Source organism: Paraburkholderia sp. SG-MS1, from assembly GCF_012275575.1.
In the GTDB taxonomy this organism is placed as follows: domain Bacteria; phylum Pseudomonadota; class Gammaproteobacteria; order Burkholderiales; family Burkholderiaceae; genus Paraburkholderia.
In genome coordinates this window covers 1-57671 of sequence record NZ_NPIH01000232.1, presented here as the reverse complement: position 1 = coordinate 57671, position 57671 = coordinate 1, and the positions used below count along the sequence as shown (strand labels likewise).

The 57671-nt window shown below is 61.3% G+C and carries 51 protein-coding genes and 3 pseudogenes (1 of these 54 running past the window's edge); 38 read left to right on the top strand and 16 right to left on the bottom strand.

Features of this window, described 5'->3' with window-relative positions:
- The 5 genes in view from coxB to CIC12_RS21965 are tightly spaced (each overlapping or abutting the next) and all read left to right on the top strand, a layout consistent with a single transcriptional unit that may run on beyond the window.
- On the top strand, positions 1-545 hold the end of the coding sequence (gene coxB / locus CIC12_RS21985; RefSeq protein WP_446728029.1) for a cytochrome c oxidase subunit II. 580 nt of this gene lie to the left of the window's left edge; 545 of the gene's 1125 nt are visible here — the last part of the coding sequence; its start codon lies off the left edge, out of view; it ends in the stop codon at positions 543-545.
- Positions 542-3175, top strand: a complete 2634-nt coding sequence (gene ctaD, locus CIC12_RS21980) for a cytochrome c oxidase subunit I (protein ID WP_168666937.1) — start codon at positions 542-544, stop codon at positions 3173-3175. The genes coxB and ctaD overlap by 4 nt, the downstream gene beginning before the upstream one ends.
- The gene (locus tag CIC12_RS21975; protein WP_168666935.1) at positions 3172-3513 is read left to right on the top strand and encodes a hypothetical protein; all 342 of its coding nucleotides are present in this window, start codon (positions 3172-3174) and stop codon (positions 3511-3513) included. Before ctaD ends, CIC12_RS21975 begins: the two co-directional genes overlap by 4 nt.
- The gene (locus tag CIC12_RS21970; RefSeq protein WP_238812799.1) at positions 3489-4508 is read left to right on the top strand and encodes a cytochrome c oxidase assembly protein; all 1020 of its coding nucleotides are present in this window, start codon (positions 3489-3491) and stop codon (positions 4506-4508) included. The genes CIC12_RS21975 and CIC12_RS21970 overlap by 25 nt, the downstream gene beginning before the upstream one ends.
- Positions 4505-5911: a c-type cytochrome gene (locus CIC12_RS21965; RefSeq protein WP_446728028.1), complete on the top strand. Its 1407-nt coding sequence runs from the start codon at positions 4505-4507 to the stop codon at positions 5909-5911. Before CIC12_RS21970 ends, CIC12_RS21965 begins: the two co-directional genes overlap by 4 nt.
- 102 nt (positions 5912-6013) lie before the next feature.
- Here CIC12_RS21965 and nadE read toward each other — a convergent pair whose 3' ends face one another.
- Together nadE and CIC12_RS21955 are read right to left on the bottom strand one after the other, a co-directional pair.
- Positions 6014-6871, bottom strand: a complete 858-nt coding sequence (nadE, locus tag CIC12_RS21960; protein WP_168666933.1) for an ammonia-dependent NAD(+) synthetase — start codon at positions 6869-6871, stop codon at positions 6014-6016.
- 66 nt (positions 6872-6937) lie between these two features.
- Positions 6938-7465: a PRC-barrel domain-containing protein gene (locus CIC12_RS21955; protein ID WP_168666931.1), complete on the bottom strand. Its 528-nt coding sequence runs from the start codon at positions 7463-7465 to the stop codon at positions 6938-6940.
- Positions 7466-7693: 228 nt separating this feature from the next.
- Here CIC12_RS21955 and CIC12_RS21950 point away from each other — a divergent pair, with 228 nt between their 5' ends.
- The 12 genes from CIC12_RS21950 to CIC12_RS33775 all read left to right on the top strand — a co-directional run bounded on the left by CIC12_RS21950 (position 7694) and on the right by CIC12_RS33775 (position 19966).
- Positions 7694-8707, top strand: coding sequence for an SDR family oxidoreductase (locus CIC12_RS21950; protein ID WP_168666976.1), 1014 nt, complete (start codon positions 7694-7696; stop codon positions 8705-8707).
- Between the two features lie 126 nt (positions 8708-8833).
- Positions 8834-9418 carry a glutathione binding-like protein gene (locus CIC12_RS21945; protein ID WP_168666929.1) on the top strand — a complete coding sequence of 195 codons (585 nt, stop codon included), beginning with the start codon at positions 8834-8836 and terminating at the stop codon, positions 9416-9418.
- 259 nt (positions 9419-9677) lie between these two features.
- The gene (locus tag CIC12_RS21940; protein WP_168666927.1) at positions 9678-10547 is read left to right on the top strand and encodes an STAS domain-containing protein; all 870 of its coding nucleotides are present in this window, start codon (positions 9678-9680) and stop codon (positions 10545-10547) included.
- A 1-nt stretch (position 10548) separates the two neighbouring features.
- On the top strand, positions 10549-10932 hold the full coding sequence (locus CIC12_RS21935; RefSeq protein WP_168666925.1) for an STAS domain-containing protein: 384 nt from the start codon (positions 10549-10551) through the stop codon (positions 10930-10932).
- Positions 10893-11330 carry an anti-sigma regulatory factor gene (locus CIC12_RS21930; protein WP_342030559.1) on the top strand — a complete coding sequence of 146 codons (438 nt, stop codon included), beginning with the start codon at positions 10893-10895 and terminating at the stop codon, positions 11328-11330. Before CIC12_RS21935 ends, CIC12_RS21930 begins: the two co-directional genes overlap by 40 nt.
- A complete protein-coding gene (locus CIC12_RS21925) occupies positions 11315-12307 on the top strand; it encodes an ATP-binding SpoIIE family protein phosphatase (protein WP_168666923.1) in 993 nt (330 codons plus the stop codon). Before CIC12_RS21930 ends, CIC12_RS21925 begins: the two co-directional genes overlap by 16 nt.
- A gap of 1 nt (position 12308) precedes the next feature.
- Positions 12309-14000, top strand: a complete 1692-nt coding sequence (locus CIC12_RS21920; RefSeq protein WP_168666921.1) for an ATP-binding response regulator — start codon at positions 12309-12311, stop codon at positions 13998-14000.
- 764 nt (positions 14001-14764) lie between these two features.
- A complete protein-coding gene (locus CIC12_RS21915) occupies positions 14765-15232 on the top strand; it encodes a YsnF/AvaK domain-containing protein (RefSeq protein ID WP_168666919.1) in 468 nt (155 codons plus the stop codon).
- A gap of 88 nt (positions 15233-15320) precedes the next feature.
- Positions 15321-16163, top strand: coding sequence for a YsnF/AvaK domain-containing protein (locus CIC12_RS21910; RefSeq protein WP_168666917.1), 843 nt, complete (start codon positions 15321-15323; stop codon positions 16161-16163).
- A 167-nt stretch (positions 16164-16330) separates the two neighbouring features.
- Positions 16331-16711, top strand: a complete 381-nt coding sequence (locus CIC12_RS21905; protein WP_446728030.1) for a four-helix bundle copper-binding protein — start codon at positions 16331-16333, stop codon at positions 16709-16711.
- A gap of 921 nt (positions 16712-17632) precedes the next feature.
- Positions 17633-18568: a hypothetical protein gene (locus tag CIC12_RS21900; protein WP_168666915.1), complete on the top strand. Its 936-nt coding sequence runs from the start codon at positions 17633-17635 to the stop codon at positions 18566-18568.
- A 3-nt stretch (positions 18569-18571) separates the two neighbouring features.
- Positions 18572-19966, top strand: coding sequence for a DUF4087 domain-containing protein (locus CIC12_RS33775; protein ID WP_168666912.1), 1395 nt, complete (start codon positions 18572-18574; stop codon positions 19964-19966).
- 159 nt (positions 19967-20125) lie between these two features.
- On the opposite strand, the gene CIC12_RS21890 is transcribed toward CIC12_RS33775, so the two are convergent.
- Positions 20126-20434 (bottom strand): DUF4148 domain-containing protein, encoded by a 309-nt coding sequence (locus CIC12_RS21890; RefSeq protein ID WP_168666910.1) that lies wholly within the window; start codon positions 20432-20434, stop codon positions 20126-20128.
- 354 nt (positions 20435-20788) lie between these two features.
- On the opposite strand from CIC12_RS21890, the gene CIC12_RS21885 reads away from it, so the two are divergent.
- Positions 20789-21946 carry a porin gene (locus CIC12_RS21885; protein ID WP_168666908.1) on the top strand — a complete coding sequence of 386 codons (1158 nt, stop codon included), beginning with the start codon at positions 20789-20791 and terminating at the stop codon, positions 21944-21946.
- A 792-nt stretch (positions 21947-22738) separates the two neighbouring features.
- The gene (locus CIC12_RS21880; RefSeq protein WP_174772138.1) at positions 22739-23941 is read left to right on the top strand and encodes an NHL domain-containing protein; all 1203 of its coding nucleotides are present in this window, start codon (positions 22739-22741) and stop codon (positions 23939-23941) included.
- 424 nt (positions 23942-24365) lie between these two features.
- Here CIC12_RS21880 and CIC12_RS21875 read toward each other — a convergent pair whose 3' ends face one another.
- The 3 genes from CIC12_RS21875 to CIC12_RS21865 are packed head-to-tail and all read right to left on the bottom strand — an operon-like array spanning position 24366 to position 26958.
- Positions 24366-24509 carry a DUF2474 domain-containing protein gene (locus CIC12_RS21875; protein ID WP_168666906.1) on the bottom strand — a complete coding sequence of 48 codons (144 nt, stop codon included), beginning with the start codon at positions 24507-24509 and terminating at the stop codon, positions 24366-24368.
- A complete protein-coding gene (cydB, locus tag CIC12_RS21870; RefSeq protein WP_168666904.1) occupies positions 24509-25516 on the bottom strand; it encodes a cytochrome d ubiquinol oxidase subunit II in 1008 nt (335 codons plus the stop codon). The genes CIC12_RS21875 and cydB overlap by 1 nt, the downstream gene beginning before the upstream one ends.
- Positions 25516-26958: a cytochrome ubiquinol oxidase subunit I gene (locus CIC12_RS21865; protein ID WP_168666902.1), complete on the bottom strand. Its 1443-nt coding sequence runs from the start codon at positions 26956-26958 to the stop codon at positions 25516-25518. The genes cydB and CIC12_RS21865 overlap by 1 nt, the downstream gene beginning before the upstream one ends.
- Positions 26959-27283: 325 nt before the next feature.
- On the opposite strand from CIC12_RS21865, the gene CIC12_RS21860 reads away from it, so the two are divergent.
- The 3 genes from CIC12_RS21860 to CIC12_RS21850 all read left to right on the top strand — a co-directional run bounded on the left by CIC12_RS21860 (position 27284) and on the right by CIC12_RS21850 (position 29593).
- Complete coding sequence (locus CIC12_RS21860) at positions 27284-27526, top strand: hypothetical protein (RefSeq protein ID WP_168666900.1); 243 nt, start codon at positions 27284-27286, stop codon at positions 27524-27526.
- Between the two features lie 411 nt (positions 27527-27937).
- The gene (locus tag CIC12_RS21855; protein ID WP_168666898.1) at positions 27938-29149 is read left to right on the top strand and encodes an alkene reductase; all 1212 of its coding nucleotides are present in this window, start codon (positions 27938-27940) and stop codon (positions 29147-29149) included.
- Between the two features lie 87 nt (positions 29150-29236).
- On the top strand, positions 29237-29593 hold the full coding sequence (locus tag CIC12_RS21850; protein WP_168666896.1) for a host attachment protein: 357 nt from the start codon (positions 29237-29239) through the stop codon (positions 29591-29593).
- 82 nt (positions 29594-29675) lie between these two features.
- Here the strand turns inward: CIC12_RS21850 and CIC12_RS21845 are convergent, their stop codons facing one another.
- From CIC12_RS21845 to CIC12_RS21835, 3 genes are all read right to left on the bottom strand, one after another.
- A complete protein-coding gene (locus tag CIC12_RS21845) occupies positions 29676-29948 on the bottom strand; it encodes a UBP-type zinc finger domain-containing protein (RefSeq protein ID WP_168666894.1) in 273 nt (90 codons plus the stop codon).
- Positions 29949-30013: 65 nt separating this feature from the next.
- Positions 30014-31249 carry an NAD(P)/FAD-dependent oxidoreductase gene (locus CIC12_RS21840; protein ID WP_168666892.1) on the bottom strand — a complete coding sequence of 412 codons (1236 nt, stop codon included), beginning with the start codon at positions 31247-31249 and terminating at the stop codon, positions 30014-30016.
- 192 nt (positions 31250-31441) lie between these two features.
- Positions 31442-31879, bottom strand: coding sequence for a PRC-barrel domain-containing protein (locus tag CIC12_RS21835; RefSeq protein WP_168666890.1), 438 nt, complete (start codon positions 31877-31879; stop codon positions 31442-31444).
- An 892-nt stretch (positions 31880-32771) separates the two neighbouring features.
- On the opposite strand from CIC12_RS21835, the pseudogene CIC12_RS33905 reads away from it, so the two are divergent.
- From CIC12_RS33905 to CIC12_RS21795, 8 genes and pseudogenes are all read left to right on the top strand, one after another.
- A pseudogene (locus CIC12_RS33905) lies at positions 32772-32870 on the top strand (AraC family transcriptional regulator); the annotation flags it as partial.
- A 720-nt stretch (positions 32871-33590) separates the two neighbouring features.
- Positions 33591-34054 (top strand): annotated as a pseudogene (locus CIC12_RS21825) (IS110 family transposase); the annotation flags it as partial.
- Between the two features lie 599 nt (positions 34055-34653).
- Entirely contained in the window at positions 34654-35610 is a 957-nt protein-coding gene (locus CIC12_RS21820; RefSeq protein WP_238812797.1) for a glycosyltransferase family 9 protein, read from the top strand.
- Between the two features lie 50 nt (positions 35611-35660).
- A complete protein-coding gene (locus CIC12_RS21815; RefSeq protein WP_238812795.1) occupies positions 35661-36557 on the top strand; it encodes a glycosyltransferase family 9 protein in 897 nt (298 codons plus the stop codon).
- A gap of 119 nt (positions 36558-36676) precedes the next feature.
- Positions 36677-37966 (top strand): hypothetical protein, encoded by a 1290-nt coding sequence (locus CIC12_RS21810; RefSeq protein WP_238812793.1) that lies wholly within the window; start codon positions 36677-36679, stop codon positions 37964-37966.
- Positions 37967-37999: 33 nt separating this feature from the next.
- Positions 38000-38182: pseudogene (locus CIC12_RS33900) on the top strand (transposase zinc-binding domain-containing protein); the annotation flags it as partial.
- Between the two features lie 615 nt (positions 38183-38797).
- On the top strand, positions 38798-40135 hold the full coding sequence (locus CIC12_RS21800; RefSeq protein WP_202984882.1) for a tyrosinase family protein: 1338 nt from the start codon (positions 38798-38800) through the stop codon (positions 40133-40135).
- 210 nt (positions 40136-40345) lie between these two features.
- Positions 40346-41266 (top strand): ATP-grasp fold amidoligase family protein, encoded by a 921-nt coding sequence (locus tag CIC12_RS21795; protein ID WP_238812801.1) that lies wholly within the window; start codon positions 40346-40348, stop codon positions 41264-41266.
- Between the two features lie 337 nt (positions 41267-41603).
- On the opposite strand, the gene CIC12_RS21790 is transcribed toward CIC12_RS21795, so the two are convergent.
- The 7 genes from CIC12_RS21790 to CIC12_RS21760 all read right to left on the bottom strand — a co-directional run bounded on the left by CIC12_RS21790 (position 41604) and on the right by CIC12_RS21760 (position 49627).
- Positions 41604-41927: a hypothetical protein gene (locus CIC12_RS21790; RefSeq protein ID WP_168666858.1), complete on the bottom strand. Its 324-nt coding sequence runs from the start codon at positions 41925-41927 to the stop codon at positions 41604-41606.
- A gap of 62 nt (positions 41928-41989) precedes the next feature.
- Positions 41990-42781, bottom strand: a complete 792-nt coding sequence (locus CIC12_RS21785; RefSeq protein WP_168666880.1) for a phage tail tip lysozyme — start codon at positions 42779-42781, stop codon at positions 41990-41992.
- Between the two features lie 241 nt (positions 42782-43022).
- Complete coding sequence (alr, locus tag CIC12_RS21780) at positions 43023-44699, bottom strand: alanine racemase (RefSeq protein ID WP_168666878.1); 1677 nt, start codon at positions 44697-44699, stop codon at positions 43023-43025.
- A gap of 188 nt (positions 44700-44887) precedes the next feature.
- Positions 44888-45832 (bottom strand): ornithine cyclodeaminase family protein, encoded by a 945-nt coding sequence (locus CIC12_RS21775; RefSeq protein ID WP_168666876.1) that lies wholly within the window; start codon positions 45830-45832, stop codon positions 44888-44890.
- Positions 45833-45963: 131 nt separating this feature from the next.
- Positions 45964-46959 (bottom strand): asparaginase, encoded by a 996-nt coding sequence (locus CIC12_RS21770; RefSeq protein ID WP_168666874.1) that lies wholly within the window; start codon positions 46957-46959, stop codon positions 45964-45966.
- An 86-nt stretch (positions 46960-47045) separates the two neighbouring features.
- Positions 47046-48296 (bottom strand): D-amino acid dehydrogenase, encoded by a 1251-nt coding sequence (locus CIC12_RS21765; RefSeq protein ID WP_168666872.1) that lies wholly within the window; start codon positions 48294-48296, stop codon positions 47046-47048.
- A gap of 248 nt (positions 48297-48544) precedes the next feature.
- Positions 48545-49627, bottom strand: a complete 1083-nt coding sequence (locus CIC12_RS21760) for a GlxA family transcriptional regulator (RefSeq protein WP_168666870.1) — start codon at positions 49625-49627, stop codon at positions 48545-48547.
- 330 nt (positions 49628-49957) lie between these two features.
- Here CIC12_RS21760 and CIC12_RS21755 point away from each other — a divergent pair, with 330 nt between their 5' ends.
- The 8 genes from CIC12_RS21755 to CIC12_RS21725 all read left to right on the top strand — a co-directional run bounded on the left by CIC12_RS21755 (position 49958) and on the right by CIC12_RS21725 (position 57637).
- Positions 49958-51082: a branched-chain amino acid ABC transporter substrate-binding protein gene (locus CIC12_RS21755; protein WP_168666963.1), complete on the top strand. Its 1125-nt coding sequence runs from the start codon at positions 49958-49960 to the stop codon at positions 51080-51082.
- Positions 51083-51215: 133 nt separating this feature from the next.
- The gene (locus CIC12_RS21750) at positions 51216-52166 is read left to right on the top strand and encodes a branched-chain amino acid ABC transporter permease (protein ID WP_168666868.1); all 951 of its coding nucleotides are present in this window, start codon (positions 51216-51218) and stop codon (positions 52164-52166) included.
- 24 nt (positions 52167-52190) lie between these two features.
- Positions 52191-53378: an ABC transporter permease subunit gene (locus CIC12_RS21745; protein ID WP_168666866.1), complete on the top strand. Its 1188-nt coding sequence runs from the start codon at positions 52191-52193 to the stop codon at positions 53376-53378.
- 30 nt (positions 53379-53408) lie between these two features.
- The gene (locus CIC12_RS21740) at positions 53409-54185 is read left to right on the top strand and encodes an ABC transporter ATP-binding protein (protein WP_168666864.1); all 777 of its coding nucleotides are present in this window, start codon (positions 53409-53411) and stop codon (positions 54183-54185) included.
- A complete protein-coding gene (locus CIC12_RS21735; protein ID WP_168666862.1) occupies positions 54185-54901 on the top strand; it encodes an ABC transporter ATP-binding protein in 717 nt (238 codons plus the stop codon). Before CIC12_RS21740 ends, CIC12_RS21735 begins: the two co-directional genes overlap by 1 nt.
- A gap of 245 nt (positions 54902-55146) precedes the next feature.
- On the top strand, positions 55147-55578 hold the full coding sequence (locus CIC12_RS21730) for a hypothetical protein (protein ID WP_168666860.1): 432 nt from the start codon (positions 55147-55149) through the stop codon (positions 55576-55578).
- Between the two features lie 158 nt (positions 55579-55736).
- Positions 55737-55862: a hypothetical protein gene (locus CIC12_RS33685; protein ID WP_274597566.1), complete on the top strand. Its 126-nt coding sequence runs from the start codon at positions 55737-55739 to the stop codon at positions 55860-55862.
- A 359-nt stretch (positions 55863-56221) separates the two neighbouring features.
- Positions 56222-57637, top strand: coding sequence for an ISNCY family transposase (locus tag CIC12_RS21725; protein WP_168666856.1), 1416 nt, complete (start codon positions 56222-56224; stop codon positions 57635-57637).
- Positions 57638-57671: the final 34 nt, after the last annotated feature.

Genomic DNA, 57671 nt, shown 5'->3' with positions numbered 1-57671 from the left:
GCCGGCCGGTTGTCGTGTCGCTGCAGGCGGGCGATGTGATCCACAGCTTCTGGGTCCCCAATCTGCACGGGAAAAAAGACATGCTGCCGGGTATCGACACGACGATCGAGTTTCGCGCGGATCAGCCAGGCGCCTATCGCGGACAGTGCGCCGAATATTGCGGCGCGGAACATGCCTTGATGGCCATGCTCGTCGTCGCCGAGTCGCCCGAGCGCTACGCGGCCTGGGTGGCGCGGCAGGCGCGGCCGCTGGCGCAAACCACCGACGCCGTCGCGCTTCATGGCCGCGATGTGTTCGAGCGCGCGAGTTGCGCGGGTTGTCACACGGTGCGCGGCACTTCCGCAGCGGGCACTCCCGGCCCCGACCTGACTCATCTGATGAGCAGGGAGACGATCGCCGCAGGCGTGCTCGCCAACACGCCTGAAAATCTTGCCGCGTGGATAAAGGATCCGAATGCACTGAAGCCCGGCGCGACGATGCCGGCTGTGCCGCTTTCGGATGCCGATCGCCGCGCGGTCGTCCGATGGCTTACCACATTGCAATGAACACGACCGAAACGCCGTCGGGCGCCGACGCCGTGGCGCAGATCAAGGACGGGCCGGATGCCGATACCGGTACGCTGGCCGCGCTGGCGCGCACGTGGAGCGATCGCCCGGGGATCATCGGCTGGTTCAGCGCGATCGATCACAAAACCATCGCGCGCCGCTTCATGTGCACGACGTTCGTGTTTTTCCTGCTCGCGGGTCTCATGGCACTGGTAATGCGCACCCAGCTCGCGCGGCCGGCGAACCACGTAGTCGGCCCTGACATGTACAACCAGCTCTTCACGATCCATGGCACGGCCATGATGTTCCTGTTCGCGGTTCCTGTGATGCAGGCGGTTGCGATGTACCTGATTCCGCTGCTGATCGGCGCGCGCAGCGTGGCGTTTCCGCGGATGAACGCGTACGCATACTGGGTCTTTCTGTTCGGTGGTTTCACGCTCTTCATCGCATTTTTGCTAGGTGCGGGCCCGCGCTCCGGCTGGTTCAGCTATGTGCCGCTGGCCGGGCCCGACTATGCGACTGGCAAGGGCAGCGATATCTGGGCGCAAATGATCACGTTTAGCGAGCTGTCCGCGTTACTCGTCGCCGTCATATTGATCGCAACGATCCTCAAGATGCGCGCGCCAGGCATGTCGCTGAACCGGATGCCTCTTTTCGTGTGGGCCACACTTGTCACGCAATTCATGGTGCTGTTCGCGATGCCCGCAGTCATGCTGGCGAGCACTGCGCTGATTCTCGACCGACTCGTCGGGACGCAGTTCTATAACCCGGCGCTCGGCGGCGACGTGCTGTTGTGGCAGCATCTGTTCTGGTTTTTCGGTCATCCCGAGGTCTATCTCATCTTCATTCCGGCGCTCGGTTTTATGTCATCGATCATCGAGACGTTCTCGCGCCGCCCGATTTTCGGTTACTCCGCGATGGTGCTTGCGCTGATCGCGACGGCGTTTCTTGCGTTCGGCTTGTGGGTGCACCACATGTTCGCGACGGCCGTCCCCGATCTCGGCAAGACATTCTTCACCGCGGCGAGCGTGATGATTGCGGTTCCGTCCGGTATCCAGATCTATTGCTGGCTAGCGACGCTGCTCACCGGACGTCTGAGTGTGAAGCCGCCGCTGCTGTTCGTGCTCGCGTTCTTCTTCATTCTCGTGCTCGGCGGGATGACCGGCATCATGCTCGGCTCCGTACCGCTCGACCTGCAGGTACATGACACCTATTTCGTCGTGGCGCATCTGCATTACGTTCTGCTCGGCGGCGCGGTGTTTCCGCTCTTTGGCGCCTTCCACTACTGGTTTCCGAAATTCACCGGACGCATGCTTGGCGAGCGCCTCGCGCGTTGGCAGTTCTGGCTGTTCTTCGTCGGCTTCAACGTCACTTTCTTTCCGATGCACCTGCTGGGCCTCCATGGCATGCCGCGGCGCGTGTGGACGTATCCCGCCGCCATGGGCTGGGAGGGTATGAATCTCATCGCGACACTGGGTGCGTACCTGATCGCTGTGAGCGTGCTGTTGTTCATCGTCAACGTGATATGGAGTTTGCGATGGGGCGCGCGTGCCGACGCGAACCCTTGGGGCGCGGGCACACTCGAATGGAGCGTCCCGAGCGCGCCGCCGCCGCACAACTTCGATGTGCTGCCGGTCGTCCACGGCCGCGCGCCGCTGTGGGAGCCGGAGCGCGCGCCGCGCGCGGTGGCGGGCCTCGCCGCGCTCGCGCGCGAGGTGCTGACCACGACAGCCCTCGATGCGCGGCCGGACACGCGCCCACTCTTTCCGCAACCGTCGATCTGGCCGTTCCTCAGTGCGATCGCAACCACGGTCTTCTTCATCGGTTCGATCTTCACGCCGTCGGCCGTATGGTGGGGCACGGTGCCGGTCGCGGTGGCGATGATTGCCTGGTTCTGGCCGGGGCGGCGCGAGAACCGGGTCGCGCGCGCGCTCGAGCGCTGGCCAGATTCGCCTGCCACGAATAAGGCGGCGCGCCATGTGAACGCCAATCCCTCCTCGCACAAAGCGGCCGGCCATGGCGCTCCGCAGAAGGCCGCGGTGCTCGATGTACGTGCATTGCCGAGCTTCGGGTTCAGTCATCGCAGCCTGATGTGGTGGGCGACGGCGGGCTTGATGCTGATCGAGGGAACCCTGTTCGCGATGACCGTCGGTATGTACTTCTATCTGCGCGCGGTCAATGCAGTGTGGCCACTGCATGCACCGCCGCCCTCGCTGGTGTGGGGATCGGTCAATACGGCTGTATTGATCGCGAGCCTTTGGCCGAACCAGCTTGCCAAGCGCGCGGCAGAGCGCGGCGAGCGCAATCGGGCGCGTCTATGGCTTGCAATATGTCTTGCGTTCGCGCTTGTGTTCCTTGTCTTGCGTGGCGCTGAATTCGGCGCGCTCAACGTGATGTGGTACGCGAATGCGTACGGTTCGATCGTGTGGCTGCTGCTCGGCCTGCACACGACCCACCTGATCACCGATACCGTCGATACCGCCGTGCTGGCAACGCTGCTCTACGCCGGGCCGTTCGAGAAAAAGCGCCTGCTCGACACGAGCGAGAACGCGGCCTACTGGTACTTCGTCGTCCTGAGCTGGCTGCCCATCTACGCGGTCATCTACCTCGTCCCGCGGATGCATCAATGAAGCATAGTGTCTCGATCTGGCTTGGCCTGCTGGCGGCCCCGGCGGTGGTACTCGGCGCGCAGAGTCTCAACTACGCGCTGGTGCAGAGCGCCTGCGCGTCCGGCCGGCACACCGCGCTCGACGTGGTGAGCGCGCTTGCGTTCGGCTTCTCGGTCATCGCGGCGTGGCTTGCCTACCGGCGCTGGCGCGCCACAGCCGGGCGCTTCCACGGCAGCTACGTGCCGCGCGCCGCGCGTCGGCCGTTTCTTGCCCTGATGGCGATGCTCGTCGCCGCTTTGTGCGCGGTTATCCAGTTGACGATGTGGTTCCCGCAATGGCTGCTTTCACCCTGCCGATGATCGCGCGGCTTTCCGCAATCTGCTGCTTCGCGCCCCTCGCCCGCGAGCGGCGACTCGCGCCTGGGCGAGTGTGCGCCGCGCTGGCACTGACCGCTGCGCCGCTCGCATGCGCGCACGTGCTGACCGATGGCGAACATGGCGCGCCCACATTCGGCTGGTCGTTCGACGCGTGGGTCGTCGCGTTGACGCTCGCAAGCACGCTTGCTTATGCAATCGGTCACTTGCGGTTGCGCCGACGGGGCTCATCGCACAGTCGCGCAATCCGCGCGTGGCATGCGAGTGCGTTCGCGGGCGGCATGGCCGCGCTCGTGATCGCGTTGTGCTCGCCGCTCGATGCATTGTCCGCGGCTCTGTTTTCCGCGCACATGGTCCAGCACGAAACCATGATGCTGATCGCCGCGCCGCTCCTCGTGGCGGCGCGGCCACTCGGTGTATGGATTTGGGCACTGCCTCGCGGCGCCCGCAGGCGCGTCGGCCGGGCGGTGCGCGGGCCCGCATTCGTCCGCGCGTGGCGGGGGCTGACCGCGCCGCTCACCGGATGGCTCCTCCACGCGGCGGCACTCTGGGGCTGGCACGCGCCGGTGATGTTCGAAGCCGCGCTCGCGCACCCGTGGGTGCACACGCTGCAGCACACGACTTTCCTGCTGACCGCGCTCATTTTCTGGTGGACCGTCTTTGGCGACGGTGCTTCGCGTCAGACAGGCGGTCACGCGTTGTTGTCCGTGTTCACGACGATGGTCCATACGAGCGCGCTCGGCGCTCTGATTTCGCTCGCGCCGGGCGTGTGGTATCCGTCCTATATCGAGCCGACGAGCGCGCTCGGCGTCGATGTGCTGCATGACCAGCAGGCCGGCGGCCTCATCATGTGGGTGCCGGCTGCGATCGTGTACCTGGCCGGCGGATTGGCGATCGTGGCGCGCTGGTTGAGGAGCCCGACGCGAGTCGATCTCGCCAGCGATCCCACAGCGGCCTTGCCGCAGGACGGTGCGCGATGATGCCGCAAACGTCACGCGCATGGGCGAGAGCGCGCCGTCATGCCGGGCTTGCCGCCTGCAGCCTCGCGTTCGCGATAGCCGTTGCAGGCGGTGCGATGCGCGACGCGCGTAGTGAAGATGCGTCGGCATCTGACTCGTCGCACACCGTCTGCGCGTCGTCTTCGGGAGGTGCTCCGGGAGCTTCCGCTGCGCCTCGACCGGACGCCGGGACGCTCGCGCGCGGCGAGTACGTCGCGAAAGCCAGCGATTGTGCAGGTTGTCACACGGCGGCGCAGGGCGGCGCGCCCTATGCTGGCGGACACGGCCTTGCTTCTCCGTTTGGCACGATCATGGCGACCAACATTACGCCAGATCCGCGCTACGGGATCGGCCGGTACACCTACGACGACTTCGCGCGTGCGCTGCGCCAAGGCATCGCGCGTGGCGGCAAGCGGCTCTATCCGGCGATGCCGTACAACGCGTTTGCGAAGCTCGATGACGCGGACATGCATGCGCTCTATACGTACATGATGCATGGCGTCGCGCCGGTCGCGAAGCCGAACGCCGAGTCGAATGTCGCATTCCCGTTCAACCAGCGTTGGGCGCTGCGGTTCTGGCAAATGGCGTTCGTGCCGCGCGGGCCGTACCGGCCGCGTGCCGACCGCGATGCGCAGTGGAATCGCGGGGCCTACCTCGTGCAATCGGCGGGTCATTGCGGCAGTTGCCATACGCCGCGCGGCGCCGCTTACCAGGAGAAGGGCACGGACGAAACGTCGTCGACCTTTCTCACCGGCGGCGTCAACGACCACTGGTTCGCGCCGGACCTAACCGGGGATCCGGGCTCGGGGCTCGGCCGCTGGCGCGCGCCCGAAATCGCCGCGTTCCTGAAGACGGGGCACGGGGCCGGCAACGTTGCCTACGGAAGCATGGTCGAGCAGATCGAAGACAGCACGCAGTACCTGAGCGACGACGACCTGCTCGCGATTGCCCGCTATCTGAAGTCGCTGCCGCCGCATAATCCCTCGGGAACCTATGCGCCGCAAGACAATGTCGCGCGCAAGCCGCTGAACGGCAGTCGCGTGCCCGATGCGGCGTCGCTGGGATACAACGTCTATCGTTCGTTTTGTGCAAAATGCCACGGCGACGCGGGTGAGGGCGTGCCGAACGTGTTCCCCGCGCTCGCGGGCAACACGTCGGTGCTGGCGGAAGATACGACCTCGCTGATTCGCCTCATGGTCGAGGGTGGCAATAGCCCGTCGACGCTTACTGGACCGCCCCGTCAACAAATGCCGCGCTTCGCCGACACGCTCCCTGATGTGGGGATCGGCCAGGTACTGACCTACATTCGCAGCGCGTGGGGCAACAACGCACAGCCGATAACCGCGAACGATGTAAGTTCACTGCGGCAGAAGCTGCACAAATAGCGCTGCCTGTGCGCGTTCGCGGTCGCCGCGGCGAGGCCGTGCTCGCCCCGACCGGGTCCGTCCCGGGACGGACGGCGCGACAGCGTTTCAGCGTCTGGTGCATCACAGTGGTGGTGGTTCGACCGGTGACACCGGAAGCGCGCGCTTGTGACGCGTCGCCGTATAAAAGCGATGAATCGTGGCAAACACTTCGTCGCCGACCGGCTTGCCTTCGAGGAAGTCGTCGATGTCTTCATAACTGATGCCGTAGCTGTCCTCGTCCGGCTTTTGCGGCGTCAGCGATTCGAGGTCCGCCGTCGGCACCTTCCAGGCGAGGCGAGTTGTCGCGCCCAACGCCTGCGCCAACGCTCGCACGCGCCGCTTCGTGAGACCGGCGAGAGGCAGGATGTCCGCACCGCCGTCGCCGTATTTGGTGAAGAAGCCCATGAGCGATTCGGCCGCATGGTCGGTGCCGATCACGACGCCCACCCGTGCCCCGGCGATCGCATATTGCGCGATCATTCGTTGCCGGGCCTTGATGTTGCCGAGCACGAAGTCTTCCTGAAAGTCGTCGACGTACTGGACATTGCCGCGCTTGAGCGAGAACAGCATCGCATCCGATGGATCCTTGATGTTGACCGTGAACGTCTCGTCAGGACGGACGAACTCGAGCGCAAGCGCGGCATCTTCCTCGTCGCGCTGGCTGCCGTAGGGAAGTCGGACAGCCACAAACTTCGCCTCGTAGCCGCGTGCGCGAAGGCGCTCGACCGCGAGTTGCGCGAGACGGCCCGCGGTGGACGAATCCACGCCGCCACTGATGCCGAGCACATAAGTGCGAAGCCCCTGCGAGATGAGGTAGTCGGAAAGGAAGGCGACGCGTCGTTCCCGCTCCATGTCGACGTCGAAATCGCGAGCAACGCCGAGCTCGTGAATGACGGCCTGTTGCCAGGCGTCCCTTTCGGTAGAAGATGGCAAAGTCATCGCGAAGTCCTCTGAGAGAGTGTTCCCGTCGCGGATTCACTCCGCCCGATATCCGCGACGTAGAGATTACAGATCGGCCGGCGGGTCAACCCGCGTGAACGGGTCTTTTTCGACCACCTCGCGCGTCGCCTGCCAGTACGGTTCGCGGCCGTAGAACTGGTGAACGGCAGCACCCCACTGCTGATCAGCCATCGCGGGCCAATGGTCCTTGTCAAACCCAGGGGCGCTTTTTACGCGTTCCGCGGTCGCATCGAGGCGGAAGCATTTTTCGTCGGTGTCAAGCGTGAGCGCGCTCCACGGAATGGCGTGGAGCGTTCCGCCCATGCCAAGAAACCCGCCTGCTGTGAGCACGGCGTAAGCGATCCGGCCGCCCCGCACGTCGAGCATGATGTCGGAGATCTTGCCGAGATCTTCGCCATCGGAAGAGCGTACTTTGTTGCCGTCTAGCGTGGCTGCCGCCATCACGTCGGGTCCGGGGCCGTCGCCGACTCCACTCCCGGTGATTCGTGCGCCGGCTGCCCCCGGCTGCGTGGACGAGCCGGGGGCGTTCGGGTCGAGGGGATCAAGCGGATCATTTGAGCCGAGCGGGTTCATGATGTCACTCCTCAGAGCGCTTTGGAAAACCTTCATTGCGCAACCGCCGTACCTGATTCGGCATCTCGCCGCTCTTTTAAAGGCCTGGTTTTTGCGGCAAGGATCGGGAGACGAACGAGATCGATCAGCGAAGTACGGTCTTATTTTGTGAGCTCGTTCCGGGTATCGCACTTGCTCGTCCACGATTTCCCGTGCTGCGTCATGGGCCTTCATTTGCAGGAGTTTGCCATGCCGACCGACGACACTTCGACAGCGCGCCGCAGGTTGATGCAGGGAGCCGCAGCGGGACTGATGACGAGCGTGGCCGCTCACGCACTGGGACAAGCAAGCGCAACGCAGGCGCCCGGCACTGCCGGTGCGGCGCCTCTGGCTGATCCGCGAGGGTTGTATCCTCGTCCGCCGTTTCCGGCGCAGGAACAGCCGTGGCCAGGCCTCGCGGGACGGATGACACCGCGCCCGGACCATGGCGAAACCAGCTATCGCGGGACCGGCTGCCTGACAGGCCGGCACGCGCTGATCACCGGCGGAGATTCCGGCATCGGCCGGGCAGCGGCTATTGCATTTGCGCGCGAGGGCGCCGACGTTGCAATCGTCTATTTGCCCGCGGAGGAGCCGGACGCAAGGGAGGTCGTGCAGATCATTCGCGCGGCGGGCCGCAAAGCGGTGGCCTTGCCGGGCGATATTCGCAACGAGCCATTTTGCGAGGCTCTGGTTACGAACGCGGTCCAGCAAATGGGCGGCCTCGATATTCTGGTCAATAACGCGGGGCGCCAACACAGTCACGACTCGATCCTCGACATCAGTACGGAAGATTTCGATTGGACGTTGCGCACCAATCTATACGCGATGTTCTGGATCACGAAGGCGGCTATCCCGCACATGCCGCCCGGCGCCGCGATTATCAACACGGCCTCGGTCAACGCATACGATCCATCGGCAAACCTGCTTGACTACGCCTTGACCAAGGCGGGCATCGCCAACTTCACGAAGGGCCTCGCCAAACAGATGGTCAAGCGAGGCATCCGCGTCAACGCGGTCGCGCCCGGGCCGTTCTGGACTGCACTCCAGGTGAGTGGCGGGCAGACCATGGAGAACTTGACACACTTCGGCGAGCAGGTGCCGATGGGACGCCCGGGACAGCCGGCGGAAATTGCGCCGCTGTACGTGCAGCTAGCGTCGACGCAGGCAAGTTACGTGACCGGCCAAGTGTTCGGCGCGTCGGGCGGTGCAGGGCAGCCGTAAGCGCTTTGGGCACTCACGCCTCGTGCCGGTGCGGTCGGCGCCGTCTGTGCATACGGCAATCCGGTTTCGGCGGCATGAGCATTGCTCGCTCGCACAGAGCCACTCCAACCAGACCAGGGGGATGCCATGAAACTGTACTACTCGCCAGGTGCATGTAGCCTCGCCGACCATATCGCGCTGCACGAAGCCGACTTCGAGTTCGAGCGCGTCCGCGTGGACCTGAAGACAAAGCTCACCGAGTCCGGACAGAAATTCGATGAGGTCAATAGCAAAAGCTACGTCCCCGTGCTCGAATTCGACGATGGCGGAATCTTGACGGAAAATGTCGCCATTCTCTCGTGGATCGCGCAACGCAAACCGTCGCTGGCACCGGACGGCGAATTGGGCAGCACACGCTTGCTCGAAATGCTCGCCTTCATTTCGACCGAAATTCACAAGCAATTTGGTCGCATATTCAAACCCACCTGCGACGCCGAAGCGACTGCTGCACGAGAGAAACTCGCTCAGCGCTTCAAATTGATCTCGGCGATGATGAAAGGCGATTACCTGTTCGGCACCGACGCGAGCGTCGCCGACGCGTATCTGTTCACGATGCTGCTATGGGCAGGCAAGGTAGACATCGACGTGCCGGAGCGGCTGACGCAGTTCGCGCAGCGCATGCGCACCCGGCCCGCCGTGCAACTGGCGTTGAAGCACGAAAAGCTCGAATGATCGACCTGCAGAGCGACTCTAGCCGTCCCCCTCGTACTCATCTTCAAGCCCGCCTTTTCATCGCGTCACGCGTAGACGGCGTTATGCGGCACAAGTTACCGGTTATGGCTGACTTGGCACACCTTGGCGGTGAAAAAGTTGCGGCTTCAATTTCTATTAAGGACCGTGCAACGGGCGCTTGTTCATTGACGTCCCTCCTTCGCCAAGGCGACCTGTATGATGTCAACCTGTCCGATTGACACAAACTAAGGAGTGGACTTTGAGCGAACAAAACGAGTTGGCGACCATCCTCGAGAAAGACGAGGGAGCCGTTCTGAAAGCATGGGTGGCTGGACAATTGTCCGGCGGAATCCGCCAAGGTGTCATCTCGGAAGCCGACGTCCGTGAATCTTCCCGCGCGTTTCTGGCGCTCTTTGCACGCGCGGTCAAAACGAATTACGACGAGCAGCTCAATGGCGAAGCTTGGGAGCCGATTCGTGCGCATCTGGCGGCATTGTCGAGAGAGCGGGTTATACAGGGTTTCTCTCCGGTGGAAACCGCGACCTTCGTCTTTTCGCTGAAAAAGCCGCTATTCGAGGCGCTGCGCAATTCGCTCAGCAAAAATCCTGAAGCACTCGGCGACGCGTTCTGGAAACTCACGCAAACGCTCGATGGACTCGGTCTCATTACGGTCGAAGCGTATCAGGCGAGCCGCCAGCAAATCATCGAACGACAGCAGCAGGAACTGCTCGATCTCACCACGCCGGTGGTCCGCTTGTGGGACTCGGTGGTGGCGTTGCCTTTGATCGGTACCCTCGACAGCGAACGCACCCAGGTAGTAATGGAAAGCCTGCTCGACTCCATCGTCGAAAACGAGGCTGCGATTGCCATCATCGACATCACCGGCGTGCCGACCGTTGACACCCTCGTGGCGCAACATCTGCTCAAAACGGTCGCAGCCGCGCGGCTGATGGGTGCCGAGTGCATCATCAGCGGAATTCGCCCCCAGATCGCGCAGACCATCGTGCATCTCGGCGTCGATCTCGGTGACGTCGTGACGAAGGCCACGCTTGCCGAAGCACTGAAGATCGCCTTGCGACGCGTCGGCATGACGGTGACGAAGATCGCCACAGCGAAGCAGGACAACTGAGATGGAGCAGATCCCGGTTCTGAAGCTCGGTGAATTTCTGCTCGTGTCGATCCAGGTCGAGCTGCACGATGAGTTAGTGCTGAGCTTGCAGGACGATCTGACGTCGCGAATCGAACGTACCCGTGCAAAGGGTGTGCTGATCGACATTTCCGCACTCGAGATCGTCGACTCGTTCATTGGCCGAACACTTGGCCATATCGCGGCGATGGCGCGGGTGATGGACGCTACCACCGTGCTCGTCGGCATGCGGCCCGCCGTGGCGATCACGCTGGTCGAGCTGGGTATGTCGTTGCACGGTATCCGTACGGCGCTCGACGTCGACAAGGGGATGGCTCTACTGCGAAAATCGCTCGAAGACGCGGGAGAATCCTCATCATTACCCTAAGCGAATCCGTTCTGGAAATTCGCTCGGCCGATCAGGTCAATCTTGCCCGCAAGACGGTTCAGGATTGGGCCACGCGGCTGGCGTTCGGCACGCTGGATCGAACCAAGTTCGTGACGGCGGCCAGCGAACTCGCGCGTAACACGCTCGTGCACGGGCGAGGCGGCACGCTTACGATCTCGGAGATCGAGCGTGATGGACGCATCGGTATCAAACTCGTTTTCGAAGACACCGGGCCGGGTATCCCGGACATCGAAAAAGCACTGCAGGATGGCTTTAGTACTGCAAAAAGCATGGGGCTCGGTCTGGGAGGCGCGCGCCGGCTGGTCAACGAGTTCGACATTTCGTCGACTGTGGATGTAGGGACGAAAGTGAGCATTGTGCAATGGAAACGACGCTAAGCCTCGCCGATAAAAGCGGCGTCGCGGACGCGCGCAGGCGTGCCGTACAAATGGCGCAGACCCTGGGTCTCGCCGAAAAGTCGCAGGCGGATGCGGCGCTGATCGTCACGGAAGCCGCCACCAACATTCTCAAATATGCAGGGCATGGCGAGATCGTGCTAAAAAGCACCGACGAAGCCGGAGCCAGCAGTCTCGACGTGATTGCGTTGGATCGCGGCCCTGGCATCGCCAATCTCGGCGCGGCGTGCGCCGATGGTTTTTCGACAGGCGGCAGTCTCGGCGCGGGACTCGGCACCATCGCGCGTCATTCGGCTTTATTCGACATCTATTCGGTGGCCGGTAACGGAACGGCGCTGCTCGCGCGCGTCGGTGAAAAAGCGCCGGCCGCGCGCCCGCCGTTTCTGGTGGGCGCCAAATCGACGCCCAAGCGTGGCCAGGATGTCAGCGGCGACGCGTGGGCGGTGCGCGAGGCGGCGGACGGTCTTTGGCTCACCTTGCTCGACGGCCTTGGACACGGAGCGCTCGCGGCGGATGCGTCGCGTCGCGCGGTCGATATTTTCATGGCGGCCGATCCGGCCGCTTTGCCCGAAGAGGTGCTGCGTACCGTGCACGCGGGCATCAAGGCGACACGCGGCGCGGTGATGGCGATTGCGAAAATCGAGCCGGCCAAAGCCATGCTGTCGTTTGCAGGCGTCGGCAATATCGTTAGCACCGTGCATGCCGGCGAGACGACACAACATCTGCTGTCGACCGATGGCACCGTGGGTTACAACATGCGCACGGTTCGGCCGACGCAAGCAAGTTGGGCAACGGGCAGCGTGTTCATTGCCACGACAGATGGCCTTTCCACACGCTGGAATCTAAACCGCCATCCGGGGTTGACCAGTCGGCATCCGAGCCTGATAGCCAGCGTGCTGCATCGTGATTTCGCGCGTGACGCGGATGACGCGACGATCGTCGTGATAAAGGCGCTTTGAAATGCGACATAGAATCCTCGCGACGCCCGTGAGTTCGAACTTGAGTCTCGTCGCGGTACGGGATCGCTCGCGTCAGATAGGTGAATTGTTTGGACTCGACAATTTGCAGCGCACGCGCTTCATCACCGCGGTGTCCGAGATCGCGCGCAACGCCGTTCAGTTTGCCGGCGGCGGCATGCTCACGTTCTTCGTCGGCGACGCCACCGACGCGGGCGACACGCAATGCGTCGTCGCACAGATCAGCGACAAAGGGCCGGGCATCGCGCATCTCGACGTCGTGCTGCTCGAGTCAAGCCATCGCCACGGCGCCACAGGCGTGGGCATTCCCGGCAGCCAACGCATGGCGGACGGATTCTTCGTGCAGTCGGCGCCGGGGCAGGGCACGACCGTCACGATCGAAATGTTCCTGCCGCGCGGTACGCCGCGCCTGTCGCTGCGCGCGCTCGGCGAACTCGTCGACCAACTCACGCAGCGCAAACCTCAAAGCCCCGTCGAAGAACTCGAAAAGCAGAACCGGGAAATGCTGCTCGCTCTAGAAGAACTTCGCCGCAAGCGCGCGGAGCTCGAAGAAGCTGACATTCGCAAGAACGAATTCCTGGCGATGCTGGCGCACGAACTGCGCAATCCGCTCGCCGCTATTTCACTGTCGCTCGAACTGGCGGCGCACGCCGACGAGAGTCGTTCCAGGGAAACGTTCGCGGTGATTGGAAGGCAAACCGCGCAACTGTCGCGGATGGTCGAAGATTTGCTCGACGTCTCACGGCTTACGCGCGGGAAAGTCGAATTGCAGACCGAAGTCGTGCGCATTGATACGCTGATCGACGGCGGGGTCGAAATGGCAGCGGCCGAAATCCGCCGACGCGGCCACTCGGTCCGAATCGCCTACCCGCCGGAGCCGTTGTCGGTTCGCGTCGATGTCGCGCGATTGAAGCAGGTGTTCAACAACATCGTCCACAACGCCGCGCGGTATACGTCGCAACCCGACACGATCGATATCACTGTGACGAACGCCGGCAGCGAGGTGGTGGTCGCGATTGCCGATCGCGGCATCGGCATCGATCCGATCATGCTGCCCAGGGTATTCGACCTGTTCGCGCAGGCGACCGGCGGCATCGGTAGGCAGGACGCGGGCCTCGGCATCGGATTGACGGTGGTCCAACGGCTCGTGAAGGATCACGGTGGCTCCGTGCAGGCGTACAGCGATGGCGTCGGCAAGGGCGCGCGGATCGTCGTGACATTGCCGGTCGCGCATGAAGAGATCGCTTTCGACGACCTCGATGTCGTGGACGAGATGCCGGACGCGACGGAAGCGATAGAACTGACAGAAGCGAGCGTGCCGCAGAAGATCCTGGTGGTCGACGACAACCGCGATTCCGCCGACGCGCTCGCCGCGCTGCTCGACATGCATGGACACGAATGCAGGGTGGCTTACGACGGCTCTTCGGCGCTCAAACTGGCCGAGACATTTGCCGCGACGATTGGCATTGTGGATCTCGGCTTGCCCGATATGCCCGGTTTTGATGTCGCGAGGGCGTTGCTTGCACGGGCCGAGTCGGCGCCGTGCACGCTGATTGCGTTAAGCGGCTATTCGACCGCGACCTTTCGCACCGACGCGGCCGAGGCCGGGTTCAGTCACTTCTTTGCAAAGCCCGTCGCTATCGAGGAGTTGTTGGGATATCTGGAAAAGCGGTAGGCCAGGCTTTGCCGGTCCGGATGATAGGCACGTCGCCCGCGCTAGTACGTCACCGTACATGTTGTTAGTCAGCGGACTTTTGCGATGCGCGGTTCCTTCAGAAATTCCGCGTGGCCATGTGCGCTTTCCCTTTGCGACGGAAACCGTTTGGAAAAGACGACGACGCCACGTCTGACCGGATTTTTGCGGTGTTCATATAACGGTTTCTGTGAGGTGCGCAGGAAGCAATTTCGCCCACGTGCTGCGTGGGGTGCGATAAGCAGAAGCGGGACATTGATACAACTTGGTTCAAGCGAAACCCATGAGGCGATAGTCGGCCAACGACGGGCGCTCGGCCGAGCGCCGAGGCCGTCATTCCAAGTTCCGCTGTACACCGGCATGCCACCACCACTGCGGCGCCGTGCGCGTACGGCTGCCCGAAGCTACCCACCGGCCGCTTTTCGACGAAGCGTTCCGCACACAATGGCGGTAAGTCTGGCCGCTGCGCACGTGTTTCTGTCGCCGCGAGGCGACATTCCGTCTTGCCCGGCTTCTTCTAACTTCGTCGACGCGTTGAACAGTAACTGCTCGTTCTCCACTTCATCGATGCGGCACGCGGTTTGCGCGCTTTGTCGGGCCGCTGCGTTACGTAGCGGCTGGTAGAAATTCCGGTAGACGCCATGGGATTAACGGACCGAACAGCTATTTGCAATGCGTGTCGTCGCATTCCACTTTTGCGCGTCCAACCTTCATTTGAATGTCTGCGTTTCCTGGGGAGACTGTTGATGGACGTGCCTGAATCCGCCAAACCTCCGTCGCCATCCGCCGAAGGCGTCGATCAGCCTGACTCGTCGGCAGAAGTTCGCATCTCGGCTGTCGAAGAGCGCCTGGAGGTCGGCGTCGACACGATCGAGACCGGCTCGGTTCGCGTCCGCAAGGTTATTCACGAGGAGACGCATCCGCTCTCCGTTACCCTGCGCCGGGAGCACGTTGAAGTCCGGCGCGTGCCGATCAATGAACCCGTCGACGAGCGCACCGCGCCCAGGCAGGAGGGCGACACGCTCATCATTCCGGTGTTTGAGTACGTGCCGGTGGTCAAGATGCAACTCACGTTGAAGGAAGAGGTGCACATAACGAGAAGCGAATCGCGGCAGGAGGTGGTCCGGGAGGTTACTTCGAAGTCAGAACAATTAGTGGTTGAGCGCCGCGAAGGTACGGACGGGCTGTGGAAACCCGCAACGGACAAAGAGTAGCTTGTCTCGGGAACGGCCGTTGCGCAAGACACGGCACGCGTTCCACTTGGACTTGCGTAGAACTCATTCATCCCTTTGGAGATCTGCAATGACTCACACTATCATTGGCGTATTCGATTCATTCCAGCAAGCACAGGGCGCAAAAAGCCGCCTTGAAGCAGAAGGTGTGGCGCCGACGGACATGGCGGTCCACGCTCGCGATGACGCGTCCAGTGCGTACGCGCCGGCGGATGCACCTGTCGCCGGGCAAGAGCATGAAGGCGCGCTCGGCCGCATTGAACACTTTTTCAAGCGGCTATTTGGCGACGACAACCGCCATGAGGAAGCTGGCCATTATCAGGAAGCAGTCCGTCGCGGCGGTGCATTGCTGTCAGTGGAGGTGAATGACGAGTCGGCTGTCGAAAGGGTGCGAGAGGCGTTGTATGGCGCTGGCGCTGTCGACATCGAGTCGCGCGTCGCACAATGGCGCAACGCGGGCTATACCGGCTACGACCGTAATGCGCCGGCTTATACCGAAGAGGAAGCGGTTGCCGAACGCAAGGCGTTCCCAGTCGTGGAGGAGTCGCTCGAAGTCGGCAAGCGCGAAGTGTCGACAGGAGGCGTACGTGTCTATTCGCGTGTCACCGAGACGCCAGTTAGTGAAGCAGTCAACCTGCGGGAGGAGCACGCAACAATTGAAAGGCGAGCGGTCGACCGCCCTGCGACTGCGGCCGATTTGACCGAAGGCTCCGTCGAAGTTCGTGAAACTGCGGAGCAGGCCGTCGTCGCGAAGTCAGCCAGGGTCGTCGAGGAAGTCGTGGTGGGCAAGGAGTCGAGCAGTCGCACCGAAACTGTCCACGACACAGTCCGCGGTACCGAAGTTGAGGTTGAGCGCGTTGAAGGAGCGGCCAGTGAGACCCGCACGGATGAAGCGGGCAAGAAGCCGATTTGACGATTGCACGAGTTTAATCCGGGTTGAGCGTGGAGCAGGCGCGGGTAACGGGACGCGCCCGCTCCGCCTCGATCGCGCTCAGCTGTTAACTGGTGGCTGATCCGTTCCGGTGTGAAGGAAAAGATGTGAACCGCGTCGCTCCGGCTGTCTTCGGCGAGATAGGAGGCATGCGGCATGCGGCCTTTCTCGTGCTGGCAACCAGGACTCACGGAGGAAATATGGCACACCAACAGCATCAATCTTGCATACAGGCCTGTGACGCCTGCGCGGCCGCTTGCGACCATTGCGCAACTGCATGCCTTTTGGAGCCGGACGTCGCCGAAATGGTGGAATGTATTCGGCACGACATGGACTGTGCGGACAGCTGCCGCTTTGCGTCTGCTGTCATGGCTCGTGGCAGCAGCCGCGCCAAAGAAGTTTGTTCGTTGTGCGCGTCGGTCTGCGATGCCTGTGCCGCTGAATGCGAGAAGCACCAACACGAACACTGCAAGCAGTGCGCGGAAGCCTGCCGAAACTGCGCGAAGGAATGCCGGGCTATGGGACAGTAAAAGGGAAGGGTTGCGCAGTGCACCGGCCAGTGAAGCAATTCGCGCCAGTGCGCAGACACTGTGCCGCCGATGATGACCATCAGGCCGAGTTCGATAAAGCGTTCCATCTCGACGGAGAAGCCCCTCATCGTTTCAGCGATATACGCGCGGCCCAGTTCGGAATCTTTGGCCGCCCGTTCGCGCCCGCTACGCGAGAATGCTTGCGTTCCGAAAGATTTCGCAGCCGCGGACGGAGATCGAACCCGAGCAGCTTCGACACGGCCGTCCCTACGTTCGTCAGAGCGCAGACGCTGTCTCCTACAAGCGGTGCTAGCAGAATTACTGGACACCATAGCGCTCCAATGGACACCGCCAGCGAAATTAACGATCTCCAACAGCTGGCAGATCACGCCATCGGCGAACGCCGCATTTCGCGACTTCATCAGGACGGCAGCGCTCCCGAGGACCGCCTTGTTCGCGTCACGCAATGCCGAGCGCGGCAACACGCGGGATAGATTGCGAAAAGGCGGCACGAGCGGCGTCTAGCGAGTGGTGCCGGAATAGCCAGGAATCCGTGCGCGGGCCGGCAGCTGCGCAGCTCCTGCAAAAGCTCACCGCACACGGAGAGAACGGCCGGCTTTTTCCCCGTGTCGAGTGTCCCGCGTCACCACTGGTGCTGTCCGTCGGCGCTGATGGATGGATACGCGGGCCCGGACCTCGCCGAAATGCTCTGCAAGAGCTTTGAGCCCAGTGGGCAGAAAGTTAAGTGCAATCGTGTGATTTCCACTCTCAAGTTTCCTGAGTGATTTCCGTTAACTCACTGCAGGCGCGTCATGAAGAGGAATGATTTGGCGCAAAAACGTCGGCGAAAACGATAAGGAATAACAGAGAATGGAAGCCACTTTAGACACCCTTCGCGAAAAATACCTGTCCGAAGGCGCAATGCTGATCAAGGGCGAATTGGAAGATCAAGCCGGCAATGCCGTCGAACTGGGACAGAAAGTTGCGCTGCGCAATGTCGATCTGTTTTCGTCGTCGCTGCTCGCAAACCGCGATATTCACCAGACCATCAAGACCGCCATTCGCGAGCGCTCAGAGAACATCCGAAGAATCATTGCCGCCACTGCCTACTTCATCGAGGAACAGAAGATCAAGTCGGTCGACGAAGTGATGCAGCGTGCCGGTGAAGCACTCCAGGCCTACGACCGGCAGCGTCTGGCCAACCTGGCCGACGCCCAGAAGAACCTCAATCTGTCGTATGCGACGCTATCGGCTATCGTTGAAATCTTTAAGCGCGCCAATACGGCCGTCATAGGCGAAATCACGGAGCTCGGGCAGGCGGATAACGACGCTAAACGCATCGAGAAGACGAAGCTCTACCTGAAGAATGCCATCATCATGTATGAGCTGTCCTCGTTCGTGATCGACTATCTTTCGTCTTTCGGCCTCGCAGGCATCGAAGACCTCAAACATATCCGCGAAGAAGTGCTCGCCGACGTCAAGAAAGGCCAGGCGGCAGACGAAAAGCTCGAACGCGATCTGAATGGCGTCAGTGCGGGCATACGAGACGTGACCTTAACCGAAATCGCACAGCGCAAGATTTTTCGTCAGAAAGTCGTCCAGAAATGGAACGAGACCATGAAGCGCATTGATGGTCAGATGGGCAGCACAAGCAACGCCAAGACCTTCATCAAGGACCTGACAGCGATCCGCGACAATATGCGCGGGCGTATCGACATCCTGAACATTGCTGCGACCACTAATCTGGTGCAAAGCTCGATCAGTTCGATGGACGCGCTGGCCACAGGTCTGCATGGCTGGGAATTGCCGCCACTCGACGAAACCGCTGCGCGCGAACTGCTCGGAATGGGAGAGTAAGCGGTGAATGACGATCTCAGGAGAAAATACCTTCAGACCGGCAGCGCGGTACTGAAAGATGGCGCGTCGTCAACTGCGGCCGCCGCTGCTGCGGCACTTCCGGTTCGTGAAGCGCCACCGCGCAAGGAAGAGCTACGAGCTTCCGCCCCACGCGCGGCAGGCAGTGCAGAGGGCTCTCACGGCGCACCAGGTGGCAAAAGCGAAAACGGTGGCGAAAAAGCTGGCCCTATCGGTAAAGGCAAAAGCGCATATCGTTGGCTCTGGCGCCTCGTGAAGCTTGGGGCGGTGCTGCTCGCGCTGTTCGTGGCACTCGTGGTCTACTTCGCTATCAAGGGTCCAGGCCAGTCCGCGCAGCCGACCGATTCTTCGAAATCTACAGCGGTGGTATCGCAAGACGCCCCACCGCCGCGTCCCGACCCGCACCCTGTCGCATCGGAAGATCAAACACACGTTGCGGATGGACCACCGGCCGCACCCGCTTCGGAACCGACTTCGACAACAAAAGAGACTAGCGCACCCGCCGCGACGGCGACGCAGGCTGCAACTGACACAGCGGTTCCGCAAACCCGCACTTCGCTGGCGCCAGCCGTCAGCGCGCCGCCGCCCGCGATACCAGCCCCTCGCGCGCCTTCGGCAACCGCGTGGCTTGGCGACTTTCTGATTCAACACGCAAGCGATACCGACTGCGGAGCGTTGAAGGATCTCTACTGTAAGGCCGATCTCGTTCGCCAGGCCGCGCGTCAGGCATACGACGACAGTGTCCGGTGCGATCAGCAACAATCGTCCGCACAGCAATGCAGTGGCACTGGGCGCGACTTCATCGAGCGACGTTATCGCGAGCTTGAGATTCAGACGCTGGTCCGGCAGAAAAGCAGTTTGCAGAGTTTCCTTGTGTCAGCAAGCAAGTCAGGTATCAACAATGGCAACGTGATGCTGCTCGCCCGACCCTGCGAGCGCGAAGCGGTAAACAACGGCATGCGTGATGCGGAATACTTCGACTACTCGAAACATACGTGCCTGCCCAGAGCGCTCGAAAGTTACCTCCGTCCGAAAAAGGAGGCCTTGCAGCGCGTCAACACGCGCCTGCAGGAACTGGAGGCAGTGGGCGTGCCGATTACGGATGGTCCCGCCGTACGTCGTTGCGGTTGGATCGAAAACGATATGCCGTCTAGCCTGACCTTGCGAGATCGGGAGGGCACCTGGCAGATTATCGGCACTTCAGAATCAGGTGCGACCGCGAGCCCGGACGGATTCGATCAGATGCCACCGACGAGCAGGGGCGATTCCTGTGGCTGCCTGACCGTCGAAACCAACAAACAGGCGATGCAGATCGTGAAAATCCTTGGCGGCTCGCTCAAGCCGGTCGCGGCATGCCAGAGCGATAGGACCCTGCAATAGCCACACGCTTCATTCCCACTGTCGCGACGGTTCGAGCCGATACTCGAGATCGGCGTTGTTCTTGCAGCATCCAGTGCGGACTCGGCCGCCGCAGCTTTTCCGCAAGCGGCGGATGATCGGCTTCGATCTTCGCCGCCCACGCCGCAGCAGCGTCATCTGTCACGGATGGTTGTACATCGCGTTCCAATCCGACTTCGACACCGCCGGTCGTCCGGCATCCGACGACCCGCCGACAGCGCCGCCGAAACCGGTTGCAGCATGCTGTGCCGCTACCTTGGCCTCGGCAGCCTGAATCTCCGCCGGGTAGGTCGGATCCTCGCCCCGCGCCGGGTTATAGCCGGCCTTTTCGAGTTCGATAAGTTCAGCGCGCACCTGGGCGCGGGTGAGAGCCTGATTCGCCTGAGCGAACACGGCAACCGGCGCTGCAACAGCGGCGGCAAAGACGACGGCTTGAATAAGCGACTTCATGATAACTACCTCCCAGACCCTGCTTTGTTCTGCTACGAACAGCCCTGTTCGTCGATCAGTGAGAACAGTCTAGGGAGACCGGCGCTTGAGAATAAGCGTCGCACCTGGAGAGGAGTGTTCCCGAATGTGGAGAAACGGCGCGCATGGCCGGGCGACGAATGTGCAACGCGGTTGGGCTCGGCGCAAAGCGTCAATGCTTTTGAGCGGCACACAGGTCGCCGACAGTGCATTTCAAAAGAGGCTCTTTGTTCTTAAAGCTGCAACAGACTTCTCTGTCACACCGCATTAATCTCGCCGCCTCGCATTTCTACACTCCGTCGACTCTCCCACTATAACCATCCGATCGGAGTTGACATGAAGAAGCCCCTCATCGTAACGGGCACGTGGATCGCCGCGCTCGTTGCGTCGGAGGCCCAGGCGCAGAGCTCGGTCACGCTGTACGGATTGATCGACGCAGGCGTCATGTACACCAACAATGCCGCAAGCCGAACTGCGCACGGCGCGTTGTGGCAGGCCACTAGCGGCACGGTCAATGGAAGCCGCTTCGGCTTGCGCGGCGCGGAAGACCTTGGCGGCGGAGTAAAAGCCATCTTTGTTCTCGAAAGCGGCTTCAATGTGGAGACCGGCAAATCTGGTCAGAACGGCAGACTGTTTGGCCGGCAGGCATACGTCGGCCTGAACGACGGCCGCTTTGGCACGCTCACTCTTGGGCGCCAATACGATTCGATGACCGATTCTGTTACGCCGTTGTCCGCCGTTTCAGGTAAGTCCGGCTCCGCCGGCTTCTCGCACCCGTTCGACAACGACAATCTGAACCACTCGGTGCGAATCAGCAACGCCGCGAAGTATGCGAGCAACGACTATGGCGGCTTGCTGTTCAATGCCATGTACGCGTTCTCCAACGGCGCTGCGTTCTCCGCGAACCGCGCATGGAGCGGCGGTGCGAGCTACACGTATGGGCCGTTCGGTGCGGGACTCGCCTACCTGCAGATCGACGGTTCCAGGAGTGGCACGGGGAGCGGCGCCGGGGCGATCGATGTCAAGGAATCCTCCCTCAACGGCCAGGGCGGCTTCTCGCTTGGCGCGGAACGACAGCGTACGTTCGGCGGCGGTTTGAACTACCGACTCGGACCGGCTGTGGTCGGCTTCGTTTACACGCATAGCCAGCTCGACGGTTCGGGCTCGTTTGGATCGAGTGGCGGGAATGTTTCATTCCACAACTTCGAGGTGAACGGCAAGTACATGCTGACATCAGGCGTTAGTGTCGCCCTCGCGTACACCTACACGAAAGGTCACGTGGACAACGCTCGCACTTACGGTGCCGATCCGAAGTGGAACCAACTGGATCTCCAGACCGTGTACTCATTTTCGAAGCGAACCGACGTCTACGCCGAAGCGATGTATCAACACGTCACGGGCAAAAACTACGTTGCGTTCATAAAGACCGCGGGGGCTGCGTCGTCCACTGCGAATCAGGTCGTCGGCACACTCGGAATGCGTACGCGTTTCTAATGCAATCCGGCATCCTTCCGGGCTCAATCGATCAGCCGTCGCAATCGACGACGAGTCGCGAAAAGAAACGGTGATGGCCGCTTACCCGCAGACGACCTCGACCGGGTTCCGGGTTGTGAAGCAGACATTCGCCCAGCATCGTCCGAAGTTCGGCAATGGGTTGCGGACTTAACCGGTGGATGCAACACAATAGAAGCGGCATGCGCGTCACGCGTGCCGCCACACGGTAAGCGGACACAACGGTACGATAGGAAGGCGGAAAACGCAGAGGTTTCGGCATGCGTCCGCGACTTCAACAGCTATTCTTCACACGCTGCGAGCAGCGCCTTTCCGCCGGCTCTGCGGGTCGGCTCCGTAGGTGGGCTCGTTGGCTTCAACGCGGAAGCAATCAGCCAGTCTCTCGCAACGGGCACGTGGCGGGGGCTGCTGGATATGCCGGCGGGCTCGGCGGTCAAAACGCACAGGCGATCACCGGGTCGTGCGACGGGTGCGGTCTGCGCGACCAATACAGCCGCTGCGGCGTTAGCGGTGGTGAATCTTTACGGCAGTGTTGAGCAGTCGTTTGCTAAAACCTGACCTCCGCGCAGATGAGCAAATCCATCCGCTTTGGTCCCACGTATGACTTTGGGCCTAACGGGATATGACACATGCTCGCCGAAATCTCGCATTCGGTGCTGCGCTGGCAGCTTGCTCAGTAGATGGTGAACGCCTCGCGGAAAACGGGTCACACTCAACATAGCTTCGATGATGTCGTGAGAGCCGTTTGAGCGGGATAACTTCGGGAGTTCAGCGATGAAACGCTCCGTTTGCGCGCGCCTTTTCAAGTCTGCCCGGATCATTCTTGTGGTCGTGCCTCTTGCGGCAGCGGCTCAATCACAAACAATAGTCACGGTGGCCGGTACCGGAGTGCAAGGGTATGCCGGTGACGGAGGGTTGGCGACGTCAGCGCTCCTCGCTCCCGATGGACTTTCTCTCGACCACGACGGAAACCTTTTTATCGCCGAGCCCGTGAACCACGTGGTCCGGCGCATCGATCACGCGACAGGCATCATCACGACCTACGCGGGTACCGGTCTAACCGCCTATAACGGCGAAGGATTGAAGGCGACAGCGACAAATCTCGGCTATCCGACAGGGGTCGCAGTGGGACCGCATGGCGATGTCTATATCGCCGATTATGGATCGACCAGCCGGATCTGGCGCGTCGATCGTCAGACGCTAACGATGCACACGGTAGTCGGCGGGAGTGAACGCGGATTTTCCGGGGATGGCGGGCCGGCAAGTGGTGCATTGATCAACGCGACGGACATCGCCTTCGATCGCCACGGGAACCTAGTCATCAGCGATTCTGGCAACGACCGCATTCGCCGCGTCGATCGTCGCACCGGCATCATCACGACTGTAGTGGGCGGCGGCATAAATGGAGCGGGTCCGGCCAGCGGGCCAGCGGTGGCAGCCGGCTTCCTGTATTACATCACTACGGCGTTCAACCGGCAGAATGACATGTTCTTTGCCGACTCTGTTCTAAGCACCGTTCGGGAATTGGACACACGGCGTCAGACGTTCACGACCGTGGCGGGTGTCTATCCCGGCACGACGGGCGTTGCTTTTCAGGCGGGCTACAACGGCGACGGCCAGCCTGCGACGCAGGCGCTCCTCAACTATCCCTCGCATATTGCGGCCGATTGCGCAGGTAACCTGACCATTAGCGATAGCGCCAATTACCGCGTTCGGCAGGTGGACAGGGAGACAGGAGTCATCGAGACGATCGCTGGGACAGGTACGGCGGGATACGCCGGTGACGGAGGTCTGGCCGTTCAGGCAATGCTGATGCAGCCAGCAGGGCTTGCGTTCGGGCGTGACGGTGCTCTGTATGTCGCCGATGGCGTTCGGATCCGCAAGATTGATGGACTTCCTGGCCATCACCGCTGGGATTGTCGGGACGACCGACGTTACCACCTCGACGACGATCGAGACGATGGTCGCGACGATTGAGGGTCCGTGCGACGCCTTTGGGAGCTGTTTTGACGGCTGCCTGCCGCACGCTACGACGATGAAATGTCCGTCGTGATTCCGCTGGCGGCCATCGCGGTTTTGCAAGTTGGAGGCCTGCCTGCCGTCGGCTACGGAAAGTCGGCCACGCATTGCAACTGACCGACACGGAGCCGCTCGATTCCGGGAGTCGGCCAGGAAGGGACTTTCACCGCCGGCGCACCCACGGTCGGTCGTTGCCCAACAGCGGCCGTTCAACATGAAATCCCTGGACTCACGGTCGGCATGCGCCCGTCGAAAAGCGCATCATCAGCAGCGATATTGCTGGCTTGAGCGGTAATGCCTCGCTGGTACGGACCCATCGTAGCCCAGGGCATTGACAGCGGGCATGCGCGGCAGCTCAGACGTCGCGCGGTGCGCTGGCGATTCAGTGGCTCAGTCCTGTCGCGTGCATTGCGATGTGCAGCACGCTCGCGACGATACCGAGCGCGGCGACGCTCGCCGCCCAGATTGCGATGAGCCACGCAACGCGCTTGCTCCAGACACGCAATGCGCCGTGTTGTCTTGTCATCAATGATAGTGCTCGCCCGGTCGCACCTTGCCGCGAAACACATAGTACGACCACGTGGTATAGACAAGGATGAATGGAATGATGAACAGTGCGCCGACCAGCGTAAACATCTGACTTTGCAACGGCCCAGCTGCGTCCCAGATCGAGATGCCCGGCGGCACGATGTTCGGCCAGATACTGATCGCCAGACCGCTGTAGCCGAGAAAGATCAACGCCAGTGCATAGAGAAACGGTCCCATGTCAGGTTCGTGTCGCAGCGAACGTCGCAGCGCATACACGCACAGGGCAACGAGTAGCGGCACTGGACAGAACCAGAGCAGATTGGGCAGCGTGAACCACCGCTGAGCGATGTGCGGTTGCGAGAGCGGCGTCCAGATGCTGACGACGACGATCGCGACGAGCAACATCCAGACGAGCCGTCCCGCGAGATGGATCATAGCCTGCTGCAGTTTGCCGTCCGTCTTCATGACAAGCCACGTCGCGCCGAGCAGCGCGTACGCGGCAAGCACGCCGATACCGCAGAACACCGGAAACGGCCGCAGCCAGTCGAGTGGGCCGCCGGCGAACGCGTCGCCGCTGACACGCACGCCGTCGATGTACGCGCCGAGCGATACGCCCTGGAAGAACGACGCGACAAGCGAGCCCCCGATGAACGCGGCATCCCACATGGGGCGCTCCCGGTCGGTCGCCTTGAAACGAAACTCGAAAGCGACCCCGCGGAAAATGAGCCCGAGCAGCATGAATATCAACGGCAGGTACAGCGCGCTGAGCAGGATCGAATACGCTGTAGGGAATGCAGCTAGCAAGCCTGCGCCGCCCAGCACCAGCCATGTTTCGTTGCCGTCCCACACCGGCGCGACGGTGTTCATCATCACGTCGCGTTCGGCGCGCGGCGAGATAAACACAAAGAGCAGCCCGATGCCCAGATCGAAGCCGTCCATGATGACGTACATCATCACGCCCAAAAAAATGATCGCGGCCCAGATCAGCGAGATGTCGATGCCCATTATCGCCGGCTCCTTGAATTTTCACGCAGCGTGGTACCTGCTGACTCGTCGCCGACAGCCGACAGCGGTCGTGCCGGCGTACGCTCCTGCCCCGGGCCGCCTGACGGTAGCCCTTCTTCGAGGTACTGCGACGGTCCCTTTCGCACAAGGCGCAGAATGTAGGCGATGCCAACGCCGAACACGAAGAAATACGACACGACGAATAACGCGGCCGATAGCGCTAGTTGCGGCATGCCGCCTGGCGAGGTCGCTTCGGCGGTGCGTTGCAGGCCGTAGACGACCCACGGCTGCCTGCCAATTTCCGTTGTCAGCCAGCCGGCAAGAAGCGCGACCAGGCCCATCGGACCCATGAGCAGTGTTGCGCGCAGGAACGGGCGAGTACGGTGCAGCCGCTCGCGACGGCGCAGCAGCAGGCTCCACAGACCGAGCATGATCATCAGCGTGCCCAGTCCCACCATGGCGCGGAACGTCCAGAAGATGATCGTCGAATTGGGCCGATCCTCGGGAGCAAAATCCTTGAGGCCTTTGAACTGCCTGGTCCAGCTGTGCGTGAGAATCAGACTGCCCAGGTGAGGAATCTCGACGGCGAAGCGTGTCTGTTCTCGCTGCATGTCAGGCCAGCCGAATAGAATCAACGGCACCGCTTCATTGCCATGATTCTCCCAATGTCCCTCCATCGCGGCAATCTTTGCGGGCTGATGCTCCAGCGTGTTCAGGCCGTGCGCATCGCCGACGACCGCCTGGATTGGCGCCACCACCAGCACCATCCACATCGCCATCGACAGCATTTTGCGGATCGCAGCGTTGTCATTGCCATGCAGCAGATGCCATGCCGCCGACCCGGCCACGAAGAGGGCGGTCGCGAGAAACGCCGCCAGACTCATGTGAACGAGGCGGTACGGAAACGACGGATTGAAGATGACTTCGAGCCAGCGCACCGGCACGATGCGACCGTTGACGATCTCGTATCCCTGTGGCGTCTGCATCCAGCTATTGGACGCGAGTATCCACGTCGCCGAGATCAGCGTACCGATCGCGACCAGCAGAGTTGCCAGGAAGTGGAGCGCGGGGCCAACCTTGTTCCATCCAAACAGCATGACGCCGAGAAAGCCCGCTTCAAGGAAGAACGCGGTGAGCACTTCATAGGTCAGCAAAGGCCCAGTCACGCCCCCGGCAAACTGCGCGAAACGAGACCAGTTAGTGCCGAACTGGTAGGCCATCACGATCCCCGACACGACGCCCATGCCGAAATTGACAGCGAAGATTTTCAGCCAAAAGTGATAGAGATCGCGATAGACGTTCTGGCGGGTGCGCAGCCAGCACGCTTCAAGGACGGCCAGATAGCTGGCCATGCCGATCGTAATGGCAGGGAACAGGATGTGAAAGGATATCGTGAACCCAAACTGAAAACGGGCGAGGTCGAGCACCGTCAGGCCGAACATGCGTTTTGCTCCTTCAACATGACCGAATAGTCAGCGATTTTCGCAAACGGAGTCGTCGTATCTTCGCTAGCACCTGGCCGAGCGCACGGTTGGCCTCGACGGCCAGCGCGACGTCGGGGGCAAATGCCGACTCGTCGACGATAATCCTGCAAACCACAGTAGACATGATAGAAGAACTGCGCGACATGGTAGCTGAAGGCGAGGAAATCGTGCGCAACGGGGCAAGCATTCGGCGCAAACATCCCGACAATACGAACTAGACTGAAAGAGCTGGCCGTTGGCGCTTGAACACAAAGCCAGGCGGCCGTCGCGATGGAGAGCTCCCATGCCGAAGACCGTTTGCTCTGCCGAACAGATTCGTGATGAAACAGAAAGCCGCGTGGCAAAAATCAGTGCGGACTTGCCGGAAGCATTGCGTGTGCGCATACCGCTGCCCGAGCGGCACCCGCCCGACGCCGCCGGCAGGAACTGGAATATGGTGCCGCTCAACAAGGAGGGCACCGACTTTACCCGCGAGGTCCGACGAATCGTCGAAGACATGCGCACCGAGTTCGTTCTGCCGGACTGACGCCGCAACGTTCGACCAACACGGCCATTTACACAGGTTCAGGGACAACTGATGCAGACCCGGGTGGTTCGTCATCGGGCTACGAGATGACGCCTGATCTGCGGATAAAAACTGCTCAGGTCCATTTTGGCTGATCGCATGCGACAACAGCAGTCACCCACTGTTTCGTGCGGAATCTGGATGTCACTTGGGTCCAGGTCTCTATACCGGTGCGGTCCGTCCCCAGTCGCGCGATGGGGTGGGTAACCGCAGGATCGCGACATATCTGAGCAGAAACCGGAAAGAAACGCGAGCCGGCCATGGCTAGACTGCGCTGAGAGCGAGGTTGTGGCGATCTGATCTGGCGCCGATGCCTCGAAGCGTCTATGGCAACACTGTCCGGGCTGAGTCAAAAACGCAAGGAGTGAATTTATGCCAGATACGGAAATCGCGCCCGCGCAAACCGGGCAACACGAGCCGATCCCGCTGCGCAAGCTCTTCGAACCCGTCAAGGTCGGACCGTACGACCTGCGTCATCGTGTCGTGATGGCGCCGCTGACGCGCTCGCGCGCGAGCCGCCCAGGCAACATACCATCTCAGCTCAACGCCTGCTATTACGCGCAGCGCGCATCGGCCGCGCTCGTCATCAGCGAGGCGACCCAGGTCTCGATGCAAGGGCAGGGCTATGCGTGGACGCCCGGGATTCATAGTCGCGAGCAGATCGAAGGGTGGCGGCTCGTGGCGGACGCCGTGCACGAGGCAGGCGGGTTGATGTTCATGCAGCTCTGGCACGTCGGGCGCATATCGCACCCCTCCTTGCAGCCCGATGAAATGCTCCCTGTTGCGCCGTCCGCAGTCCGGCCGCAAGCGGAGGCGTTCATCGAGAACGAGCGCGGCGAAGGGGTCCTCGCGCCCTGCGTCACGCCACGCGCGCTGCAGGTCGAAGAGATGCCGTATCTCGTGCGCCAGTACTTCAGGGGTGCCCGCAACGCCAAGGCTGCCGGTATGGACGGCGTCGAAGTGCACGGAGCGAATGGATATCTGCTCGACCAGTTTCTGTTGTCCGGCACGAACCGCCGCACGGACACCTACGGCGGTTCGAGCGAGCGCCGGGCCAGGCTGCTGTTCGAGGTCATCGAAGCGGTTTGCGAAGTGTGGGGCCCGGAAAAGGTCGGCGTACGGCTCTCACCTCTTGGCACCTTCAACGACATGCATGACGACTATCCCGAGGAAACCTTCTCTTACGTCATCGAGAAGCTCTCTGGATACGGGCTCGCTTATTTGCACATCGTCAATCCCGCGCTGGCGGCGACCGCTGACGATGTCGCTTTCGCGGAGCGCGCGACACGCATGAACGCGATGATACGCCGCACTTATCGTGGTGTCCTGATGGTCGCTGGCGGGTTCGATGGCAGCAGTGCGGAAAGCTGGCTCGAAGACGGCAAAGCGGACCTGATCGCGTTCGGACGCTTGTTCATCGCCAATCCCGACCTGCCGGAACGCTTCCGGTCGCGCGCACCGCTCAATGCGCCGGATCCGTCCACGTTTTATGGAGGCGGCGAACGCGGATATACCGACTATCCGTCGCTTGCGCAGGAGCGCGGAGACACGCCAAGGTCCGTCATCGATGGACGTTGGAGATAGACTGTCGTTGAGCGGCGGGCTCGCTCGTGTCACTCGACGATTGCGATGTCCGCCGAGCCAGCGGCCGATCACGCTGAGAGGCGCACCATGGCTGTCACTACCTGGGTTGTCGTTGCCGACGGCAGCCGCGCACGAATCTTCGAGACTCCGGGACTCAAACTGGATTTGCGGGAAATCGAAGACCTCGTCAACATCGTCCCGAATGGATCGGCGCTGAGCGAGAACGATCGCGAAAAATTCGCGAAGACCGTCGCCGACTATCTCGAACAGGGCCGGGTCCATCAGCGGTATGAGCGATTGCGATTGGCCGTGGAGCCCAAGTTTCTCGGGATGCTGCGCGAGCGTCTGAGCGGGCAGACGCATCAAATGATTTTCGATGAGATCAACGAAGATCTCTCGGCCCTCGACGCGCGCGAAATCCAGGTGCATCTGCAGAGTCTTTGAGTGAGACCTGCCCGATGCAGCCAACTCGTTCGAGCGAGCGATGGACACGCCAGGTGTGGCGCCCGCGGTCTGTCGCTGCGCGTTACGCCTGAACGACGCCCGCCATGACTTCGTCGCGATAGCACCAGATCCAGTTCTCGCCCGGTTCGATTGAACGCACGAGCGGATGGCCTGTGGCCAGGTAGTGTCCGCTCGCATGGCGGTTAGGCGAGGAATCGCAACAGCCGACATATCCGCACGTGAGGCAAAGCCGCAAATGAACCCACGAATCGCCGCGTTTCATGCAGTCTTCGCAATACGTCTTGTCGGTCTGCAGCACGCGAGCCTGATACAGGTGGGTGCAGTTCCCGGACATTTGATACCTCCCTTCGCTGTGCGAGCGTCGATCCTGAAACGCCCCCGCGCGCCGCCAGGCGACTTTCAACTGCTGTTCAGATACCGATGGACGAGCGCAACGGCCATTGCGCCTTCGCCTACCGCTGATGCCACGCGCTTGATCGACGCGTGGCGTACGTCGCCCGCGGCGAACACGCCCGGCATGCTGGTTTCGAGGTGGAGTGGGGCGCGTTCGAGAGGCCAGCGCCTGTCACATGGAAAATCGCGCAGGTCGGGGCCGGTCACGAGGTAGCCTCCTTCGTCGCGCACGATGCCGACGTCCTCGGCCCACTCCGTCTGCGGCCGGCCTCCGATACAGACGAAGAGCCAGTGTGTCTTCGCGCTTTGCCGCTGCCCGGTGCGGACGTCGGACAGCGTGATCTCCTGCAGCGTCTGATCCCCCTCGAGCGCGACCACTTCGGTGCACGTTTTCACCTCGATCTTCGGCGACGACAGGACGCGATCCAGCAGATATTTCGACAGCGTGCTTTTCAGCGACCGACCGCGTACGACGACGTACACGCTTCTCGCGGATTGCGTGAAGTACATTGCCGCTTGCCCCGCCGAGTTGCCGCCGCCAACAACGTACACGTCTTCTCCATGCAGGAGTGTCGCTTCGCTCGCCCCTGCGCCGTAATAGACTCCGGCGCCGAAGAAGCGCTCTTCGCCAGGCAGGCCGAGGTTGCGGTACGCGACGCCGGTTGCGCAGATTGACGTGCGCGCGGTGATGCGCGTACCGTCCTCGAGATAAACCACGCCTTTACCGGGTGGAAATTCGGCGCGTGTTCCGGCTCGCGCGAGCAGAATTTCCGCGCCGAACTTGATCGCCTGATCGCGCGCCCGTTCGGCCAGTTCCCAGCCACCGATTCCATCGGGAAAGCCCAGGTAGTTTTCGATCTTCGAGCTGCTCCCGGCCTGTCCGCCGAGCGTCCAGCGCTCCACGAGTACGGTGCCAAGTCCTTCCGATGCGCCATATACCGCGGCGCTCAGCCCGGCGGGCCCCGCACCGTAAATTGCGAGGTCGTATTCGGCTCGGGACGGGCTCTTGAACCAGCCAAGCTTTTCCGTGATTTGCCGGATGGTTGGGCATTCAAGCCGCGTCCCATCGTGAAAGACGCAGATCGGCAAACGGGGATCGGACAGATGCTGGACCTTCGCAAGAGACGCGGCTTCGGCATCGCTCGTCAGTTCCATCCATTCGAACGGAATGTCGCTGCGATGAAGGAAGTCGCGGATTGCGTAACCTGCTGGCGTGCATCTGCGTCCGTATATCTTGACCATGTGCGTGCGCCTTCCTGTGTTAACTGTGAAAAAAACGACGAACCTCTACCGTGGACTACCACGGGATGATCGTATCCAGCGGTCCTGTCGTTGTTTTCCCTATTTCTGCCGTGCGCGCGATTGCTCCAGGGATGCGTTTTTATCAGAGGAAACTGTGGCCCCCGCGCGAAGCGACTCGGCGACCGGCGAGCGTCAGTGATGGCCTTCGAAATTCGCTCGGGCTTTCGGTGTAGCGCTTACCTTCGCATATTGAAATGCCGGCAGCGCCTTGATTGCAGCCTTCGTTGCACCGGCCAGCACCAGTTTGCCATCGGCAAAATCGAGTTGCTCGACGGGGATGGCGACATCGTGATGTGATACGCCCAGAAACTGGTTCGCCGCGATGATCGCGAACGACACGGAGCGGTCAGGCGCCACGATGATGTCGTGAATGACGCCGACCCGCTCGCCCTTCTCGTTGACCACGGGCTTGTCCATGATCGACTTTCTGATACTCCAGCCCGCCACTATCGCTTGCGATTCCTCGACGCTAATGCCGAGCGGCTGTGCACCGGCGACCTGGGCGTGCGTCTCCATCGAAGCAAGACCGAGCGATGATGCGACCAGCCATGCAACCAGATTCGATTTCATGATCTTCCCTTTGATATAGAAGAGATTGCTGGCGCGTGCGCGGTATCAGTATCGACGCCATTGCGCATGCAACAGCGAAAGCGTCAGCGCACAAACAACATCCGGACACATCGATGCTCGAGCGCTGAACGCTTCTACATCTTCGACGAGGCTTCCGGCCGCGAGGCCATGCGGCGGATAGAGCACGCAAAGGCGCAGCGAGCGCACCTTGTCAGTGCGATCGAGCCTTGAACCTGGCGCGTGATCACTGCCAGTACTAGTTGCAGCTTAGGTCGGCTCGGCGCGGCGCGTGATAAAAAACCGGTATAGGCAAGCTCGTTCCCATACCGACATACCGAGCAATTCTTGCGCGGTGAGACGCCGCGGTTTTATCCAACGGTATCCTTGACCTGTCATCAAGAATTCGCAGCAACACTATTCGCAGGAAACCAGGCTGACATGACGGCCACTACGCCGCGTCACGAGCGCGCCGGCTCGCGCGGTGTATCGCAGGGCGACCGAAGTCTCAGCGTCCGCGCACCGTTTATCGCGGTTGTCCCAACCCAAGCCCGCGTCACGTTCAGTCCCGGCTTCGAGACGCATGGTCTCACGATCGCGCTCGCCTTGCGCACCGTCAGGGCTGCTTCGCGCAAAGCTTTCGGCACGGCTCAGCGGGACGTGCCACATTGGTTCTCAGCCTGTGATCCGTTTTTATGCGAACTCGCGGACACACTCGCACCGCTTTGTCGTTAGCGGATCCCTGACCTGAGCTGTCTTGATGCTTTTGCCGATGTCATTGCGCTTCACCTGGTGTGCCCCTATGGGCGTCGCGTGGGTGCACCGGTTCATCGCACGGCGCTCTCACAACGAACGCTGAAGACGATCCGTCGGTACATCCAGGAACACCTCTCCGAGCCAATCAGTGGATGAACTGGCGACGCTGTTGCATATGAGCGCTTCGCATTTCGCGCGAGCTTTCAAACAGGCGACGGGCCGCTCACCGCATTTCTAACTGACGAACCAACGGCTTGAATCCGTCCGTTCGATGCTCGCCGAAGGCACACTGCCGCTTAACGACTTGGCCGTGCGCGCAGGCTTCCAGAAGGTGTTGACGGCGATGTCGCCTACGCGGTGTCGCCCCAAAGCCGAGCAACCCCAGACGAGCCGGTGCGTCGATTTGATGTTGCGCGGCAAGTTGGGGTCCTAAGATAGTCGCGTAAAGCCGATCGCAGCCTTCCAATGGTTCCGATCTCGGATGCCGGTTGCACGAGGCAGAGATCGGCCCGGTCTTCTGCGCTACGGGTTCCCTATTCCAAACGTTCTCTTCAATGCTTACAAATCCGATCGACCGAAACTTCATTGACGGAACGCCTCGGCCCACCGCTCCTCGACGAGGTCCGCAAAGTAGATAAGCAGCAGTCTGCTTTCTGGAATCTTCAATGGCTGGAACGGGTCGAGATGCAATGGACTTCACCATCCCTGCCGGGCGCACTCGTGGGGGCGCAAGATTCGCGCGCTCGGACGCGAGGTGGTGTTATTACACGCCCAATTCATTCGACCTCTCGTGCAAACGGACAAAGCCGGCGCGGCCTCGTGGATACAGTAGCCGACGAAAACGAGCGGCTGAACGTTTCCGAATAGCGTTCGCAGCAAACGCCTTCGGCCGCTCTCCGGCCGGCGCAATTCCGCCGCACGAGCACGATGTGAGTAGCGGCGAAGTGGTTGGTGAAACCTCGAACAGTTGACGGCCTTGCAGCGATGGATCGGCGATCTTGCGTCCGAGATTGCCGAGATATTCAAACGCAACGAAAGCTGCAACGTCTTGCTACAGTTCCCGGCATCGGACCACTCGTCGCGACCGCATTGTTCAGCGGCGTCGGAGATCCGCTGCAGTTCAAGAATGGACGTCAGTTCGCAGCGTGGTTGGGTCCCACGCCAAAACAGCGATCAAGCGGTGGCAAGTCCAAGCTGAGCGGCATCACGAAACATGGCGACACTTATCTTCGCACGCTGCTGGTACAGGGAGCGCGTGCGGTGATGCGCTTCGCCGGTCGTCGCGATGACCGGCACAGTCGCTGGATCAAGGCGGTGATGCAGCGCCGTCATGTGAGCGTCGCGGCAATCCCTCTCGCGAACAGGACGGCGCGAATAGCGTGGGCAGTATTGACAAGCAATGAATGCTTCAAGTTGGCATAGCGCTTCCTGTAGCGCGCAGACGCACCCTCACTCCCTTCACGATTGCGCAAGAAGCGGCAAGCATGGCGAACCGGTCGGACCGGCGCTTGCAGATCCTGATATATCCGGCCGCTGCGGTACGAAGCCAAGCGGCTGATGAGGAGCAAGCGCGCAAACTTCCATGATGGCTCGTGCTGATGGCAGGCACATCAAAAGCCGAATGTACGGATATACAGCTGCAACCCATCCTGTCCGTCTACGCACCAGAGAGCTTGCTCAAATGGGAGACGTCCATATAAAAACTACTACAGGCAACTCAGAAATGCCTTTGGCGTGCCTGCACTAACTTAAACCCACCGGCCTCCACGATTCCGGGCGCGATTCATCCTGACCAAACCTTTACCTCCTTCCTGCGAAGCCTCGGTGCGCCGGTGACTAACCACCGGCACTGGCAGCCTCGGCAAGGTGATCGGCAGAGTCCTTGCGAAAGAGAGACCGGCCAAAAGCACAGTCACGGCGAGACTTAACACGGCAAGCGTAAGCCTCGGTAATGGCCGTTGTAATTCAAGTAACGTGTTCTAAATATAAACTGTGGCCAATTCACCGAGCGGTACTCATTCATGACTTGGCAAGCGCTTCGCCAACTGTTGGAAGTGCGCCAATGGGATGCATCTATGCGGCAGGCAATCCGGCCAGTATCTCGTGTAGCCCTGATTCTTTCACCAGCAGTTGGCGACTCACTGTTGATGATGACGATTGCGCACAACCTTCAGAAAAACCGCATTGCGGCCACCGTGTTTGGCCAACATACACATGCTCTGCGCAATTGGTTTCCAGATATCAATATTCAAGCCGAGTTGGGCGAAGAGCATCTTGCGGAGAAACTGCATGGCTTCGATACGGTCATTCAGATGCACAGCAACAGACCGTTTAACGGGCTGGATCGCTTGCATCCGGGAGTAATCCGGCTCGACCATATCTGTCGCGCCCGTTCCTCAGAATCGATGGCAGATAGACTCGCACTGTTCTGTCGCGGCGAGCTCGGTTTGTCGAATACAGAAAAGAGTAACGGCATCGTGCCGCCGCCAGGACTTCAACACCGCAAATATCCGCTTCGCGTCGCCATCCATCCGACCGCAAGCACTGCGGACAAACGCTGGCTGGCATCACGCTTCATTCGACTGGCAGTGGAACTGCGCCGCCAGGGTTTCAGCCCGCAGTTTGTGGTCGCGCCGCAAGAGCGCGCGGACTGGAAGCACGTCGAGCATTTCGGCATCACTCTGCCTGATCTCTCTTCGCTTGATCAGGTCGCCGCGTGGCTTTTCGAGTCCGGTTGGTTCATCGGTAACGATTCGGGAATCGGCCACCTGGCATCAAGTCTGCAAATTCCAACTCTTTCGTTGTTCATGCGCCGTGGTATCGCGCGCACGTGGCGTCCCGGCTGGGGTACCGGACGGGTGTTGATCGGCGGTGCTTACCTGCCTACCGGACGTCTGAAAGAGCGCTACTGGAAATACCTGCTGTCCGTCGGCAAAGTGACCCAGGCGTTCGAGCAACTACGCGCCAACTTCGCATGAATACACGATCCTTTCCCGGCATTCCCGGAGACGGACCGGGACGCGTCGCCATGGTCATGTCGAATGCAATTGGCGACACCTTGGTGTTGATGGTCATCGCGCAAAATCTTCTAGGAAACGGAATTGATGTCACGGTGTTCGGGCGCCAGGCTCATGAATTGCGGCATTGGTTCCCCAATGTCACAATTCAACCGTTGCCGGACCAGGCGGAAACTACGGCATTGCTAGCGCCGTACGACACTGTTCTGCAAATGCATCGGCATCAGCCGATGCCGCGCCTGACGGAAGTCCACCCTTGTGTCCTCGATCTGGAGAAGGTGTGCCTCGTGGACCGCTCAGGTTGTATGGCGGAACGCTTTGCCGACTTCTGCCGTGATGAGCTCGGGCTATCGAATGTCGGCTTACACAATGGGATCACGCCGCCGCCAGCATTACGACATCGCCAATACATTCGCCGTGTCGCGATTCACCCCGAAGCCAGCACCGAGGACAAGCGCTGGCTGTCGGGACGATTCATGAAGTTAGCCCGCAGTTTGCGTCAACGCGGCTACGACGTCCACTTCGTGATTGCACCGCACGAACGCGGACGCTGGTGCGAACTGGAAAGTTGGGACATCCCTGCTCCAGAATTTAGCACCCCGCACGAGCTGGCATGCTGGTTATATGAATCCGGCTGGTTTATCGGAAATGACTCCGGCATCGGACATCTTGCATCAAATCTCAGTATTCCCACCATCAGCCTGTTTCGACGGCGTCGCGTATCCGAACGCTGGCGCCCGGCATGGGGAACAGTCAAAGTCGTTTTGCCTTGGCAATGGGTTCCAACCGCACGACTCAAGGAAAAATTCTGGCGTCAAACACTCACGTGCGCGCGTGTATTGTCAGCGTTTCAGCGTCTGGTTCGAGATGACTGCAACTCAGCGAAACAAGGTTCAAGTCAGTTATAAGGTGACTTTGTCGTTCTGAACCCGCGGGGCCCCCCGTTGCTGCTCAAGTCTTATGACACGGACACAGCTGGCGCGAAAGTCCACCAGCGATTACCCGAATTCAACCCACTTTACGCACGATGATGTCAGAAGCCAAAGCAGTCTTTTTGCATGCCGGATACAGAACTGCGGGCACATGGCTATGGTCGTGTTTTCGCAACCTCAGTGAAGTCACCGCGTACTACGAACCGTCGCACGAAATGCTGTCGACAATCGACTCGGCAAAGCTGGCTACGAGTACGGCAGATAGCTGGCATTCGGGCCATCCGAAACTGGAGAAACCGTATTTCGCAGAATTCGCTCAACTGCTTGGACCTGATGGACGCGGCATCCCTGGCTACGAGGAGCGTTTTTCCATCGATTGCTTCACGGGCCAAACTCCAGACGGCGCTGACCGGCTTGAGGCCTATCTACGCGAACTGATAGGCGCCGCGCATGAGCGTGGCGGCGTGCCAGTCTTCAAGTTCTGTCGATCGCTAGGGCGACTTCAGTGGTTCCGCAGTACTTTCCCGGACGCCGTGCATATCGTGGTCGAGAAAAACCCTATTTCTCAGTGGCTGTCCTGCTGGGATCTGCTCGCCACGCACGGAAACCCACATTTTGTGGCTGTCCCGTTTGCCGTTCTGGCATTGAACAGGCATACGCCGGTGGTAGACCGGACGCTCGACGCGCTACATATCGATCTGCCAGAGGTATCTCGAAGGGATGGGGAAGAAACATTCGGAGCATATCTGGATTTCTTCAAGCCATATGTGAAGACCATTGCCCCCGCCTCGGCGTACCGCGCATTTCTTGTACATTGGCTCCTAACGTTACGGCATGCGGCAACCCACGCACATGCGATCTTTGATTGCGACCTCGCAGCCCGATCGCCCACCTATACGCAAGCCGCTGAACGCTGGATAGCCGATTTTACGGGGCTGGAGCCATCGTTCGGAACCGCGCGTCAGGCGAGTGGAGACGACCGTCACTGCGGATTCGGCGCGTCGGAAGGATTAAAGATCCACCTTGATGCCATGGATCTCGGAAAGGAGATGGTGCGTAGTGGTGCCATTCATCCCGATACATTTTCGTTTTGGGCGAGCAAACTTGCACAGGCCACGCAGGTATTGGCCTTCGGTGCGCAGGCGAACTGGCCGCAGACGCAGGTGCCCCTCCATCGGGCCACACGTATCGTGGATATCGCGCTGATCGATGGTGCTGGGTTTGACACCGTGCTGGCAGGCGAACTCACAGCAACGCGAACGGCTTTAGGAGAAGCGAGGCAACAACTTGCGAGGCTGCGGCGTTCGCCGTTCCTGCGCCTGACGGAATTGCTACGCCAGATGTGCTCGCCGAAGCGCTTCGTCAGTACTGTCGACAACGAATGAAGGGCGCGATCAAACCGCTGCTGCCGGTAACCTTTGCAACCGGGCGACAGGCATTGTGCGTGTGAGTGCACCTCAACCCCGTCGTCGCAGACGGTACGCCTGAGCTTGGGGCAGCTGCAGGTCATGTCAGCTATTGAACAGTGCCGTACCGCGGCGCTAGGGGCACACATGCTGCGCTGTTCCGGCCGCGCGCAGATCGACCTCGCCTACAACTCGTCATGGATCGGCGTAATCGCGACCGCTGGAAGCGGCCGAATCCCACCCAGAAGCGGACGTTCCGGCTAGATGCACATTCGGGCTAAGCCACGCCCAAGCAGATCCCAAGCCGCAGTCGCGCCACGGCATCAGAGTGCGGTCACGCGTCCTGTCTGCGACTGTTGTCAGCTCTTTCGGCCACGCTGTCGCCAATTCACTAAGTTAAGACGTTTAAGCATTCGGCGTCTATCTAGTAGGATGACATCGAAAGGCTTCTGTCCAAGTCCGTTCAGCACGTACTTCGTTAATTCGATCCCAATTCTGGAATTTGCGTCGAGCCACGATGTACCCGAGGCGGCGTCACGCTCTCACCTGAAGCGGCGGTACAAAGGCGCCCGGAACATCGTTCCCATGCACGTATCACGATACGCACGCCTCTAACGCCCCAGAACAGGAGAAGGAATCATGTCATATCGAATCAATCGGAGAGCGTTTCTAGGCGGGGCTGCATCAGCCATCACGTGGGCTACCTTACCTTTTCACGTACGCGCTGCCACAACGAACGTCATACGCGTCGAATGGCAGACGTTCAAAACGACACCGCATTACCCGTCGTTTCTCAATGCCGTTCGAACCATGCTTGCGAACACCAATGCAGCTGACCCGAATTCGTGGCAATACTGGACCAACGTTCACGCGAATTATTGCCCGCACAAGCAGCCATATTTTTTGGGGTGGCATCGCGGTTATTTGTACTACCTCGAACGGCAAATCAGGCTCGTTTCTGGCGACGTTGGCTTCACGCTGCCGTATTGGGACTGGTTCACGAATCCGCATGTTCCTGCTGAATTCACGGATCGGGCGAGCGGCAATCCGCTTTACTGTCCGCGCCTGAACACCAATGTGTATAGCGCGCTCGATCTTTCACCATGGGCGTCGACCACGGTGAATTTCCAGCGCGGCACCGTCAACTCTTTCGAAGAGAAGTTTGAGACGGCGCCGCACAACCCCGTACACAACATCATCGGGAATTCGATGGCCACGATGCAGTCGCCGCGCGATCCGATCTTTTATTTGCATCATGCGAATGTCGACCGTCTGTGGCATGCATGGGCGCTCCCCGACGGTCGAACAATGCCGGTACCGAGCGATCCATACTGGTCGGGTACGTTCACTTACGCGACGGGCCTCACCATCCTCAAGGAGCAAACCTACTCGGCACGCACTCGCCTCGGCTACGACTATGACAGAGCGTCGCGTCCGACGTCGATGCCCCCGCAGGCACAAACGGGGCGTATCATTCGCGCGCAGGCCAGCATTGGCCCGTCGCGCGGTCGTCCCGCGACCGGCTCATTTGCCGCGACGGCCGCGCGCGATATCGACTCGGGTGTACGTTCGATCGGCGGCGTGAAAGGCGTCACGCTCCGCGAACAGTCGACGACTGCGCGTGTCACAGGTGAGGCCGCTTCGACGGCGCCTGTTCAGCAGTTGCTTTCCGCGACCGCCGCGCCGCTCGCGGCCGCCGAACGCGGCGTGCGTACCTCGGCTGCGTCCGTCAACGGAGCGGCAGCTGGGCGATACCGTTCAGTACGGATCGTGTTCGACGACATCTCCTTGACGCAAGCGGGCGCAGCGGGCGGCTATTACTACAACGTCTATCTGAATCTCCCGGAGAAGTTCGACGGCGATACCGCGCGCCAGCAAAACCTTCTGGGGACGTTCGGCGCGTTCGAAATCGCCGGCGCAGCACATCACGGCATGGTCATGATCGAATATCCCGCCACGGCCGCGTTGCTGAAGGCGGGCAGTGGCGGATCGCGCGACTACTACGTCACGCTCGAACGGATCGACGGGCCGAATGCGCCTAAAGGCGCCGTCATCAACGTTGGCGAGATCCGGGTCCATCTGTCCACCGAACCGGCGTACATCGTGTCGCCTGCGCGCAGCCGCGCGCCCACGGACACACCGTACTGATGTCGCGCACATGCATGAGTGGGAATGCATCGGTCCGACATTCGGTGGACGGACGCATGACACCTTGTAACTCACGCACAAACCAGGGAGTTCTGCGCATGCAACGCCGTAGCCCGGGCGTTCGTTCGCATTCGAGAACATGGAGGCACACCAATGTCCCGCAGGCTACGACCTTCGAATGATGTTCTCGCCTATCCGCGCCACGACGCGATGCGGTTGCGAGGAGCTGAAACAGCAAGCGCTGTTGACGGAGTAACGAAACGTGCGGCCCGACACATGAAAGAGCAGATAAAGGCGCTATTGCCCGATCCGCTTTTTCTCTCGCTATTACATCGGAAACTGGTGGGCCGCTATCCCAACCTGCGACGGCCGCGCACGTTCAACGAACACATTCTCTTGCGGAGCCTGAGGCCTGATCCGCGCTACGCTGCTTTGACCGACAAGGTCGCTGTGCGCGACTACGTCGCGCGCACGCTCGGCGCGTCGTATCTGATCCCACTGATCTCGGCACCGGACGAATTTACGCGCGACGTTTTTGATTTCCTGCCGCGATCGTTTGTCATGAAGGCAAATCACGGCAGCACGTTCGTCGAGATCGTGCGTGACAAATCAAAAGTGAACTACGAACAGCTGAAATGCCTGGCCGACCGATGGCTCGCTACCGAGTTCTATCATGTCTCGCGGGAACGCCACTACAAGGAAATCAAACCACGACTGTTCTTTGAAAAGCTGCTGCTCGATAGCTCGGGACAAGTGCCTGCCGATTACAAGGTGCACGTTTTCCGCCGGGAGGGCATGCGTGCCGTGATGTACATCGTGAAAATTTCCGACCGCTTCGGCCCGTCTCCGCGCGGCAATGTGTACGATGTCGACTGGAATTATCTCGACGTGACAATCGGCGACTATGCGCGCAGCGCGACACCGGAGCCGCCGCCGTCTAATTTGTCCGAGATCATCGGAGCAGCAGACAAGCTCTCGCGTGATTTCGACTACGTGCGCGTCGATCTCTATGCGCCGGACAATGCGCTGTTTTTTGGCGAACTGACTTTCACACCAGGCGCGGGCGTCGTTCCGATGTTTCCTGATCAGGTCGATTTCGAATGGGGCGGACTTTTCGACGCAAGGATATGACGTCGGTCCAACGATGGTCCGGCGGAAGCCGCACGCAAGTCTGGTGATGGAATCGGTGTCGAAGCTGGCAAGTTGCGGCCGTGGCAATTCGCTCCGGACGGCAGCGAACTTTCTAACCTGCGCACTGCGGTGACCTGCAGCAACGTGGACGTCACTTGTGGTTGCCCAACGACATGGCTCCGGTCCGATCCGCGATGCGCCCGTACGCGAAACTTTCTCGCAGAACGGTTGCAACGCGACGAACTGATCGTCCTTGTTGCACTGGCCGGTGATGATCTGGCCGGTTTTCCCTCAACTGTCCGGACGTTTTCCTCTGTTTCCGCCAAGCGGGCATGGATCACGGACGAGCAAAATCTCCGCATCGGCGCGCCATCGCCGCGCGAATCGACGCGAGAATCCCGCATAAAAACCGATGAATCTCGTCGTTCGCCTGCCCGAGGTCGGGTATTAGCGCAGCGAAATCGAACTTCGGATGATCCGCGGCGAATTGCAAGGCCTCGACGAGATTGGCGACTTCCTCGTCGGTATATTCCGTCCACTCGCCGAGGTAGAGCTGGCAGCCGCCCGCCGTGGTCGACGAGAAAAACACGTAGTTGATCCCGTTGACGAGGGCCGCGTCGTCGTTGTTGCTCAGCTGGCGCCCGGTAAAAGCCGGAAACAAAAAAGTCCCGCCAGAAAAATCAGGCGGGATCGGTGTATTCGCGCGGTTGCCGAACGTTCGGCTTATAGACCTTCCGAATAAAACTGCTCGGCATACTGATCGCGGTTTTGCATTTGCGGATCGCTCGCCTGCTCGTAATCCGTGTCCCAGACCTGTGCGGCCTGTTCGGGTGTCGACGTGCTCTTTAGGTCGGAAATCGTCTTGCTGTAGTCGGTGTCGAGTTCCTGGTTCATGTAGCCCATATTTGCCTGGAGGCTGCCCGGTTCGAGACCGTTCTTTTCGGCATATTCGATTTCGCCCTGCTTGCGCGAGCCGCCCCATTGCGCGAGGCCGTAGCCGTTGTTGTTGTCGTCGGCGTAATTGCTGGTTGGCTCGCCCGTCGCGCCCCCCTGGTTGACGTTGCTCTGGAGCCCGCTCTCCTGCTCCAGGTTGCCGAGCACGCCGGCCACCTGCGCGTCGTTGAGGCCGTAACGCGACTTCAGGTCTTGCGCGATGGCACTGGCCGCGTCGTCACTGTCCGAGACGTCGGGGACAGTGCTGCTCGAGCTGCCGGTCGTGCCGGTGTTGCCCGCGCCGCTCGTGTCGCTCCCGGGCGACGGCGTGGTGGTACCGGTCGTCGAAGGCGTCGACGCATAGGACGGGCTGCTGCTGCCCGTGCCGCCGACGCCACCGCCGCCGCCCGTGCTGTCGTCGTTCGAGCTTTGACTCTGGCTCAGCAGCTGCTGAAGCTCCTCAATGAGGAGCTCGAGAAACTGTTCGAGCTCGCTTTGGGTGTTCGTGCCGTCGGCGCTGCCGGTGCTGTCGACGCCACTTACATAACCGCTGTTGCTATAACCTTGAATCGTGCTGGACATGATTGTCTCCGCAAGAGAATGCCCATGTCATCGAATTGCTGACCGACAGCCGATAACGATAATGGCCGTCTGCGAATACCAATTTATGGGTCGGGGGTGACGTCGCCGTTGCGGACGCGAAGTGATTGCCGGATTGCCGAAGCGTCGCCGCCGCCGGCATCCGCAAGCAAGGAGGACGCTGCAAAAATGGACCCTGAAAACGCCGGACGGCCCGCGTTCGTGAGGAGTCCGGCTCACGGCTTCAAGCGTTGTCCGCCGCGTTCTGCTGGTCCGTCCGGTCGACATACACCTTGCGCACGCGCGGCGAAGTGCCGAAATCGATCGACACCTTCGACACATTGATGCGTTTGTCGCCACCTTCTTTCGCTTCTTCGGCCAGTTTGTCGAACGGGTGGTTATCGTCGGAGAGCACGACTTTCGAGTTCGCAAAGGCGTCGAGAATACCTTCCGTCGTTTTCAGCCGTTCGAGATCGCCGATCAGGCTCGTATCCGGATCGATGCCGGGAGCACGTGGCGCATTCAGCTTGTCGAGCAGGGCCTGGCGTTTCTCCGCGAGTACGCCGGTGAGGTCGACCGTGGCGGTATCCATCGACACGTTGCCCGTGACCGGCACCTTACGGCCGTCGACCACGATGTGTCCGTTGACGACGTTCCGGCCGTCGTCATCCCGCGAGCTTCCGAGCCCGCGCGCCACGCCGTCCGTATAGCCGCCCGGTATCGTGCCGCCTTCGTCGCCCTCGCGCGCGTCATACACGAGGCCGTAACCGATGCGGTCGCCTTCGTCGAGGTCACGCACTTCGTTGATGCGGCTTTCTACCGTGGCGGGCTGCGTGTAGCGGCCTTTCTGATCGTCGAACAGATGCTGGCCGTGAATCGCGCCGCCAACGCGCACCATGTCGTACTGGTAGTTCTTGACGTGCAGCGCCGACGATGCCGCCAACGATGCGCGCACGCCCGGATACTCGGTGCGGATGGCTTCGAACGCCTCGCGCTGCAGTTCCATCGACTCGCTCGGGCGCCGCTCGCCCGTGGCTTCGTCGAGCGTGGCTTCGCTGGCCGTGGCGAGGTGGCTCATCAGGTATTTGACGTCGATGTTGGCCAGCGCGTCGCTGCCGAACGCGACCTTCGAACGGTCGCGCGGCGCGATGCCCTGGCGCGACATGCCGGTGTCGAACTGCAGAATCGCGGGCAGCTTCTTGCCGAGTTGCGCGCCGAGCTCGTTCCACTCCTTCACCTGCGCCAGCGTATTGAGGACCGGCGTAATGTTGTGTTCGACATACTGATGCGCGGTGTCGCGCTGCGGGCCGCCAAGCACGAACACCGTCGTCTCCGGCTTAACGCCGCCATTGACGTTGCGCATATCGATCGCTTCCTGGAGCGTTGCGACGAAGAACTTGTCGCAGCCTTCCTTTTCCAGGGCCTGTGCGACCTTGACCGCACCCATGCCGTAGGCGTCGGCCTTAACGACGGTAGACAGTTCGGTATCCTTGCCAACGATATCGCGGATAGCCCGGAAATTTTCACGGAACTTGCCGAGATCGACGGTCACCGTAACGGTCGCTCGCGCGTCGGCATCTTTTACGTCCTTGATCGCTGTCCTGACGGCAACCTCAATCTTACTCAACCCACTCATTTGGTCGGCGAAGAGCGGCGCGGCTTTGGCCATCTTGCCTGTGGCGTTCACGGGCGAGAGCCCGCGCACTTCAGTGCGATTTTTTCTGATCGATGCGTCGGCATCGGGCGAGCCCTGGCCCGGTGCCTGCCCGAGACCGCCGAGCAGCGCGCTCGGCTTGCCGCGGCCGCGCGGTTGCGCGTCGGCGGGTGCCGGTGCCGTGCTGGGCCCCCCGACCTCGTTCGATTGCTGGCCGGGCACGCCAGACGTGGGCAATGGAGTACCGCTGCGATTTATGCTGGTCATGACTGTATTCCCGTGTGAAAAAACGGTTGCGAAGGCCGACACGAACGGCAATGCCGTTCGCGGGCAATGGAAATGTCCGCGATGTCATCGCAATGACATACGTTCCATTGTTGGCCGTCGTTTTTCCGCTCGTTTCGCGCGGGGCGAAGTTATGACCGGGCGTCCGAATGCGGGCCGCCGTTTTGGCGTTACTGATTCGCCTGCGTGTGCTTCGCGGTTTTTTGCATGACGCGGCGCGTCACGAGTTCGCCGAGCGCCACATCGGCGAGACCGATGCCGAGCGATTTGAACACGGTGATGTCGCTATCGACGCAATGATTGATGCTGCCCGCCGCGAGCGCGTTGCCCAGTTCCACGACGCTGTTCCAGTCGACGATGCCCGGCGCCGCCATCAGCAGATCGCCGGCTTCCTCCTTCGCCTGCTCCAGCGATTCGACGACGAGGAGCCCCGCGCGCGTGAGCGTTGTATCGTCGATTTCACGCGCGGCCGGCTTGCTCGAACCGATTGCCGCGACGAACGTGCCGGCCTTGACGAGCGCGCCGTCGAACAGCGGCACGGGGCTGCGCGTCGCGGTGACGATGACGTCGGCGGCCTTCACCGCGCTCTGCGCTTCGGACGCTTCGAAACGCACGCGCGGAAACAGCGCCTGCATTTGCGCGCACGCCTCGGCCACGCCCTCGATTCCGACGATGAACACCCGCTCGATGTTGGAGCCCTCGACAAGCGCACGAATGTGCGCCTTCGCCTGGATGCCCGTGCCGAACACGGTCAGCACCTTCGCATCGGAACGGCCGAACGTGTCGAATGCGATGCGCGTCACGGCAGCCGTGCGATATTCGGTGAGCGCGCCGCCGTGAATAATCGAGAGCAGCCGACCATCGTGCGTCGAGAAGAGCGGAATCACGAAATCGAAAATGCCCTTGTGCGTCGAATAAACCTTCGCGCCGCAAACGCCGGCGCCGGGCAGGATCGCGCCCATCGTGCTCAGCGAAATGCCCTCGCCGAGCGTGCGCACGCGCGGCTGGATTTTCGCGTGGCGGGCGCCGTGCTCGGCCAGCGCCTCGCGCAGCGTGGCGATCGCATCGCTCATCGTGATGAGTTCGTGGACCTGCTCGTCGGTGATGATGTGCATGTTTTTCCTCTTGTTCAAATAGGCGAGTACAAAGCGTCGCAGAGCAGGACGCGCCGGGTGGCGGCCTGCTCTGCGGTGGGGCAACGGCATGATCCGGAACAGCGTGGATCAGCCACGCGCTCGCGCCACGCTCAGTAGCGATAGAAAGCGGCCTGCAGCGCGCTGCGCTCATGCGGATGGCTCGACATCGCGAGCATCAGCAGAATGCGCGCCTTTTGAGGCGCCTGATCGTCGACGACGAGCCAGTCGTAGTCGTCGTCGGGCTGCGCGCCGTTGCGGATCACGACACCGTTACCGGTTCGCGACGCGCGCACGACATGCAAGCCGTCGCGCGTCGCGGCGCGCAACGGCGCCACGATGCGCTCGGCCACGTTGCCGTTGCCGGTGCCCGCGAAGATGAGACCGCGCGCGTCCGACGCGACGCTGCCGACGACGTCCTCGTCGAGCGCGCCGTATGCATAGACGATATCGACTTTCGGCAGCGCATGAAGCTCATCGATCGACCACTCGGTCTTCATCGTGTGATCGCGCGACGGCGCGCGGTAATAGCGCGGCTGACCCTCGACGACATAACCGAGCGCGCCGTACGGCGAGCGAAACGCCTCCAGTTTGAAGCTGTTCGTCTTCATGACGTCGCGCGCGGTATGAATCTCCTCGTTCGCAACGACGAGCGTACCCTTGCCGCGCGAGTCGGGATGAATGGCCACCGAAATCGCATCGTAAAGATTGAGCGACGCATCGGAACTCATCGCCGACGGCGGACGCATCGAGCCAACCACGACGACGGGCTTCGGGCTCTTCAACGTCAGATGCAGAAAATACGCGGTCTCTTCGATCGTGTCGGTGCCGTGCGTGAGAATCACGCCGTCGACGCTGTCGTCTTTCAGCACCTCCGATACGCGCTTGCCGATCTTGAGCAAATGCCCGTTGTCGAAATTCTCGGAGCCGATTTGCAGCAGTTGCTCGGTGCGCAGATTCGCGAGCGGCGCGGTTTCCGGAATAGCGGCCAGAATTTCGTCGATCGTGAGAACCGAGCACTCGTAAGCGGACGTATTGGCGGCGCTTTCGCCGCGGCCGGCAATGGTGCCTCCGGTGCCGATAACTACGATGTTGGGCTTGTCTCTCATGAGAAGTCGTTGCGCTTTCGTTGCGCTTCGTTCCTATGTATCGATTCGCTGCGTTTTACTGTGATGTCACGGATGCCGAACACCGCTCATTGAAGTGCGAACGCATTTGACGGCACCGGATCGGCGCGGTTTTCGAGGCAGCTTGTCAGCAGCACCGCCGATCCCGCCGCCAGCGTGAAGCCGAGCGCGCCGTGGCCGACGTTGAGCCACAAGTTGCGATACGGCGTGGCGCCGATGATCGGCGTGCCGCGCGGCGTGGCGGGGCGCAGGCCCGTCCATTCGCTGACTTCGCCCCGATCGGCGACGACCTTCGGCAAGAACGCGGCCGTCTCCGCGCGCAGCGCGGCAAGGCGCGCCGGATCGGGCCGGCGCGAATAGCCTTCGATGTCGGCCATGCCGGCCACGCGCAGCCTGTTGCCGAGACGCGCATAAACGACCTTGCGCGCGAAGTCGGTGACACTGACGCGCGGCGCGGCGGACGGCTCATCGAGGTGATACGTCAGGCTGTAGCCCTTGAGCGGGTACACGGGCACGTCGATGCCGAGCGGCTTCAAAAGACGCGCGGCGCCCGTGCCCATCGCGACGACGATGTTCTGCGCCTGCAGCGTGGTGCCGTTGCTGCGCACTTCGATATGGCCCCTCGGCGAGCGGCGCAGCGCGTCGATCGGCGTATGGAGCGCGAACTCGACGCCGCGCGCGCGCAGGATCTCGGCGAGTCCCTGGCAGAAGCGGTGGCAGTCGGCCGTGTCTTCGCTGCTCGTGTAGATGCCGCCCGCGAGCTCCTTGTGCATGTCCGCGAGCGCGGGTTCGAGCGCCACGCATTCGTCGGCGCTCAGGGCGCTTTGCTCGCAACCGAGCGAGCGCTGGAATTCGAGCAGATCGACGGCGCTTTGCATTGCGTGTGCATCGCGATGCAGGACGAGCTTGCCAGATTGCTGGAAATCGAAATCGAGTTGCGGCTCGTCGCGCAGCATTTGGTGTATCAACGTGCGGCTCGCGAACGACAGCGAAAGCAATTGCCGTGTCGTGATCTCGCTGCGCTTGCGCGAGCACGCGAGCGCGAATTGAAGGCACCAGCGCCATTGCGCGGGGCTCATCGACGGCCGTAAACGCACGGGCGAGTCCTTGCGCGTGAGCCAGAGCGGCAGCTTGGATAGCACGCCGGGGCCCGCGAGCGGGGCCACGTAGCTATACGACAATTGGCCCGCATTGCCGAAACTGGTTTCGGCGGCGACATCGCCGTGACGGTCCACGATGACGACCTGATGCCCGGCGCGGTTCAAATAATAAGCGCTCGTGAGGCCGATTACCCCCGCACCCAATACCATGATCTGCATTTCGCCTTCCGTTGTCGTTTTTTGGCGCGGTTCGCAATACCTGTAAGCTGCAATGCGCAAATTTAAACGCGTTTATACCCGGCGCACCCGGCGTCCAAGTGCGATTAACCACGGTTAAGCGCCGCGCGACGTTGTTTTTTCGTTAAGCGAATGTACGGTCAAACGGTGCGCGCGGCATTGCACCGATCAGTAAAAAAATAGAAGAAAAGCGACAGCGGGCAGGGGAGGGAGCGGGCGCTTCGAAACGTCTAGTCGCCGGCGGCGCCCTGATGCGATGCGCGCAGCTTGCCGGGCGTCACGCCATAGGCCTCCCGGAACACGCGGATGAAATGCGCGGAGTCGGCGAAGCCGCAATCGTAGGCGATGTCGGTGACCTTGCTTGATGTATTGAGCAGCATCCAGCGCGCGTAACGCAGGCGCATGCCGCGATAGAACTCGTTCGGCGACACCTTCATTTCGGTCATGAACGCGCGTTCGAGCTGGCGCACACTCGTGCCGACCATCTTCGCGATGACCGCGATATTGAGCGGCGCTTCGAGATTCTCTTCCATCAGCAGGGCCGCGTGGCGCACCGTGGCGTCATCGACGGACAGATAGCCCAGTGCGCGGCGGCGCTCGACGAGCGACGAGCCCGCGCGGCGGCTGACCGTCATTTGATGGATCACTTTCGACGCGCGATCGGGGCCGCAATGCAGATTGACGAGCCGCGCCGCAAGCTCGATCACGGAGATGCCACCCGCGCACGTGATGCGTTCGCCGTCGATAAAATAATCGGCGTGCGTGACGACGCGCAGGCCCGGAAACATGTTGCGGTAGTCGTCGAAATGAAAGCTGTGCACGCACGCAACGTGGTCTTCCATGAGGCCCGCGCGCGCGAGCACAAAGCTGCCCGTGCAGATGCCGACGAGCGGCACGCCCGCCTGCGCCGCCTCGCGCAGATAGTCCCAATAGCGCTTTTCGACCTGATCGAGATGCGCCAGCAATCCGCCGATCACGACGATGTAATCGAACTGCCGCACATCGGGAAAGCCCGATTGCGCGGGCACCGCGATGCCGCAACTCGATTCGACGGTGCTGTTCGGCGCGCCGATCGTGGTCCATACGCAGCGAAGCTGGCGGCTTTGGTCGCCGCGATCGCCGGCATGGCGCAGCGCGTCGCAAAGTCCGCCCAGCGACAGCAGGGGGAAGCGCGGCCATAGCACGATTCCGACGTTCAGTTCGGCGCCGGCGCGCGGTTGCGATGCGTCCGGCGCAGTCGACAACGCGTCGAGCCGATGGACGAGTTCATGGGCCGAAGCCACAGCGGCAATAGGATCGTCGGAGGAGACCATGAGCGGATCGCCAAAAGGAAACGCGCACATTATAGGACTCAGGAGCCGCGGGGAGCGCGTGTCGCATTTCTTCTGTTTTGTGGCAGATCGGTGCAATGCTCGGGTTTTGTGTCCGCATAAATTCGTCACCGGTCACATCGGTAGCGCTGTACGTGGCATTGCCACGAATCCGGGGGGACGGTTCGGCGCCATCGCGGTACATGTTGGGAGACGGGCCGGGGCAAACGCGGATCACGCGTACGGGTGCCCGCGGTGACCGCCTTCTCTATGGTCGGCCATAACTATTGGTGAGGTAGAAAAATGAACAAGAGCGTTACGTTGGGCCGCAGCATGGCGGCCGTCGGTATCGTGGGTGCACTCGTCGCGACGCCGGTTTCGTCGGCTTATGCGGACATCACCGTCAAGATCGGCGAAGTCGCGCCACTGACTGGCCCGGCATCGTATCTCGGCAAGGACACGGAAAATGGTGCGCGCCTCGCGGTAGAAGAGATCAACCAGAACGGTCTCATCGTCGGCGGACAGAAAGTGAAGCTCGTGCTAGAGGCCGAGGATGATGCCGCCGACCCGCGCCAGGCCACCCAGGTCGCGCAAAAGCTCGTCGACGATAAAGTCGTTGCCGTGGTCGGCCACATGAACTCGGGCACGACGATACCGGCCTCGAAGATCTACAACGACGCCGGTATCGTCGAAGTGTCGCCGTCGGCGACGAACCCGGCATACACGCAGCAGGGCTTCAAGGTCGCGTATCGCGTCGTGGCGACGGATGCGCAACAAGGCCCGGCACTCGCCGACTACGCGCTGAAGACGATGAAGGTGAAGAAAGTCGCGATCGTCGACGATGCAACGGCTTACGGCCAAGGTCTCGCCGATCAGTTCGAAAAGCACGCGAAGGTCGACGGCATTGTCGTGCTTTCGCACGATGCGACGAACGACAAGGCCACCGATTTCCGCGCGATTCTGACCAAGATCAAGGGCGAGCAGCCCGACGTCATCATGTACGGCGGTCTCGACGCGACGGGCGGCCCGTTCGCGAAGCAGGCTCGCCAACTCGGTCTTTCGCAGAAGGTACTGGCCGGCGACGGACTGTGCGCCGACGACCTCGCGAAACTCGCGGGCGGCGCGGCCGACGACGTGGTCTGCTCGATCGCGGGCGCTCCGCTCGCGAAGATGCCCAAGGGCCCGGCGTTCACGGAGCGCTACACGAAGCGCTTCGGCTCGCACCCGGTGCTGAACTCGCCGTTCGCGTATGACGCGGTCTACGTCATCGTCGATGCGATGAAGCGCGCGGGCTCGACCGATCCCGACAAGATCCTCGCCGCGATGCCGGCCACGAGCTATCAGGGCGTGCTCGGCCAGACGCAGTTCGATTCGAAGGGCGATCTACTGCACGGCACGATCTCGATCTACAAGTACGTGGGCGGCAAGCAGACGCTGCTCGACTTCGTGAAGAACTAAACGACGCGCGCGCCCGAGCGTTGATCGGTTGCGAAAAGCCGGTGCGCTTGCTTGCCGCCAGCGCACCCGTCAGTCGTTTTTGCCGGCGAGGTTTTTTTAAAACCTTCCGGCATAAGGACTTTATGAGTGGGATATGGATATTTTTATTCAGCAGTTGATCAACGGCCTCGTGCTCGGTAGCGTCTATGCGATCATCGCGCTCGGCTATACGATGGTCTACGGCATCATCGCCATCATTAATTTCGCGCACGCCGACGTGCTGATGATCGGCGCGATGGTCTCGCTGTCCGCCATCGGCGTCTTGCAGAATCACTTCCCGCATCTCGGCAACATACCGACGCTGCTTATTGCGCTCGTCATCGCGTCGGTGGTGTGCGCTGCCGTCGGCTATACGATCGAGCGCGTTGCCTATCGCCCGCTGCGCCGCGCACCTCGTCTCGCGCCGCTGATTACCGCGATCGGCGTATCGATCCTGTTGCAGACGATCGCGATGATCATCTGGGGCCGTAATCCGTTGCCGTTTCCGCAACTGCTGCCCACGGACCCGATGGCCGTCATCGCACCCGGCCCGAACGGCCCCGGCGTCGTCATTTCGATGACGGAAATCGTCATCGTCATCGTCGCGTTCGCGATGATGACCGGCCTGCTGCTGCTCGTGCACAAGACGAAGCTCGGCCGTGCGATGCGCGCGATCGCCGAAAGCCATCAGGTCGCGAGCCTCATGGGCGTGAGCCCGAACTTCGTAATTTCGGCGACGTTCATGATCGGCTCGGGGCTCGCCGCGCTCGGCGGCCTCATGATCGCGTCCGAATACGGCAACGTGCACTTCTATATGGGCTTTATTCCGGGCCTCAAGGCGTTCACGGCAGCGGTGCTCGGCGGTATCGGCAATCTCGGCGGCGCGATGGTCGGCGGCATCGTGCTCGGTCTCATCGAGCAACTCGGCGCGGGCTATATCGGCAGCTTCACGGGCGGCGTGTTCGGCAGCAACTACCAGGACGTGTTCGCATTCATCGTGCTCATTGTCGTGCTGGTGTTCCGTCCGTCGGGACTGCTCGGCGAACGCGTGGCCGAGCGTGCATAGAGTGGCATGAAGGAGACAAAATCAATGACATCAGTTCCACGCATCGAGCCGTCGACCACGCTGACGCCGGGGAAAAACGCCGCGAAGACGCGCGTCATCGGAGCCCTCACCGTGGTGTTCGTGGTGCTCGCACCGTTCGTCGTCGGCGCGGCCGGCGGCAATTACTGGGTGCGCGTGCTCGACTTCGCGATGCTCTATGTGATGCTCGCGCTCGGCCTCAACGTCGTCGTGGGCCTCGCGGGTCTGCTCGACCTTGGCTATATCGCGTTTTACGCGGTCGGCGCGTATACGGCGGCCTTGCTGACTTCGCCGCACCTCGCCAATCAGTTCGAATGGTTCGCGCGTTTATTCCCCGGCGGCATGCACCTGTCGTACTTTTTGATCGTGCCGCTCTCGATGGCGCTCGCCGCGCTGTTCGGCGTGCTGCTCGGCGCCCCGACGCTGCGTCTGCGCGGCGACTATCTCGCGATCGTGACACTCGGTTTCGGTGAAATCGTCCGCATCTTCATGAACAATCTCGACCGGCCGCTCAATATCACGAACGGGCCGCAAGGGATTACCGGCGTCGATCCCGTGCATATCGGCGGCTTCAGCCTCTCGCAGGTGCATACGCTGTTCGGCGTTCGTTTGCCGTCGGTGTATTCGTACTTCTACCTGTTCGTTCTATGCGCGCTGTTCGTCGTCTGGGTCTGCACGCGCTTGCAGCACTCGCGCATCGGTCGCGCATGGGCGGCGATTCGCGAAGACGAAATCGCGGCCAAGGCCATGGGAATCAACACGCGCAACGTGAAGCTGCTCGCCTTCGCGATGGGCGCCTCGTTCGGCGGCCTGTCTGGTGCGATGTTCGGCGGCTTTCAGGAATTCGTGTCGCCCGAATCGTTCACGTTCTGGGAGTCGGTCGTCGTGCTCGCGTGCGTGGTGCTCGGCGGCATGGGCCATATTCCCGGTGTGATTCTCGGCGCGTTCCTGCTCGCCGTGTTTCCCGAGTTTCTGCGCACGACGATGGGACCGTTGCAACACTGGCTGTTCGGCCATCAGATCATCGATACAGAAGTGATCCGTCAATTGCTGTACGGGCTCGCGATGGTGCTGATCATGCTCTATCGCTCGGAAGGGCTGTGGCCCGCGCCGAAGCACGAAGACCGGATCGCGAATCTCGCCAGGCGTGCGAGGCGCGCGGAAGGCCGCGAGAAAAAGACGGTGCGCGCGTAAGTGCGCGAAGCCACCGCAGGAGGAACATTGATGAGCAATAAACCCATTCGCCTGTCCGTCAACGGCGTGAATAAACGCTTCGGCGGCCTGCAGGCGCTCTCGGACGTGCGTCTGCAAATCGAGGAAGGCACGATCTACGGTTTGATCGGCCCGAACGGCGCGGGCAAGACCACGTTCTTCAACGTGATAACCGGGCTCTATACGCCCGATTCGGGCGAGTTCGTGCTCGACGGCGCGCCGTATAAGCCAGCGGCTGTCTATCAGGTCGCGAAGGCCGGCATCGCGCGCACGTTTCAGAACATTCGTCTGTTCGGCGGCATGACCGCGCTCGAAAACGTGATGGTCGGCCGTCATGTGCGCACGAAGCATGGCCTGCTCGGCGCCGTGTTCCAGACGCCTGCCGAGCGCGAGGAAGAGCGCGGCATCAAGGAGCGTGCGCTCGAACTGCTCGAATACGTCGGCATCGCGCAGTACGCCGATTACACGTCGCGCAATCTTTCGTACGGTCACCAGCGGCGCCTCGAAATCGCGCGCGCGCTCGCGACCGATCCGAAACTGCTCGCGCTCGACGAACCCGCCGCGGGCATGAACGCGACGGAAAAAGTCGAATTGACGAGCCTGCTCGACAAGATCCGCGCCGATGGCAAAACGATTCTGCTTATCGAGCACGACGTCAAGCTTGTAATGGGCCTGTGCAACCGCATGACAGTGCTCGACTATGGCAAGGTGATCGCCGAAGGTCTGCCGCAAGACGTGCAGAAAGACCCGAAGGTGATCGAGGCATATCTGGGCGCGGGGGTTCACTGATGGCAACGCCGATGCTGAAAATCAACAGCCTGCAGGTCAATTACGGCGGCATTCAGGCGGTCAAGGGCGTCGACATGGAAGTTCGCGAGGGTGAACTCGTCACGCTGATCGGCGCGAACGGCGCGGGCAAGACCACGACGATGAAGGCCATCACGGGCCTCAAGCCGTATAGCGGCGGTGATATCGAATATCTGGGGCAGTCGATCAAGGGCGCGCCCGCGCACGAACTGCTCAAGCGCGGACTCGCGATGGTGCCGGAGGGTCGCGGTATTTTCGCGCGCATGTCGATCATCGAAAACATGCAGATGGGCGCGTATCTGCGCAACGATAACGACGGCATCAAGCGCGACGTCGAGCGCATGTTCGGTTTTTTCCCGCGTTTGAAGGAGCGCGCGACGCAGCTCGCGGGCACGCTCTCGGGCGGCGAGCAGCAGATGCTGGCGATGGCGCGCGCGATCCTGAGCAAGCCGAAGCTGCTGCTGCTCGACGAGCCGTCGATGGGTCTTTCACCGATCATGGTCGAGAAGATCTTCGAAGTCGTGCGCACGATTTCGCAGGAAGGCATCACCATCCTGCTCGTCGAACAGAATGCGCGGCTCGCCTTGCAGGCGGCCAATCGCGGATACGTGATGGAGTCGGGCGCGGTGGTGATGTCGGGGAACGCGGCCGGCATGCTCGACGATCCCAGTGTGCGGGCCGCCTATCTGGGCGAATAAAGTCGGCGAATAACGACGTAGCCCCCGCATAGCCGGAACGATTGAAAGGAACTTCGGATGCCGCGCCGAATGTTCGCGATGGTGGCGGCGTGTGACAGGGGAACGACGAGAATTCAAAACAGCGTTGCAGACCGTTATCCGGATCGCATTGGAAGCGCATCCGGATAGCCGTCAGCAATCGCAACACACGCCGAAATCCGGAGCTCATTCACACGTCGGCCATTCCGAATGAAGGGGGGGAAGCCATGCCTTCGATCAGTCGTTCCAATTCACCCGCTCCCGCAGCGCCCGCTGAAGGAGTTCAGCAAGCAGCAACCCAGACGCCCGGCGGCACGACGTCGCCGGGTACCGCACGCGCGGCGTCGCGCCCGTCGTCGCAGCGCAGCGAGCATATTCCGTTGACACGCCGTACCGCGCCAGAAAGCGCGGAAGGTACGCAAGACACTGAAGCCGTCGTCACGCGGCGTCCCTCGCTGCGCGCGGCCACGCCGACTCGCGAAGGCGCGAGTGCCGCCGCGTCGCGCTCGTCGTCGCGCGACTCGGCCATGTCCGAGGCCGTTCAGGACGAGCGCGCGGCAATGCTCGACTCCCTCGGCATCGGCGAAGGCGAAATCGAGCAGTTCCAGTCGCTCGCTGCTCGACGGCCCGCGCCGTGCAACCGCACCAGCCTGGGCTGAACTACGTGCGTGGCTTGCAGAGTCTCCACGCAAGGTGCAAGTGGCGTGCAATTGGGTAACGGACTTCAATTTTTTGCTCGACTTGCTCGGTTCGCCTCGGGCCGCTAATCTCGCGTCAACCTATTTTGCTCTACGGCCGCTGATTGATACGACCGTATATGACCGATCTGTCGGCGCTTACTATGACGCCGACCGGCGGCTTCACCATGCTTTGGCTGACGCCCGGGCATATCGCCGCGGATGGTTGGCATGGATGGATGCGCGAAAAGCCGGATCCGGAATAAACATCGAGAAGTGACAACAGGGAACGCCTGTCATGACTACGCAAGCATCCGCACAAGGTGCGAAAAGTTTGTGGAGCGAAAAAGGGATGTAAAGGCGTTCGCTCAACGCGGAGAACGTGGATTGTCATTATCTGGACGCGATTGCGTAGCCTTACATGACAACTTTACGTACGAGCACTAGTGGAGCTGTCGCGTCTGGTTATCGCGAGCAAATTGACATAATATAAATTATCACCCAAACCGATGTCAGGGCTTTTTAGAAATGTCCGGTTCTGGCTCATTAGAAATGTCCGGTTTCCTGGTCCGGGCGGGCTGCGGTGGCGCATGCTGCGACATCCCAGCCCGCCCGGAGCCTGACCATGAACGGACGTGGATTCATCACGATCAGCATGCACGAGCTCGAGCGCGTGAAGATCATCGAGGCGGTCGTCCAGCGCCGCCTGACCATCGTACAGGCGGCTGAACGGCTGCAGCTGTGTGAGCGTCAGGTCAGCCGGCTGGTGCGGCGCTACGAAGCCGCTGGACCGGCCGGGCTCGTTTCGGCGCGGCGTGGGCAGCCCAGCAATCGCGAACTGCCGGTGGAGCTGCGGGCGCGAGCCATGGCGCTGGTGCGCGAACGCTATGCTGATTTTGGGCCAACGCTGGCGTGCGAGAAGCTGGCCGAATGTCATGGCGTGGTGCTGGCGAAGGAAACCGTGCGGCGCTGGATGCGGGATGCCGGGCTATGGATTCCACGCAAACAGCGGCCGCCGAAGCTCCATCAGCCGCGAAACCGGCGCGCGTGTCTGGGCGAACTGGTGCAGATCGACGGCAGCGATCACCGCTGGTTTGAGGAACGCGCGCCGGCGTGCACGCTGCTGGTGTTCATCGATGATGCAACGGGCCGGCTGATGGCGCTGCATTTTACGGCGACCGAATCGACCTTCAGCTACTTCGAGGCGATGCGCGGTTATCTGGAACAGCATGGCAAGCCGGTGGCGCTGTACAGCGACCGCGCGAGCGTGTTTCACTGCAACAGCCATTCCGTGACACCTGGCAAGGGCGTGACGCAGTTTGGCCGGGCGCTGTACGAGCTGAATGTGGATACGTTCTGTGCCAACAGCAGCCAGGCGAAGGGGCGCGTCGAGCGCGCCAATCTGACGTTGCAGGATCGCCTCGTGAAGGAGTTGCGGCTACGCGGCATCAGCACGAAGGAGGCGGCCAATGCTTATGCGCCCCACTTCATCGCTGATTTCAACGGCCGGTTCGGCAAGGTGCCCAGGAGCACATTCGATGCACACCGGCCGCTGCGTGCCGACGACGATCTTGAGCTGATCCTGACGGTTCGTGTACCGCGGCGCGTGTCGAAGGTGTTGACGGTGCAGTACGACCGCGTGATCTACCTGCTGGAAGACACGGTGGCAAACCACCGCCTCATTCACAACTATCTGGACGTGTTCGAGTATCCGGACGGACGCATCGAGATCAGGGTGAATGGCGCTGCCCTGCCCTGTGTGCCGTACGACCGGCTCTCGGAGATCGATCAGGCGGCGGTGGTCGATAACAAGCGGCTGGGACACACACTGCAACTTGCCCAGGTGATCCAGTCGCAGCGTGATGACCGGCGGGCGTCGGGCTCTCCATCGCGGACCAATCAGGGTGAAGCGCCACGGTCGAAGGAGCGCAAGGTGGGCACCCGCAAGCAGCGCGAACTGACCCGGGAGCAGTTGAATGAAGCGATTCTGGGAACTGCCGGAATGCGGGTTGGCTCGGTGCTTAAAAGCCCTCTAACATAGATATTTCTGAACCTCGGAACCGGACATTTCTAAA

What these genes read in the sequence shown, in the direction of transcription:
- ctaD (WP_168666937.1), top strand. Translation starts at nt 542, where the DNA reads ATGAACACGACCGAAACGCCGTCGGGCGCCGACGCCGTGGCGCAGATC.
- CIC12_RS21975 (WP_168666935.1), top strand. Translation starts at nt 3,172, where the DNA reads ATGAAGCATAGTGTCTCGATCTGGCTTGGCCTGCTGGCGGCCCCGGCG.
- CIC12_RS21970 (WP_238812799.1), top strand. Translation starts at nt 3,489, where the DNA reads ATGGCTGCTTTCACCCTGCCGATGATCGCGCGGCTTTCCGCAATCTGC.
- CIC12_RS21965 (WP_446728028.1), top strand. Translation starts at nt 4,505, where the DNA reads ATGATGCCGCAAACGTCACGCGCATGGGCGAGAGCGCGCCGTCATGCC.
- nadE (WP_168666933.1), bottom strand. Translation starts at nt 6,871, where the DNA reads ATGACTTTGCCATCTTCTACCGAAAGGGACGCCTGGCAACAGGCCGTC.
- CIC12_RS21955 (WP_168666931.1), bottom strand. Translation starts at nt 7,465, where the DNA reads ATGAACCCGCTCGGCTCAAATGATCCGCTTGATCCCCTCGACCCGAAC.
- CIC12_RS21950 (WP_168666976.1), top strand. Translation starts at nt 7,694, where the DNA reads ATGCCGACCGACGACACTTCGACAGCGCGCCGCAGGTTGATGCAGGGA.
- CIC12_RS21945 (WP_168666929.1), top strand. Translation starts at nt 8,834, where the DNA reads ATGAAACTGTACTACTCGCCAGGTGCATGTAGCCTCGCCGACCATATC.
- CIC12_RS21935 (WP_168666925.1), top strand. Translation starts at nt 10,549, where the DNA reads ATGGAGCAGATCCCGGTTCTGAAGCTCGGTGAATTTCTGCTCGTGTCG.
- CIC12_RS21925 (WP_168666923.1), top strand. Translation starts at nt 11,315, where the DNA reads ATGGAAACGACGCTAAGCCTCGCCGATAAAAGCGGCGTCGCGGACGCG.
- CIC12_RS21920 (WP_168666921.1), top strand. Translation starts at nt 12,309, where the DNA reads ATGCGACATAGAATCCTCGCGACGCCCGTGAGTTCGAACTTGAGTCTC.
- CIC12_RS21915 (WP_168666919.1), top strand. Translation starts at nt 14,765, where the DNA reads ATGGACGTGCCTGAATCCGCCAAACCTCCGTCGCCATCCGCCGAAGGC.
- CIC12_RS21910 (WP_168666917.1), top strand. Translation starts at nt 15,321, where the DNA reads ATGACTCACACTATCATTGGCGTATTCGATTCATTCCAGCAAGCACAG.
- CIC12_RS21905 (WP_446728030.1), top strand. Translation starts at nt 16,331, where the DNA reads ATGCGGCATGCGGCCTTTCTCGTGCTGGCAACCAGGACTCACGGAGGA.
- CIC12_RS21900 (WP_168666915.1), top strand. Translation starts at nt 17,633, where the DNA reads ATGCTGATCAAGGGCGAATTGGAAGATCAAGCCGGCAATGCCGTCGAA.
- CIC12_RS21890 (WP_168666910.1), bottom strand. Translation starts at nt 20,434, where the DNA reads ATGAAGTCGCTTATTCAAGCCGTCGTCTTTGCCGCCGCTGTTGCAGCG.
- CIC12_RS21885 (WP_168666908.1), top strand. Translation starts at nt 20,789, where the DNA reads ATGAAGAAGCCCCTCATCGTAACGGGCACGTGGATCGCCGCGCTCGTT.
- CIC12_RS21880 (WP_174772138.1), top strand. Translation starts at nt 22,739, where the DNA reads ATGAAACGCTCCGTTTGCGCGCGCCTTTTCAAGTCTGCCCGGATCATT.
- CIC12_RS21875 (WP_168666906.1), bottom strand. Translation starts at nt 24,509, where the DNA reads ATGACAAGACAACACGGCGCATTGCGTGTCTGGAGCAAGCGCGTTGCG.
- cydB (WP_168666904.1), bottom strand. Translation starts at nt 25,516, where the DNA reads ATGGGCATCGACATCTCGCTGATCTGGGCCGCGATCATTTTTTTGGGC.
- CIC12_RS21865 (WP_168666902.1), bottom strand. Translation starts at nt 26,958, where the DNA reads ATGTTCGGCCTGACGGTGCTCGACCTCGCCCGTTTTCAGTTTGGGTTC.
- CIC12_RS21860 (WP_168666900.1), top strand. Translation starts at nt 27,284, where the DNA reads ATGCCGAAGACCGTTTGCTCTGCCGAACAGATTCGTGATGAAACAGAA.
- CIC12_RS21855 (WP_168666898.1), top strand. Translation starts at nt 27,938, where the DNA reads ATGCCAGATACGGAAATCGCGCCCGCGCAAACCGGGCAACACGAGCCG.
- CIC12_RS21850 (WP_168666896.1), top strand. Translation starts at nt 29,237, where the DNA reads ATGGCTGTCACTACCTGGGTTGTCGTTGCCGACGGCAGCCGCGCACGA.
- CIC12_RS21845 (WP_168666894.1), bottom strand. Translation starts at nt 29,948, where the DNA reads ATGTCCGGGAACTGCACCCACCTGTATCAGGCTCGCGTGCTGCAGACC.
- CIC12_RS21840 (WP_168666892.1), bottom strand. Translation starts at nt 31,249, where the DNA reads ATGGTCAAGATATACGGACGCAGATGCACGCCAGCAGGTTACGCAATC.
- CIC12_RS21835 (WP_168666890.1), bottom strand. Translation starts at nt 31,879, where the DNA reads ATGAAATCGAATCTGGTTGCATGGCTGGTCGCATCATCGCTCGGTCTT.
- CIC12_RS21820 (WP_238812797.1), top strand. Translation starts at nt 34,654, where the DNA reads ATGACTTGGCAAGCGCTTCGCCAACTGTTGGAAGTGCGCCAATGGGAT.
- CIC12_RS21815 (WP_238812795.1), top strand. Translation starts at nt 35,661, where the DNA reads ATGGTCATGTCGAATGCAATTGGCGACACCTTGGTGTTGATGGTCATC.
- CIC12_RS21810 (WP_238812793.1), top strand. Translation starts at nt 36,677, where the DNA reads ATGATGTCAGAAGCCAAAGCAGTCTTTTTGCATGCCGGATACAGAACT.
- CIC12_RS21800 (WP_202984882.1), top strand. Translation starts at nt 38,798, where the DNA reads ATGCTTGCGAACACCAATGCAGCTGACCCGAATTCGTGGCAATACTGG.
- CIC12_RS21795 (WP_238812801.1), top strand. Translation starts at nt 40,346, where the DNA reads ATGCGGTTGCGAGGAGCTGAAACAGCAAGCGCTGTTGACGGAGTAACG.
- CIC12_RS21785 (WP_168666880.1), bottom strand. Translation starts at nt 42,781, where the DNA reads ATGTCCAGCACGATTCAAGGTTATAGCAACAGCGGTTATGTAAGTGGC.
- alr (WP_168666878.1), bottom strand. Translation starts at nt 44,699, where the DNA reads ATGACCAGCATAAATCGCAGCGGTACTCCATTGCCCACGTCTGGCGTG.
- CIC12_RS21775 (WP_168666876.1), bottom strand. Translation starts at nt 45,832, where the DNA reads ATGCACATCATCACCGACGAGCAGGTCCACGAACTCATCACGATGAGC.
- CIC12_RS21770 (WP_168666874.1), bottom strand. Translation starts at nt 46,959, where the DNA reads ATGAGAGACAAGCCCAACATCGTAGTTATCGGCACCGGAGGCACCATT.
- CIC12_RS21765 (WP_168666872.1), bottom strand. Translation starts at nt 48,296, where the DNA reads ATGCAGATCATGGTATTGGGTGCGGGGGTAATCGGCCTCACGAGCGCT.
- CIC12_RS21760 (WP_168666870.1), bottom strand. Translation starts at nt 49,627, where the DNA reads ATGGTCTCCTCCGACGATCCTATTGCCGCTGTGGCTTCGGCCCATGAA.
- CIC12_RS21755 (WP_168666963.1), top strand. Translation starts at nt 49,958, where the DNA reads ATGGCGGCCGTCGGTATCGTGGGTGCACTCGTCGCGACGCCGGTTTCG.
- CIC12_RS21750 (WP_168666868.1), top strand. Translation starts at nt 51,216, where the DNA reads ATGGATATTTTTATTCAGCAGTTGATCAACGGCCTCGTGCTCGGTAGC.
- CIC12_RS21745 (WP_168666866.1), top strand. Translation starts at nt 52,191, where the DNA reads ATGACATCAGTTCCACGCATCGAGCCGTCGACCACGCTGACGCCGGGG.
- CIC12_RS21740 (WP_168666864.1), top strand. Translation starts at nt 53,409, where the DNA reads ATGAGCAATAAACCCATTCGCCTGTCCGTCAACGGCGTGAATAAACGC.
- CIC12_RS21735 (WP_168666862.1), top strand. Translation starts at nt 54,185, where the DNA reads ATGGCAACGCCGATGCTGAAAATCAACAGCCTGCAGGTCAATTACGGC.
- CIC12_RS21730 (WP_168666860.1), top strand. Translation starts at nt 55,147, where the DNA reads ATGCCTTCGATCAGTCGTTCCAATTCACCCGCTCCCGCAGCGCCCGCT.
- CIC12_RS33685 (WP_274597566.1), top strand. Translation starts at nt 55,737, where the DNA reads ATGACCGATCTGTCGGCGCTTACTATGACGCCGACCGGCGGCTTCACC.
- CIC12_RS21725 (WP_168666856.1), top strand. Translation starts at nt 56,222, where the DNA reads ATGAACGGACGTGGATTCATCACGATCAGCATGCACGAGCTCGAGCGC.